At 62.8% G+C, this 49,712-nt stretch carries 58 protein-coding genes; 31 read left to right on the forward strand and 27 right to left on the reverse strand.

Translation table 11 applies throughout. The features are described 5' to 3' along the window. Positions 1-153: 153 nt before the first annotated feature. Positions 154-534 carry a GtrA family protein gene (locus FGL95_RS31615; RefSeq protein WP_169594905.1) on the reverse strand — a complete coding sequence of 127 codons (381 nt, stop codon included), beginning with the start codon at positions 532-534 and terminating at the stop codon, positions 154-156. An 80-nt stretch (positions 535-614) separates the two neighbouring features. On the opposite strand from FGL95_RS31615, the gene FGL95_RS33080 reads away from it, so the two are divergent. Further along, positions 615-1,058: a DUF732 domain-containing protein gene (locus FGL95_RS33080; protein WP_169594907.1), complete on the forward strand. Its 444-nt coding sequence runs from the start codon at positions 615-617 to the stop codon at positions 1,056-1,058. A 107-nt stretch (positions 1,059-1,165) separates the two neighbouring features. After that, positions 1,166-2,140, forward strand: coding sequence for a YihY/virulence factor BrkB family protein (locus FGL95_RS31625; protein WP_169594909.1), 975 nt, complete (start codon positions 1,166-1,168; stop codon positions 2,138-2,140). Here the strand turns inward: FGL95_RS31625 and FGL95_RS31630 are convergent. Together FGL95_RS31630 and FGL95_RS31635 are read right to left on the reverse strand one after the other, a co-directional pair. After that, positions 2,137-2,790, reverse strand: coding sequence for an enoyl-CoA hydratase-related protein (locus FGL95_RS31630; protein ID WP_169594911.1), 654 nt, complete (start codon positions 2,788-2,790; stop codon positions 2,137-2,139). The genes FGL95_RS31625 and FGL95_RS31630 overlap by 4 nt on opposite strands. Continuing rightward, positions 2,768-3,403 carry a TetR/AcrR family transcriptional regulator gene (locus FGL95_RS31635; RefSeq protein ID WP_169594913.1) on the reverse strand — a complete coding sequence of 212 codons (636 nt, stop codon included), beginning with the start codon at positions 3,401-3,403 and terminating at the stop codon, positions 2,768-2,770. The genes FGL95_RS31630 and FGL95_RS31635 overlap by 23 nt, the downstream gene beginning before the upstream one ends. 168 nt (positions 3,404-3,571) lie before the next feature. Here FGL95_RS31635 and FGL95_RS31640 point away from each other — a divergent pair, with 168 nt between their 5' ends. Next, entirely contained in the window at positions 3,572-3,718 is a 147-nt protein-coding gene (locus tag FGL95_RS31640; RefSeq protein WP_169594915.1) for a hypothetical protein, read from the forward strand. A 33-nt stretch (positions 3,719-3,751) separates the two neighbouring features. Here the strand turns inward: FGL95_RS31640 and FGL95_RS31645 are convergent, their stop codons facing one another. After that, the gene (locus tag FGL95_RS31645; RefSeq protein ID WP_169594917.1) at positions 3,752-5,281 is read right to left on the reverse strand and encodes an AMP-binding protein; all 1,530 of its coding nucleotides are present in this window, start codon (positions 5,279-5,281) and stop codon (positions 3,752-3,754) included. A gap of 40 nt (positions 5,282-5,321) precedes the next feature. Next, positions 5,322-5,987, reverse strand: a complete 666-nt coding sequence (locus tag FGL95_RS31650) for a winged helix-turn-helix transcriptional regulator (RefSeq protein ID WP_338080110.1) — start codon at positions 5,985-5,987, stop codon at positions 5,322-5,324. A 118-nt stretch (positions 5,988-6,105) separates the two neighbouring features. On the opposite strand from FGL95_RS31650, the gene FGL95_RS31655 reads away from it, so the two are divergent. Beyond that, positions 6,106-7,251: an acyl-CoA dehydrogenase family protein gene (locus FGL95_RS31655; RefSeq protein ID WP_169594919.1), complete on the forward strand. Its 1,146-nt coding sequence runs from the start codon at positions 6,106-6,108 to the stop codon at positions 7,249-7,251. A 35-nt stretch (positions 7,252-7,286) separates the two neighbouring features. After that, positions 7,287-8,246 (forward strand): YihY/virulence factor BrkB family protein, encoded by a 960-nt coding sequence (locus tag FGL95_RS31660; RefSeq protein WP_169594921.1) that lies wholly within the window; start codon positions 7,287-7,289, stop codon positions 8,244-8,246. A gap of 46 nt (positions 8,247-8,292) precedes the next feature. Here FGL95_RS31660 and FGL95_RS31665 read toward each other — a convergent pair whose 3' ends face one another. Then, complete coding sequence (locus FGL95_RS31665) at positions 8,293-8,766, reverse strand: carboxymuconolactone decarboxylase family protein (protein WP_169594923.1); 474 nt, start codon at positions 8,764-8,766, stop codon at positions 8,293-8,295. 114 nt (positions 8,767-8,880) lie between these two features. Between FGL95_RS31665 and FGL95_RS31670 the strand changes: the two genes are divergently transcribed. The 3 genes from FGL95_RS31670 (at position 8,881) to FGL95_RS31680 (ending at position 12,266) form a co-directional block, all read left to right on the forward strand. After that, positions 8,881-10,161 (forward strand): sigma-54-dependent transcriptional regulator family protein, encoded by a 1,281-nt coding sequence (locus FGL95_RS31670; protein ID WP_169594925.1) that lies wholly within the window; start codon positions 8,881-8,883, stop codon positions 10,159-10,161. A gap of 111 nt (positions 10,162-10,272) precedes the next feature. Then, positions 10,273-11,796: an aldehyde dehydrogenase gene (gene adh / locus FGL95_RS31675; RefSeq protein WP_169594926.1), complete on the forward strand. Its 1,524-nt coding sequence runs from the start codon at positions 10,273-10,275 to the stop codon at positions 11,794-11,796. Beyond that, on the forward strand, positions 11,796-12,266 hold the full coding sequence (locus FGL95_RS31680; protein WP_240963469.1) for a DUF779 domain-containing protein: 471 nt from the start codon (positions 11,796-11,798) through the stop codon (positions 12,264-12,266). Before adh ends, FGL95_RS31680 begins: the two co-directional genes overlap by 1 nt. 32 nt (positions 12,267-12,298) lie before the next feature. Here FGL95_RS31680 and FGL95_RS31685 read toward each other — a convergent pair whose 3' ends face one another. Continuing rightward, the gene (locus FGL95_RS31685) at positions 12,299-13,132 is read right to left on the reverse strand and encodes an HpcH/HpaI aldolase/citrate lyase family protein (protein ID WP_169594928.1); all 834 of its coding nucleotides are present in this window, start codon (positions 13,130-13,132) and stop codon (positions 12,299-12,301) included. Positions 13,133-13,176: 44 nt separating this feature from the next. Between FGL95_RS31685 and FGL95_RS31690 the strand changes: the two genes are divergently transcribed. Continuing rightward, positions 13,177-14,421 carry an MFS transporter gene (locus FGL95_RS31690; protein WP_169594930.1) on the forward strand — a complete coding sequence of 415 codons (1,245 nt, stop codon included), beginning with the start codon at positions 13,177-13,179 and terminating at the stop codon, positions 14,419-14,421. On the opposite strand, the gene FGL95_RS31695 is transcribed toward FGL95_RS31690, so the two are convergent. Beyond that, complete coding sequence (locus FGL95_RS31695) at positions 14,397-15,914, reverse strand: carboxylesterase family protein (protein ID WP_169594932.1); 1,518 nt, start codon at positions 15,912-15,914, stop codon at positions 14,397-14,399. The genes FGL95_RS31690 and FGL95_RS31695 overlap by 25 nt on opposite strands. A 104-nt stretch (positions 15,915-16,018) precedes the next feature. Between FGL95_RS31695 and FGL95_RS31700 the strand changes: the two genes are divergently transcribed. Then, the gene (locus tag FGL95_RS31700; RefSeq protein WP_169594934.1) at positions 16,019-16,369 is read left to right on the forward strand and encodes a hypothetical protein; all 351 of its coding nucleotides are present in this window, start codon (positions 16,019-16,021) and stop codon (positions 16,367-16,369) included. On the opposite strand, the gene FGL95_RS31705 is transcribed toward FGL95_RS31700, so the two are convergent. Further along, a complete protein-coding gene (locus FGL95_RS31705; protein WP_169594936.1) occupies positions 16,366-16,941 on the reverse strand; it encodes a hypothetical protein in 576 nt (191 codons plus the stop codon). The genes FGL95_RS31700 and FGL95_RS31705 overlap by 4 nt on opposite strands. 9 nt (positions 16,942-16,950) lie before the next feature. After that, positions 16,951-17,733, reverse strand: coding sequence for a helix-turn-helix domain-containing protein (locus FGL95_RS31710; protein ID WP_169594938.1), 783 nt, complete (start codon positions 17,731-17,733; stop codon positions 16,951-16,953). A gap of 126 nt (positions 17,734-17,859) precedes the next feature. On the opposite strand from FGL95_RS31710, the gene FGL95_RS31715 reads away from it, so the two are divergent. Beyond that, positions 17,860-18,216, forward strand: coding sequence for a nuclear transport factor 2 family protein (locus FGL95_RS31715; protein WP_169594940.1), 357 nt, complete (start codon positions 17,860-17,862; stop codon positions 18,214-18,216). A gap of 86 nt (positions 18,217-18,302) precedes the next feature. Here FGL95_RS31715 and FGL95_RS31720 read toward each other — a convergent pair whose 3' ends face one another. Then, positions 18,303-18,908: a dihydrofolate reductase family protein gene (locus FGL95_RS31720; protein WP_169594942.1), complete on the reverse strand. Its 606-nt coding sequence runs from the start codon at positions 18,906-18,908 to the stop codon at positions 18,303-18,305. 42 nt (positions 18,909-18,950) lie between these two features. Next, the gene (locus tag FGL95_RS31725) at positions 18,951-19,571 is read right to left on the reverse strand and encodes a DUF998 domain-containing protein (RefSeq protein WP_169594944.1); all 621 of its coding nucleotides are present in this window, start codon (positions 19,569-19,571) and stop codon (positions 18,951-18,953) included. Positions 19,572-19,678: 107 nt separating this feature from the next. Between FGL95_RS31725 and FGL95_RS31730 the strand changes: the two genes are divergently transcribed. Continuing rightward, positions 19,679-21,154 carry an APC family permease gene (locus FGL95_RS31730; RefSeq protein ID WP_169594947.1) on the forward strand — a complete coding sequence of 492 codons (1,476 nt, stop codon included), beginning with the start codon at positions 19,679-19,681 and terminating at the stop codon, positions 21,152-21,154. Here FGL95_RS31730 and FGL95_RS31735 read toward each other — a convergent pair. Genes FGL95_RS31735 through FGL95_RS31750 form a run of 4 tightly spaced genes read right to left on the reverse strand, consistent with a single transcriptional unit; the run spans position 21,138 to position 22,738 of the window. Next, on the reverse strand, positions 21,138-21,539 hold the full coding sequence (locus FGL95_RS31735; protein WP_169594949.1) for an SRPBCC family protein: 402 nt from the start codon (positions 21,537-21,539) through the stop codon (positions 21,138-21,140). The two genes, FGL95_RS31730 and FGL95_RS31735, sit on opposite strands and share 17 nt — an antisense overlap. 2 nt (positions 21,540-21,541) lie before the next feature. Next, on the reverse strand, positions 21,542-21,694 hold the full coding sequence (locus tag FGL95_RS31740; RefSeq protein ID WP_206072520.1) for a hypothetical protein: 153 nt from the start codon (positions 21,692-21,694) through the stop codon (positions 21,542-21,544). Between the two features lie 43 nt (positions 21,695-21,737). After that, on the reverse strand, positions 21,738-22,445 hold the full coding sequence (locus FGL95_RS31745; RefSeq protein ID WP_206072513.1) for a cation efflux transmembrane domain-containing protein: 708 nt from the start codon (positions 22,443-22,445) through the stop codon (positions 21,738-21,740). Further along, on the reverse strand, positions 22,409-22,738 hold the full coding sequence (locus FGL95_RS31750; protein ID WP_169594952.1) for an ArsR/SmtB family transcription factor: 330 nt from the start codon (positions 22,736-22,738) through the stop codon (positions 22,409-22,411). Before FGL95_RS31750 ends, FGL95_RS31745 begins: the two co-directional genes overlap by 37 nt. A gap of 173 nt (positions 22,739-22,911) precedes the next feature. On the opposite strand from FGL95_RS31750, the gene FGL95_RS31755 reads away from it, so the two are divergent. Beyond that, the gene (locus tag FGL95_RS31755; RefSeq protein WP_169594954.1) at positions 22,912-23,520 is read left to right on the forward strand and encodes a dihydrofolate reductase family protein; all 609 of its coding nucleotides are present in this window, start codon (positions 22,912-22,914) and stop codon (positions 23,518-23,520) included. Positions 23,521-23,539: 19 nt separating this feature from the next. Here the strand turns inward: FGL95_RS31755 and msrA are convergent, their stop codons facing one another. Together msrA and FGL95_RS31765 are read right to left on the reverse strand one after the other, a co-directional pair. After that, the gene (gene msrA / locus FGL95_RS31760; protein ID WP_169594956.1) at positions 23,540-24,052 is read right to left on the reverse strand and encodes a peptide-methionine (S)-S-oxide reductase MsrA; all 513 of its coding nucleotides are present in this window, start codon (positions 24,050-24,052) and stop codon (positions 23,540-23,542) included. A 110-nt stretch (positions 24,053-24,162) separates the two neighbouring features. Continuing rightward, positions 24,163-24,327, reverse strand: coding sequence for a hypothetical protein (locus FGL95_RS31765; protein WP_169594958.1), 165 nt, complete (start codon positions 24,325-24,327; stop codon positions 24,163-24,165). Between the two features lie 57 nt (positions 24,328-24,384). On the opposite strand from FGL95_RS31765, the gene FGL95_RS31770 reads away from it, so the two are divergent. The 4 genes from FGL95_RS31770 (at position 24,385) to FGL95_RS31785 (ending at position 27,772) form a co-directional block, all read left to right on the forward strand. Then, positions 24,385-24,723, forward strand: a complete 339-nt coding sequence (locus FGL95_RS31770) for a hypothetical protein (RefSeq protein WP_169594960.1) — start codon at positions 24,385-24,387, stop codon at positions 24,721-24,723. Between the two features lie 115 nt (positions 24,724-24,838). Then, complete coding sequence (locus FGL95_RS31775) at positions 24,839-25,354, forward strand: mycothiol transferase (RefSeq protein ID WP_169594962.1); 516 nt, start codon at positions 24,839-24,841, stop codon at positions 25,352-25,354. A 74-nt stretch (positions 25,355-25,428) separates the two neighbouring features. Then, positions 25,429-25,998 (forward strand): TetR/AcrR family transcriptional regulator, encoded by a 570-nt coding sequence (locus tag FGL95_RS31780; protein ID WP_338080111.1) that lies wholly within the window; start codon positions 25,429-25,431, stop codon positions 25,996-25,998. 142 nt (positions 25,999-26,140) lie between these two features. Continuing rightward, positions 26,141-27,772: an MFS transporter gene (locus tag FGL95_RS31785; protein ID WP_169594964.1), complete on the forward strand. Its 1,632-nt coding sequence runs from the start codon at positions 26,141-26,143 to the stop codon at positions 27,770-27,772. A 4-nt stretch (positions 27,773-27,776) separates the two neighbouring features. On the opposite strand, the gene FGL95_RS31790 is transcribed toward FGL95_RS31785, so the two are convergent. Beyond that, positions 27,777-28,238, reverse strand: coding sequence for an iron chaperone (locus FGL95_RS31790; protein WP_169594966.1), 462 nt, complete (start codon positions 28,236-28,238; stop codon positions 27,777-27,779). Positions 28,239-28,345: 107 nt separating this feature from the next. On the opposite strand from FGL95_RS31790, the gene FGL95_RS31795 reads away from it, so the two are divergent. Beyond that, positions 28,346-29,581 (forward strand): thiolase family protein, encoded by a 1,236-nt coding sequence (locus FGL95_RS31795; RefSeq protein ID WP_169594969.1) that lies wholly within the window; start codon positions 28,346-28,348, stop codon positions 29,579-29,581. A gap of 53 nt (positions 29,582-29,634) precedes the next feature. On the opposite strand, the gene FGL95_RS31800 is transcribed toward FGL95_RS31795, so the two are convergent. After that, the gene (locus tag FGL95_RS31800) at positions 29,635-30,399 is read right to left on the reverse strand and encodes a trans-aconitate 2-methyltransferase (RefSeq protein ID WP_169595009.1); all 765 of its coding nucleotides are present in this window, start codon (positions 30,397-30,399) and stop codon (positions 29,635-29,637) included. 13 nt (positions 30,400-30,412) lie between these two features. Beyond that, complete coding sequence (locus FGL95_RS31805) at positions 30,413-31,024, reverse strand: TetR family transcriptional regulator (protein WP_169594970.1); 612 nt, start codon at positions 31,022-31,024, stop codon at positions 30,413-30,415. Between the two features lie 104 nt (positions 31,025-31,128). Here FGL95_RS31805 and FGL95_RS31810 point away from each other — a divergent pair, with 104 nt between their 5' ends. The 3 genes from FGL95_RS31810 (at position 31,129) to FGL95_RS31820 (ending at position 33,951) form a co-directional block, all read left to right on the forward strand. After that, entirely contained in the window at positions 31,129-31,869 is a 741-nt protein-coding gene (locus FGL95_RS31810) for a nuclear transport factor 2 family protein (protein WP_169594972.1), read from the forward strand. Between the two features lie 85 nt (positions 31,870-31,954). Continuing rightward, on the forward strand, positions 31,955-32,347 hold the full coding sequence (locus FGL95_RS31815) for a cupredoxin domain-containing protein (RefSeq protein WP_169594973.1): 393 nt from the start codon (positions 31,955-31,957) through the stop codon (positions 32,345-32,347). A 221-nt stretch (positions 32,348-32,568) separates the two neighbouring features. Beyond that, complete coding sequence (locus FGL95_RS31820; RefSeq protein ID WP_169594975.1) at positions 32,569-33,951, forward strand: sensor histidine kinase; 1,383 nt, start codon at positions 32,569-32,571, stop codon at positions 33,949-33,951. Here the strand turns inward: FGL95_RS31820 and FGL95_RS31825 are convergent. From FGL95_RS31825 to FGL95_RS31850, 6 genes are all read right to left on the reverse strand, one after another. Then, positions 33,948-34,628: a response regulator gene (locus FGL95_RS31825; RefSeq protein ID WP_169594977.1), complete on the reverse strand. Its 681-nt coding sequence runs from the start codon at positions 34,626-34,628 to the stop codon at positions 33,948-33,950. The two genes, FGL95_RS31820 and FGL95_RS31825, sit on opposite strands and share 4 nt — an antisense overlap. An 8-nt stretch (positions 34,629-34,636) precedes the next feature. Then, a complete protein-coding gene (locus tag FGL95_RS31830; protein ID WP_338080112.1) occupies positions 34,637-35,221 on the reverse strand; it encodes a DedA family protein in 585 nt (194 codons plus the stop codon). Positions 35,222-35,282: 61 nt separating this feature from the next. Further along, positions 35,283-36,164, reverse strand: a complete 882-nt coding sequence (locus FGL95_RS31835) for a phosphatase PAP2 family protein (protein WP_169594978.1) — start codon at positions 36,162-36,164, stop codon at positions 35,283-35,285. A 111-nt stretch (positions 36,165-36,275) separates the two neighbouring features. Next, positions 36,276-37,907, reverse strand: a complete 1,632-nt coding sequence (locus tag FGL95_RS31840; protein ID WP_169594980.1) for a UbiD family decarboxylase — start codon at positions 37,905-37,907, stop codon at positions 36,276-36,278. 11 nt (positions 37,908-37,918) lie between these two features. After that, entirely contained in the window at positions 37,919-38,350 is a 432-nt protein-coding gene (locus FGL95_RS31845) for an SRPBCC family protein (protein WP_169594982.1), read from the reverse strand. Positions 38,351-38,361: 11 nt separating this feature from the next. Then, a complete protein-coding gene (locus FGL95_RS31850; protein WP_169594983.1) occupies positions 38,362-39,774 on the reverse strand; it encodes a UbiD family decarboxylase in 1,413 nt (470 codons plus the stop codon). A gap of 149 nt (positions 39,775-39,923) precedes the next feature. On the opposite strand from FGL95_RS31850, the gene FGL95_RS31855 reads away from it, so the two are divergent. The 10 genes from FGL95_RS31855 (at position 39,924) to FGL95_RS31900 (ending at position 49,282) form a co-directional block, all read left to right on the forward strand. Continuing rightward, on the forward strand, positions 39,924-40,481 hold the full coding sequence (locus tag FGL95_RS31855; protein WP_169594985.1) for a TIGR02444 family protein: 558 nt from the start codon (positions 39,924-39,926) through the stop codon (positions 40,479-40,481). Further along, positions 40,482-41,120, forward strand: a complete 639-nt coding sequence (locus tag FGL95_RS31860) for a UbiX family flavin prenyltransferase (protein ID WP_169594987.1) — start codon at positions 40,482-40,484, stop codon at positions 41,118-41,120. Positions 41,121-41,246: 126 nt separating this feature from the next. Continuing rightward, on the forward strand, positions 41,247-43,058 hold the full coding sequence (locus FGL95_RS31865) for an NAD(P)H-dependent oxidoreductase subunit E (RefSeq protein ID WP_169594989.1): 1,812 nt from the start codon (positions 41,247-41,249) through the stop codon (positions 43,056-43,058). Next, entirely contained in the window at positions 43,055-43,756 is a 702-nt protein-coding gene (locus FGL95_RS31870) for a 2Fe-2S iron-sulfur cluster-binding protein (protein ID WP_169594991.1), read from the forward strand. The genes FGL95_RS31865 and FGL95_RS31870 overlap by 4 nt, the downstream gene beginning before the upstream one ends. A 7-nt stretch (positions 43,757-43,763) precedes the next feature. After that, the gene (locus tag FGL95_RS31875) at positions 43,764-44,378 is read left to right on the forward strand and encodes an NADH-quinone oxidoreductase subunit B family protein (protein WP_338080113.1); all 615 of its coding nucleotides are present in this window, start codon (positions 43,764-43,766) and stop codon (positions 44,376-44,378) included. Between the two features lie 14 nt (positions 44,379-44,392). Then, on the forward strand, positions 44,393-45,859 hold the full coding sequence (locus tag FGL95_RS31880; RefSeq protein WP_169594993.1) for a nickel-dependent hydrogenase large subunit: 1,467 nt from the start codon (positions 44,393-44,395) through the stop codon (positions 45,857-45,859). Then, positions 45,843-46,334 (forward strand): hydrogenase maturation protease, encoded by a 492-nt coding sequence (locus FGL95_RS31885; protein ID WP_169594995.1) that lies wholly within the window; start codon positions 45,843-45,845, stop codon positions 46,332-46,334. Before FGL95_RS31880 ends, FGL95_RS31885 begins: the two co-directional genes overlap by 17 nt. Before the next feature lie 90 nt (positions 46,335-46,424). Further along, on the forward strand, positions 46,425-46,850 hold the full coding sequence (locus FGL95_RS31890) for a pyridoxamine 5'-phosphate oxidase family protein (protein WP_169594997.1): 426 nt from the start codon (positions 46,425-46,427) through the stop codon (positions 46,848-46,850). A 112-nt stretch (positions 46,851-46,962) separates the two neighbouring features. Then, entirely contained in the window at positions 46,963-47,781 is an 819-nt protein-coding gene (locus tag FGL95_RS31895) for a hypothetical protein (protein ID WP_169594999.1), read from the forward strand. 544 nt (positions 47,782-48,325) lie between these two features. Continuing rightward, positions 48,326-49,282: an esterase/lipase family protein gene (locus FGL95_RS31900; protein WP_169595001.1), complete on the forward strand. Its 957-nt coding sequence runs from the start codon at positions 48,326-48,328 to the stop codon at positions 49,280-49,282. The last annotated feature ends 430 nt before the right edge of the window (positions 49,283-49,712 follow it).

A 49,712-nucleotide genomic window follows, 5' to 3' on the forward strand; every position in this document is an offset into this window, starting at 1 on the left:
CGATCTGGGCATGAACTGATCCAAGCCCGGTCTCAGGTGCCATCACCTACGCATCCAACAACCTGTCCCACATGTGGGTAGACATCAGATGTCCCACATGTGTCGAGACTGGACAGAGTCCAGGGACTCCTAAAAGACTCACGAGGGTGGGGGTTACGCGGCGAAGACGAGGCCGCGAAGGGCGAGAAAGCGCAGTCCACCGATTGCCGCGCTCACCGACACGACGAGAGCTCCGGCGGCCAGGGCGCTGGCTGCGGGATAGGCACTGTGAAAGGCTCCGATCGCCAGCGTGCTGACGACCAACCCGACGAGGGCGAGGCCGCCGCCCTCGAGCTGAGCGGACAACCAGCCGACCCGTTCCGAAGCACCGAACGTGATGCTGCGGTGCAGTTCGTTGGCCAATGCCGTGCTGAGGATCGCGCCGAGAAAATTGGCTGTGAGCACGCCGTGCGAGCTGAGGACGACGAAAGCGAGGCCGTAGACGGCGTTGCTTGCACCGCCGACGAGTGCGAATCTGACCAACTGCGCGAACATGTACAAATCGTGCGGCGAAAGGCTATGTCGTCACATCGGTCGTCCGACCTATTTCAGCCCGTCTGGCAAGATGGCGAAACGTGACCCGCCTCCTCCCCGCCGCCCTTGCCGTCTTCGCAATCGCTCTTGCCGGGTGCTCGTCGGACAAGCCGTCGTCGTCGCACCAAGCAAGTCCGAGCCTGGCGAGTGATGTCCTGGCCAACTCGACGACCCCGTCCACGGTGAATGTGGCGCCGTCCGCGCTGCCCGGGTCCACGGCGCTGTCGCTGCCGAGCAAGTCGACTACCCCGGAAGTTGCGTACCTCGAGACGCTTCCAGCCAACGGCGTGACGATCCGCGACGAGGAAGGCACCGTCGGGACCGGTCAGCGCATGTGCGAGGCCTTGACCGCCGGTCAGGCGCTCGACGCCGCCGCGCAGTTCGGTCTGGACGAACAGCCGTGGACGGCCGACCAGGCCAAGATGGCGGTCCGGGTCGCTGCGCACACCCTCTGCCCGACGAACGCGGCGAAGGTCGGGAACTAGCCACTCCCGGTTCCCTTGTGAGTCTTTTTGGAGTCTCTGGACTCCAAAAAGACTCACGAGGGTTGGTTGCGTGTGGCAAGTTGTGCGCAACGACCAGGAGCGCCCAGATGAATGTCGCACAGCAGCTCGATGCGCTGCAGCAACGCCATCCGGCATTGAGTTTCCCCATCGGCGTCTTGTACAAGTTCATCGACGACCAGGGTGTGTACCTCGCAGCGTTGATCACCTATTACGGGTTCGTCGCGTTGTTTCCACTGCTGTATCTACTGTCGACCGTGCTCGGATTCGTCCTCGCAGGCAATCCGGAGCTCCAACAACAGATCACCGAGTCGGCGTTGAGTCATTTCCCCGTCATCGGGGACGACTTGAACGAACCCGCGCGCATCGGCGGCGGACCGTTGGGGTTGGTGATCGGTGTGCTCGGGTCGCTGTACGGCGGGCTCGGTGTGGCACTAGCGTTCCAGAACGCGATGAACACGGCGTGGTCGGTCCCGCGTCATCTGCGGCCGAACCCGATCGTCGCGCGTGGCCAAGGCCTCCTCCTGCTCGGGACCGTGGGCCTGGGAATCCTTGCGACGGCGTCGATCTCGGGTGTCGGCGTCCTTGCTTCGATCGGCGGGCTGCCGAGGATTTTGATCCTGTTCGCTACGTTGGTGGCGAACTCGATCCTGTTCGTCATCGCCTTCAAATTGACGACCGCACGGAAGTTGACCGTCGCCGAGGTCGCGCCCGGCGCCATCGCGGCCGCGACCCTATGGCAACTGTTGCAATCGTTCGGCGCGATCTATGTCGCCAAGGTCGTACAAAGCGCATCCGCTGTGAACGGCGTATTCGCAATAGTGCTGGGCCTCTTGGCTTTTCTGTTCCTTGCGGCAGCCGTCGTTGTGTGGAGCGTCGAGATCAACGTCGTCCGAGTCGACCGCCTCTACCCTCGTGCACTGCTGGCGCCGTTCACCGACAACGTGGACCTCGCCGTCGGTGACAAGCGAGCCTTCAGGGATTTTGCGCAAGCGCAGCGCGCACACCTGCAACAGGACATCCACGTCACCTTCGACGACCGGGAGGAGAAGGAACCCGATTAGCTTTCCCCGAGTGCAGCGATTGCACCCGCGAACATTGTGTTCTTGATTGCTCCGAGGGTGCCCTGATCTTTGCCAGCGAGTGGGGCGAGAATGTCCACAGCGGCATCGACTTCGGCACCTTGCGCCGCGGTGGCATCGACGATGCCGTACGTCAGCGCGTCGGTCCCGCCGAATCGGCGGCCGGTGGTCATCGACGCCACGGCGCTCTGGGGAGTCAACTTGGCCTGAATGATTGCCGCCATTCCCTTCGTGAACGGGATGCGGATGTCGACCTCGGGGAGGCAAAAGTACCCGCGGTCCGCGCGCATGACGCGGAAATCGTGGGCGAGCGCAAGCATGGCGCCCGCACCGAAGGCGTGGCCAGGCAGTGCGGCGACGGTCGGAATCGGCAGTGCGAGAACACGAGCCAGCAGACCCTGGACCTCGCTGACATACCATTTCGCGCGGTCGCTGTTGGCGCCCAACCAGTCCAGATCGAGCCCGTTGGTGTAGAACTTTCCACTCGCCGTCGTCACGAGTCCATGCGCGCCGTCGGCGACCGCCGTGTCGAGGTGTGTGTTGATTTCCTCCAGAACCGTTGGCGAGAAGCGGTTTTCGTCGTCACCGAGATCGAGAACGGCGACCTTGTCACGGTAGGTCAAGCTGGGCATGCTGGGCTCCTTTGGTGTGGTGTTGCGGTGGACCGATGTCGAGAACTGCGCGCACGGCGGCGCGCAGGTGTGCGCGGGCGGTCGGATCTTTCGTGCGATCGCGATGCAACAGGATGCTGGTCGGCAGATCGACGACGCAGGTAGTGATGACGTCGACGGCGTACCGGTCCTTGCGGTCCCACATACGCAGGGCCAGCCGGATCAACAGATCGAGCAGGGCAGCCTCGACCTCGCGGAGGTCGTTAGCGACGTCGGGTGGCAGGTCGTCACGAAGAAGGTCGCTCTTGCTGACGGTGAACAGCAATTTCGACGATCGCGGGAACTGGTCGGCGAACACGGCGGGGGCATCTGCCGCCGCGACGACTGCCTCGACCGCGTCGAGAGCGTCGTCGACGAGGTCGGTCTGCACCGCGAGGAAGTGGCGAGCCGCGCGAAGCCAGGTGCGGCCCAACAGTTCCGCACGTGAACCGAACGTGTGATAAATCGCGCCGTTGGACACCCCGGTCGCCGCCGCAACCGCGCGGATGGTGACAGCGCCCGGCCCCGACTCGACAGCCAGCGACTCGGCAGCGTCGAGCACGCTGTCGGGATCGTGGATACGCGGGCGGGGCATGATTCCACTTTAACAGAGCAGTTGCTCTGTTATGAAACTCGGCGCCCGACCGCGGTGATCACGGAGAAAAGTACCGTTCGTACGCCGTAAATTGGTCCTTTTCCCCGTGATCACCGAGTTGCGTGGTCAGTCTGCGAACGCCGGGCGCACCAAATATGATCTCCAGCCATGGAGCGCTTCATCGGTGGTTTGGTCGTCGGCGCGATCGGCGGCGGCATCACATTGATCTTCGCCAGTACGACGACGGCAGTGATCGTCGGCGTCGTACTCATGCTGCTGGTGTGGTTCGGCCTGGAAGTGCTCGAGGCGCTCTGACCGACGATCTGGCGATCCAGCTCACAAGTGGAGTTAGTTGACCTGGCGGTCGCGCCCTTCCCAGTAGGGAGTGCGTAGTTTGAATTTCTGCAGCTTCCCGGTTGCGGTGCGCACCAACGACTCCCGGAACTCGATTCGCCGGGGAATCTTGTAGCCGGACAGCGTTTGACGGCAATGCGTTTGCAATGCTTCCACCGTGACCTCGGACCCGTCGGTCACGACGAGCGCGGTGACCAGTTCGCCCCATTTCTCGTCGGGGATTCCGATCACGGCGACCTCGCGGACCGCGGGATGCGACATCAGAACGTCTTCGACCTCGATGCTGGAGACGTTCTCGCCGCCGGTGATGATGACGTCCTTCTTGCGGTCGAGGATGGAGAGGTATCCCTCGTCGTCGATCCGACCGCCATCGCCGGTGTGGAACCAGTTGTCCTCGAGGGCTTTTGCCGACTCGTCGGGTTGTTCCCAATAGCCGTCCATGATGTGGTTCGCCCTGGCCAATATCTCGCCGTCCACATTCGTCGTCAGGCTCACGCCGAGTGCCGGCGCACCTGCGCGCACCAGTTTGCGTGCGCGTTCGGCAGCGGGCAGGTCGTCCCATTCCGCCCGCGATCGGTTGATCGTCAGCAGCGGTGCAGTTTCGGTGAGTCCGTAGATCTGAATGAACTCCCAGCCCAGCACATCGAGCACTCGCTCGATGGTGCGCGTCGGAGGTGCCGCGCCGGCAACCACGATGCGAACACGGTCGCGTCCCGGAATCGGGCCATCCCACGACTCGGCGGCCTCCAAGGCCGCGTTCACCACGGCCGGAGCGGCGCACGCCATGGTCACGCCGTGTTCGTCGATTCGCCGAAGGATCTCTGCGCCGTCGATCTGGCGGAGCACGATCTGCTTCGTGCCAAGAGCGGTCTGGATGAACGGCATACCCCAGCCGTTGCAGTGAAACATCGGCAGCGTGTGCAGGAAGACATCGCGATCCGTCACTGCGGTGTGCAGCCCGAATACCGTCGCGTTCAGCCACAGGTTGCGGTGCGTCATCTGCACACCCTTCGGCCGCGCCGTCGTGCCCGAGGTGTAATTGATTGTGGCCGTGGCATTCTCGTCGGGCGAATCCCAAGGCGTCGGCTCGACGCCATGCAGGTAGAGGTTGTCGTCGTCGCCGAGGACGAATTTGTGTTCGACGTCGAGCGAGTCGAGCACGTCTTTCAGCGCCGGATCTGCGTACACGACCTCCGCGCCGCAATGCCCCACGATGTAGGAGATCTCGGCCGCGGTGAGCCTGAAGTTGATCGGGACCAGCACTCGGCCCCAGCCAGCGACACCGAAGAACGAGGTGAGTAAGCGCGCTGAGTTCTGCGAGATGACAGCGACTCTGGCGCCGACCGGCACGCCGAGCCGGTCGAGATATGCGGCTTGGGCGCGCGCGTTGTTCGCGAAATCGCGGTACGTCAGCGTGCCCAGACTGGGAGCCGGCTGATCCGGTTCGTCGATCACCGCGATGCGGTCGGGATAGACCGACTCTGCACGGGCAAGGAAGTCGGACACAGTCAAAGGAACGATCACGGCAGCCTCCGGCGATGCGCTTGGTGCGATGTGAAGAACTCTATCCCTGCGCTACCACCGCAGGCGCGAGTGGACTCAACCGCATGATCGAACCCATCCGTCGGGTGAATGCGCTCTGACCGCCGAGTTCGACTCTGCCGCTCCGGATCGCGTCCATCAACGGCAATCGTCCGAGCCACACCTGATTCAGCGAGGCCACGTCGGAGGTGATCGTCACGTCGACGCCGTAACCGGGGTCGGTCGTGCAGACCGACGGATCACCAGCCTCGATGACAACCCAGTACAGCCTGCGGTCGTCGGTGAACTTGATGTGGAAGACGTGCCGCTTGCCCGGCAACTCGCTTGTGTCCAATCTCGTATGCATCCACCACACGAGCAACTCGGCGTCGAGTTCGTCGGGCGCGGGGTCACCAAAGGCATATTGCGCGCCCCATTCGCCCAAGCCGAACACGGTGGGCTTCAACGCAAGTCCGGCATCCGTGAGCAGGTAGTGGTTGCCCGTCCGTTCGATGAGTCCTGCATTCTCGAACTGCCGCAGCCGCTTCGCCAACAGGCTGCGCGACAACCCGGGGAGCCCGCGAGCCAGATCGTTGAAGCGGGTCGTCCCGACCAGGAGGTCGCGAATGATGAGCAAAGACCATCTGTCCCCGATCACCTCGAGTGCCCGAGAAATCGGACAATACTGCCCATAGCTGACATCCGCCACAAATGTCACCTCACTACAACGCAGGCGACAATGGAAGACACCCTAGGTCTAGATTTTGTACCGCTCTAGTGCAGTTTCTGGACTATCTGCAGCTCAGCGCGATTTCTACCTTTGGTACATGACAACTTTTGCAGATGCTCGCACCCCCAACGCCACGACCGACTGGGTCGGCCTGGCCAGAGAGATCGGCGCTACGCTCCGACCGGAAGTCGCCGAACGCGACCGCACCGGCGAGATTTCCGCCCCCGCATTCGATGCGCTTCGCACGACCGGGCTGTCCAGCGCGCTGGTCCCGACCGAGTTCGGTGGCGGTGGCGCGTCGCATGCGGAAATCGGTCGAGCACTGCGCGAATTGGGCCGCGACGACCCGTCGACCGCCGTCGCATTTGCCATGCACAGCCATCTCGTCGCGACCCAGGTCTGGCGGCACAAGCACGGCATGGACGCCTCGAAGGTCTTCGAGAAAGTCGCGGGCAGTCAAGCAATCTTGATCAGCACCGGCGCCTCCGATTGGATGGCGTCGAACGGCACGGCGGAGCGCGTCGAGGGGGGCTACCGAGTGAGCGCCCGGAAAGCGCCCGCCAGCGGTTGCGAGGTGGGCGACATCATCGTCACCAGCATTCGGTGGGACGACGCACCCGACGGACCTAACGTCCTCCACATTGCCGTCCCGAAGAGCGCCGACGGTGTGAGCATCGAATCGACCTGGGACACAATGGGTCTTCGTGCGACTGGCTCGCACACCGTCGTCCTCGACGACGTCTTCGTACCCCACGCTGCGGTCTCCCTGATTCGTCCCGCCGACGTCTGGCCGCCACTGCTCAACATTGTCATCGGAGCGGCGCTGCCACTGGTCATGTCCGCCTACCTCGGGATTGCGGACGCCGCCGTGACGACCGCGCGGACCGTTGTCGCCGGCCGCCGTGAGGCGCATACCTTCCAACTCGTCGGCGAGATGATGAACGCCTACACAACTGCCGAGGACCTCATCGCCGCGATGTTCGCGGACTCCGACGACCTCCGGTTCCCCAACACCGATGCCTTCGCCAGCAAGATCCTGTGTCGCAAAACTGTTGTGGCAGAGGCCCTGATCGAGACGGTCCGGCTGGCGATCGAGGTCACCGGCGGCTTCGGTTACTCGCGCCAAGGTGAGATCGAGCGGCTGTATCGCGACATCCACGGTGGGCTCTTCCATCCGCTCCCGCGGGCGAAGCAGACCCAGTTCACCGGCCGTGTGACGTTGGGGCTGAGCCCGGCGTTCTGACTAGGTGCGGTCCGTCGGCACGCTAGCGTCACCTCATGGTCGATTGGCTGGACAGGTTTCAGCGGCGGTTTCGTTTCGTGGGGTTCCCGATTGCGGTGATCTACAAGTACGTCGACGACAAGGGCGGCTATCTGGCCGCCCTCATCACCTACTACGCATTCGTGTCGCTGTTCCCGATTCTGCTGCTGCTGACGACGATCCTCGGGGTGGTCCTGACCGATCACCCCGATCTGCGTGACCAACTGGTCGAGTCGGCTCTCCATCAATTCCCCGTCATCGGCGAACAACTCGCACAGCCGAGTGAGCTCAGCGGCGGCGGTGCCGGCGTCGCAATCGGAATTGCCGGCGCACTGTACGGCGCCTTGGGAATCGGTCAGGCGGCACAGAACGCGATGGACACGGTGTGGTCGGTGCCGCGAAACAAACGGCCGAATCCGATTCTCTCGCGAATACGCAGCGTGCTTCTCCTGCTGGTACTCGGAGCGGGCCTGGTTGCGACCACGTTCGTGTCGCTGCTGGGCGGCGCGTTCGGAGCGTTGGGCGGCAACACCAGAATCTTCTTTGCCATCGCGTCCGTCGTGGTCGATATTGCGATCTTCCTCGTCGCGTTCCGGGTATTCACGGCGCGTTCCGTATCGTTCCGCGACGTCATTCCCGGCGCCGTCGTCGCTGCGGTGTTGTGGTACTTGCTGCAGACGTTCGGCGCGGTCTACGTAGCGCGAATCGTGAAGACATCGAGCGCGACGAACAGCGTCTTCGCGATCGTCCTCGGCCTGCTCGCATTCTTGTATCTGGCGTCCGTGACGATCGTCTTGTGCGCGGAGATCAATCCCGTCCGTGTCGATCGCCTTTACCCGCGGGCGTTGCTGACTCCGTTCACCGACAATGTCGAGCTCACCGACGGCGACAAAGCGGCGTATACCGATCAGGCGAAAGCACAGCGGGCCAAGGGATTCGAGCGAGTGGAAGTCCACTTCGACGACCAACCCTCGTGAGTCTTTTCGGAGTCTATGGACTCCAAAAAGACTCACGAGGGCTAGGTCAGTTCCACTGACCGGGGGTGTAGCTGCCTGCCGGCATCTGGATCATGACGTTCATCCGGTTGTAGACGTTGATCAGGGCGATGATGGAAATCAACGCCACGAGTTGGTCCTCGTCGTAGTGCTTGCGGGCGCGGGCCCAGACCTCGTCGCTGACTCCGCCTGCAGCATCGGCAATGCGGGTGCCTTCCTCGGCGAGTTCGAGCGCTGCCCGCTCTGCTTCCGTGAACACGGTCGCTTCGCGCCAGGCGGCGACGAGGTTGAGGCGCTCCCAGGATTCGCCGGCGTGCACGGCGTCCTTGCTGTGCATGTCGGTGCAGAACCCGCAGCCGTTGATCTGGCTGGCGCGCAGTTTGACCAGTTCCTGAGTCGCGTGGGGGAGAGTCGAATCGTTGACAACCTTCCCAGCGGAGTTGATATGACGGATGAACTTCATTGCAGTGGGGTTGCTGAACATGTCGATGCGGGCGTCCATGGTGTTCTCCTTCATTCGAAAGTGGGTACACAACTAGGACGAGATGGCGGCGCGAAGTGTGACAGCATTCTGCGGTTGTAACCTGGAGACATCCGCAGAAGGGCTGACGACGGTATGTCGGATTCCGAGCTTCGCCCGTCGGACGGTGTAGCGATACATCCGTCCGACGATGTTGCGCTGCTCGGTGCCCGGATTGCCAAAGCCCACAACACCTTCCTCGAGACCGCGGCAACCGCTCGCGACATTCGACGGATGGTCTTCGAGTCGTGGTCGCGGAGCAAGCGCGCTGCCGTCGACCCGGACCGGACGGCACCCAACGTCCTGACCGACGCCGAATTCGAGGAGTACCGCGCCGCGCATCCGATGGCGTTGGTCCGTCCACTCATCGAGAATCTGCTCGTCGAGGACGCGTCCGAGGCGGGTTTGCTGATTGCGATCAGCGACGCAGGCGGTCGGCTGTTGTGGGTCGAAGGAAACAGTCGCGCGCGCGACCGCGCCCTCTCGATCAACTTCGCAGAAGGTGCGGACTGGAGCGAACGAGCCGTCGGAACCAACGCACCCGGCACCGCCTTGGCCCTCGATCACTGTGTGCAGATCTTCGGTGCCGAACATTTCAGCCGCTCGGTCCATGAGTGGAGCTGTACCGCTGCGCCGATTCACGATCCGAACACCGGCCGCATTCTCGGCGCCGTCGACATCACGGGCGGACCGCGGGTGGCGGTGCCCGAGGTGCTCGCCTTGGTCCGCGCGACCGTCAGCGCAGCAGAATCGGAGCTTCGTTACCGACTGCGCGATCACCCGATGTTGCTCGGCGCGAACCGCCCTCGCCTCACCGTCCTCGGTCCGCACCCCGAACTGATTCGGGGAACCGAGCGGATCACGTTGTCGCCCAGGCACGCCGAGATACTGCTGCTGCTCACCGAACACCCCGAAGGCCTCACCGCCGAACAGCTCGCAGTATTGCTCGACGAAGTCGACCTCGATGCGGTGACGGTCCGCGCGGAGATGTCACGGCTTCGGCGAGTGTTCGGTGGCGACGGTCTGTCGTCTCGGCCGTACCGCGTGTCGCGCGACCTGCGGACCGACGTCGCCGACGTTCGCGACGCCTTGGCTCGTGGCGACATCGCACGCGCGTCGACGGTCTACAGCGGTCCGGTATTGCCGCGATCCTCAGCGCCCGGGGTCTACCGCGTGCGCGAGGAATTGCGTGCACAGATGCAGGCTGCGCTCGTCCGAAAGCGCGACCCGGGACTGCTGGCCGCCTGGACCCAGACCGTCGACGGTCGCGACGACATCGGCGCCTGGAACGCCTACCTTGCCACGCTCGACCGACTCGATCCGCGATATTCGCAGGTCAAGGCGCGGATCGCCGTTCTCGACCGAACCTTCGGTTAACCGGGGTCGTCAGTCGAGAGAGTGGCGTTTGTCACTGCAACGTCGTTGCAACGTTGCGCTCGTAGGTTCGCTCTCATCGCCCTTCGGTCGCGCAACAAAGGAGTTTTACAGATGTCCGTTTACGCCCGTCCCGGTTCGCCGGATTCCGTCATGACGTTCGAATCCCGCTATGACAACTGGATCGGCGGGCAATGGGTGCCGCCGGTAAAGGGCCAATACTTCGAGAATCCGACCCCGGTGACGGGTCAGCCGTTCTGTGAGGTCGCACGTTCGACCTCCGAAGACATCGACCTCGCCCTCGACGCCGCACACGCTGCTGCCCCGGCGTGGGGAAAGTCATCACCCGCGGAGCGCGCCGTGGTGCTCAACAAGATCGCCGACCGCATCGAGGCGAACCTCGAAGCAATCGCGGTCGCCGAGTCGTGGGACAACGGCAAGCCGGTCCGGGAAACCCTCAACGCCGACATTCCGTTGGCCATCGACCACTTCCGCTACTTCGCCGGAGCCATTCGGGCACAAGAGGGTTCGCTGTCCGAGATCGACGAGGACACGGTGGCCTACCACTTCCACGAGCCGCTCGGCGTCGTCGGGCAGATCATTCCGTGGAACTTCCCCATCCTCATGGCCGTATGGAAGCTCGCTCCCGCACTCGCCGCAGGCAACGCCATCGTGCTCAAGCCGGCCGAGCAGACTCCGGCATCGATCCTGTACTTGATCAGCGTCATCGGCGACCTGCTCCCGCCCGGCGTGCTCAACATCGTCAACGGATTCGGCGTCGAAGCCGGCAAGCCGCTCGCGTCGAGCAACCGCATCGCGAAGATCGCGTTCACGGGCGAAACGACGACCGGCCGCCTGATCATGCAGTACGCGTCGCAGAACCTGATCCCGGTAACGCTCGAGCTCGGCGGCAAGAGCCCCAACATCTTCTTCTCCGACGTGCTCGCCGCCAACGACGACTACCAGGACAAGGCCCTCGAGGGCTTCACGATGTTCGCGCTCAACCAGGGCGAGGTCTGCACCTGCCCGTCGCGGTCACTGATCCAGGCGGACATTCACGATGAGTTCCTCGCGATGGCCGCAATCCGGACAAAGGCTGTGCGACAGGGCGATCCGCTCGACACCGAGACGATGATCGGCGCGCAGGCGTCCAACGATCAGCTCGAGAAGATCTTGTCCTACATCGAGATCGGCAAGGGCGAAGGCGCACAGCTCGTCACCGGTGGTGAGCGCGCCGAGCTCGGCGGCGACCTCAACGGTGGCTACTACGTCCAGCCGACGATCTTCACCGGCGACAACAAGATGCGCATCTTCCAGGAGGAGATCTTCGGTCCGGTGGTGTCGGTGACGTCGTTCAAGGACTACGACGACGCGATCGCCATTGCCAACGACACCCTCTACGGTCTCGGCGCAGGCGTGTGGTCCCGCAACGGCGGCACCGCCTACCGTGCGGGTCGCGATATCAAGGCCGGACGTGTCTGGACCAACTGCTACCACCAGTACCCGGCGCACGCGGCATTCGGCGGCTACAAGCAGTCGGGAATCGGTCGCGAGAACCACAAGATGATGCTCGACCACTACCAGCAGACCAAGAACCTGCTCGTGTCCTATTCACAAAAGGCACAAGGCTTCTTCTGATGGTTGGTCGGCTCGTAGCTACCGCGGAGGCGATGGAATTACTGCGTCGCCTCCGCGGTCTCCACGGCGGACTGATGATGCATCAGTCCGGTGGGTGTTGCGATGGGTCGTCGCCGATGTGCTTCCCCGAGGGGGAGTTCATCGTCGGCGACCGAGACGTGCTGCTCGGAGTCGTCGACGACGTGCCCGTGTGGATTTCGGGTTCGCAGTTCGAGACGTGGAAGCACACGCAGCTTGTGCTCGACGTGGTCCCAGGTCGCGGTGGGGGATTCAGCCTCGAGTCACCGGAAGGTGTTCGGTTCCTCTCCCGGGGACGGGTCTTCACGCCAGAGGAGAACGAAGAACTCGCGGCGACGGTCCCGCTCACTGGCGCCGATTGGGAGCGCGGCGACCGTCCGCCCGCCGGATCCGAAGCGTTGATCGTCCAAGACGTGGTCGACGCCTGCCCCATTCCAACCAAACCCTTGTGAGTCTTTTAGGAGTCCAGGGACTCCTAAAAGACTCACAAGGGGGTAATGCCGAACGCGGAGGCGAGGCGCGTGATCTTCTGCGCTCGCCCGAGGCGCGGGGGATCACTGCCGTCGCGAATAGTTCGGCCACGAGCTTCGAAGTCGTCGAGAAAGTCGCGTGCCCAGGCGACATCCGATGACGTCGGACTGATCGCCTCGTTGATCACGGGCAGCTGGTCGATGTTGAGGCAAAGCTTTCCAGTCAGGCCGAGCGACACGGTGACCGCAGACTGCTCGCGAAGCACGGAGTGGCTGTTGCTCACCGTCGGACCGTCGATGGGTCCGGGCAGCTTCCCGATTCGGCTCGCAATGACCAGGCGTGAGCGGGGGTACGCCATAGCGAGGTCGTCGGCGCTGGTCCCGGTGTCGCGGCGATAGTCGCCGCTGCCGAACGCGAGCCGGAAAGCGCCGCGTGCCTTCGCGATCTTGGCGGCTTCTTCAATCCCGAGTGCCGACTCGACCAGCGCGAGTACGCGGGTGGTACCGCCCAGTCGGTCGAAGGTCTCGGTGACCTGTTCGGCGGATTCGGCTTTGGCGAGCATGACCCCGGCGAGCCCGGGCAGGCCCTTCAACCGGTCGACGTCGTCGGACCAGAACGAGGTCGAGCGGTCGTTGATCCGCACCCACGCCGACGTCGTCTCGAGCCACGACGCAACGGCTTCGCGAGCTGATGGTTTGAGCTTCGGGTCGACGGCATCTTCGATGTCCAGCACGATCTGATCTGCGCGGGAGCGGTGCGCCTCGTCGAACGTCTCGGTGCGCATCGCGTTCACCAACAACCATGATCGAGCGATCTCGGCATCAACGGTCCGCGGCGATACGCTCATTTCCCCACAGTATCGGTCGGCGGCGCGCCCGTTAAGGTCTCCTCATGAACTCGCCCAGCCGCATCTACCTGTTGTGGCTGCTGACGAGCCTGTACCTCGCGCAGGGTGTGCCCTACGGTTTCTTCACCACCGCGTTGCCGGTCCTGATGCGTGAAGAGGGCTTGTCGCTCAAGGCGATCAGCGCGACGAGCCTGCTCTTCGTGCCATGGGCACTGAAATTCGCCTGGGCGCCGATCGTCGACCACTATGGGACTCGACGGCAGTGGCTCATTCCATTGCAGATCGCCGCAGCAATCGGAGCGGGGTTGCTCGCTTTTGCCGACCTCGCCGACGGCTACCGAGTGATCTTCGCGGCGTTGTTCGTCTTCAATGTGCTTGCTGCAGTTCAGGATATCGCCACCGACGGACTTGCCGTACGCACGCTCGACACCGCTCAGCGAGGGTTGGCGAACGGCATTCAGGTCGGTGCCTACCGCATCGGCATGATCCTCGGCGGCGGACTCCTGCTCTTCGTCTTCGCGAAGGCCGGGTGGAGCGTCATGTTCGGTGGCATGGCGCTCATCCTGGTCGTGACCTGCTTGCCGGTCTTCTGGCTTCGTGAACCTGCACCCGCACGGGCGGCACCCGTGCGACGAGTGTGGTTGGAGTGGGCCACTCGGTTGCGCCTGCCCGGCGTCGGACTGTTCGTCCTGCTCATCTGCTTGTACAAGTTCGGCGATTCGATGGCGGCGACGCTTGTCGGTCCGTATCTGAGCGACGCGGGGTTGAGCAAAGAACACATCGCGCTGCTTAAAGGCGCAATCGGATCGATCATGGGACTGGCCGGCGCTGCGCTCGGCGGCTGGGTCGCGTTCCGCTTCGGACGCCGTAAAGCGTTGCTCGGCTGCGGATTACTGCAGGCCGGCAGCCTGGCCCTGTATGTCGCGGCCGCGGCGGGTAACGGCCAAGTCGAGTTGATCTATGCCGCCACCATCGCCGAGCACCTACTCGGCGGCATGGCGACGGTCGCGTTGTTCACGTTGATGATGGACGCCTCCGACCGTGAGCACGCGGGCACCGACTACACCTTGTACGCCTGCGCCATCGTCATAGCGACGGGTATTTCCTCGTTCGCCGGTGCCGCCCTTGCCGATGCTTTCGGCTACACCGCGCTCTTCGGCATCGCGACCCTGGTCTCGCTGCTCGGCTGCCTTGCGCTGGTCCGGGCAATCGATCGTGGCGCCGGGCCGCAACGACTAGCTGTCGTGTGGCCGACCCGGCAAACTCAGCCCGCCGTGAGGGTCCGGTAGGGACCGTCGTAGGTGCTCAATGCCGCGCGGATATCCGGGTCGAGGTCGCAGACCACGCGTGACGACTCGTCGATCAGCAGGGTCGCGCGTTCGGTTTCGGTGTACGCCGGCCAATGCGACAGGGGCGCGCCGCTTTTCGCGAAACTCAGCCAGTGGTCCTGTGTTTCCTCGGACACCGCGCGAAACGTTGCACGTGCGCCGATTGCCAGCAGCCTCGGCAACCACTTGTCCACAACGCCGAACACCGCGAGCAGCTCGAACCCGTGAAATGCGCCGACCCGGGTCAGCCGCAGCAACGGCGTCGCGTAGTCGAATCGGTACACGTATGTCGGGGCGTAGGCCTGGTGCGCCTCGCACGCCGCAAGCGTCGGTCGGAGAAAGAACGAATCGGTGCCGAACTGCAGTGCACCCGGTCGACCGGGAAGGTGCTCGTACGCCGCGAGAATGTCGCGCTGCACAGCGGGATTGGTCGCGGCGAACATCCGGTCGATCAGGCGATCCTTCGATGGCAGTACGTCGATGAGACGTCCATGCAGGTCCAGTTCATTGCGGTTGGTCCCGATGATCATCGGAACGCGGTGCGCGCGACCGTTCGCGAAAGCGGCGAGTGGCTCCTCGGGCAGGAATTCGCCGTCGACGACGGGAACGAAGGGCATTCGGCCCGGAACCTGGGACATCATGGGATGCAGCAACTTCAACGCGGCTCGCACGATTGTTCGTGCGCTCAAGTTCTGCAGCGCGGACGCAGCGGTCTCCGGCGTCGCACCGAGGTTCGCGATGCATGCATCGGCGACCGCGGCGGCGCTCTCGGGGCTGCAGACCGCGTCTGCCGGCGCACTCTGCGCGATGACGCGATGGAACAGTCCTTCGGCTGCAGGGACCGTCATCAGATCCACAACGGACGCGCCGCCGGCCGATTCGCCGAAAAGCGTGACGTTGCGCGGGTCACCGCCGAAGGCTGCGATGTTGCGCTGCACCCACTCGAGGGCAGCAACTTGGTCGCGCAGGCCCAAGTTCGACTCGAACGGTCGGTCCGGTGTCGAGTATTTCGAGAAGTCGATGAAGCCGAACGCGTTGAGGCGGTAGTTGATCGACACAAGCACGACATCGCCGCGATCGACTAGCGGGCGTGGATCGTATAGGGGCCACGCCGAACTTCCCTCGAAGAATCCGCCGCCATGGACGAACACCAGCACGGGTCTTGGCGCACCCAAATCGATTGGAGCGCAGACATTCAGCGTCAAGCAGTCTTCACTCTGTCGCTGGCGCCGGAGGAGGCCGAGCGGCGAGCTGAAGGGGTGAGACAGCGCGGCATCCCTGAACTCGCGCGCGTCACGGATGCCTGTCCACGCCGCAATGCGCGCAGGCGACCGCAGCCTCAGGTCGCCGACCGGTGGCGCCGCGTACGGAACCGCGCGCCAGGTCACCACGTTTCCGTCGCGACGGCCACGCACAATCCCGGAGTCGGTCGCGATGTCCAGTCTCGAGGTCACGAGCCAACGCTATGGCGTGCTGCGCGCGTTGTGAAACACCATTTGCGTCGGGCTACAACAGGAAAAGCTTGTCAATCGAGAGGTCGCGGGGCAGGCTGTTGTCGATGCGAATGTCGGAGAGAATTGCGCTTTCTGCGATGGCGATCCTGTTCACCGCCGTGGCCATGGGTGGCGGTGTCGGTTCGGCACATGCGCAGCCCTCGCCGGTTGTCGGCGGGGTCGGGCAAATCTGCTCCACGCCGGGCAGAGTGGGTGTCGATGGGCTTAGCGGGGACCAACTCGTCTGCACATATGTCGAAAAGCCGGGTGGCTACAAATGGGTGCGCACCGCGCCGATCCTCGGAGTCCACAACATCGGCACCACGTGCAAATATCCCAACGACAACGTGTCGCAAACTCCCGGCGGAATAGCCGTTCATTGCGACCCGTCGAGTAACAAGTGGGTCGGTCCCTAGCTCTGTTGGTGCGCCCAGGCGCTGTCGATGCGAGCAGCGACATCGATGTCCCGAGCAGCTTGGATATGGGGCTTTTCGATTTCGTTGTTGATGTACTTCACGACGAACCGCTTGATCTCCTGATCGACGCTCGCGACGATGCGCAGCAATCCGCCGCGGATCGTTTGCGGCGAAACATCGATGCGCACGTCCTTCTTCTTCGACGGTTCGACGTCGACGATCACGCGCAGGGGAGCGGCCGTTCGCACACGTAGGCCGACGTGAACGTTCCCATCGACGTCGAATCGGTGCACGTCGAGCGCTAGATCGATGACCAGATGAACCTTGATCGGGATGACGAGTTCGAACGTGATTTCGTCGAGGACGTACCGCGTCACTTCGATGTCGCCGAGATCGACGTCAGCGGAGATTTTCGCGATCCGACCTGGTCCGGCACCGATGGGACCGAACTGAAAACTGCTGCCGGCAAGGTCGTCCAATGCGCCGCGGACGCGCTCGGCAGTCACGGCGTGTTCGATGAAGCGACGACCGAACTCCTCGTAGGAGATGTAGTCGACGTTGGGCTGGTCCATACCGCGAGTCTATGTTTGTCCGTTTCGTAGTGAGCGGATTGCAGTGGCTGTCGCCGCGTCGGCTGGGTAGAAGGCCTCGATCGCCAACTCGGACAGGGTCACGTCGAGCGGAGTGCCGAAGACCGTCGTCGTGCTGAAGAACGAGAGGTCACCCTCGAATTTCAATGGCACGACGAGCGAACGCGTGTCATGGACTCGATCTGCGTCGTCACCCGGGTACTCGCTCAGTTCGCGTTGCAGGGCGACAAGCTCGGGGTCACCCGACGCGGCGATCTGATGAGCCAACCGATCGAGAATATGTGCCCGCCACTGACCGAGATTCGTTATCCGCGATGCCATTCCGTCTGGATGCAGACTCAGCCGCAGCACGTTCACCGGAGGCTCCAGCAATTGCGCGGAGCAACCGACCGTGAACAGGGCAACGCCGTCGTTGCCGTCGACCATGTTCCAGTGCCTGTCGACCACCACAGCTGGATAGGGAGAGTGAGCAGCGAGAATCATTCCGATCGCGTCCGATACCGCCGCCATCGGCACGTCGTGCAGTGTGTGCTGCGGATACGCCGGCGCGAAACCGCCCGCGAGCAACAGCGAATTCCGTTCGCGTAGTGGAATTTCCAGCTGCTCGCTCAGCCGAAGAAGCATCGCCTTCGTGGGTCGCGAGCGGCCGGTCTCCAGGAAGCTGACATGGCGCGCGGACACCTCGGTCCGGCTGGCGAGGTCCAACTGGCTCAAGCGGCGCCGTTCGCGCCACTGCCGCAGCAGCACACCGACGGGCTGTTCGGTGGTGGTCATGAATGCGAGACTATGTCGCTCGAGGAGGCATCGCGATTACCTCCGAGGTAATCGACGCCCGTACCTCGTTGCTCCAATCTTGTTGCAGACCCGCCGCCGGGGCGGTTCCCAAGACCGGAGACAGTCATGAGCGACTTCGAACACCTTGCAGCACAGTACATCTCCGCATGGAACGAAACAGACGCGGCCAAGCGCGACGCCGCGGTAGCGGAACTGTGGGCGGACGGCGCAACCTACACAGACCCGCTTGTCTCGGCTGTCGGCCACGACGAGATCGCCGCCACCATCGGCGCCGTGCAAGCGCAGTTCGCGGGCTTTGAGTTTCGGCTCCTCGGACCGGTGGACGGTCACCACAACCAGGCTCGATTCCAATGGGAACTCGGTCCGGCGGGTGGGGACGCCCCGATCATCGGCTTCGACGTCGTCGAACTCGACGCGCAGGGCCGCCTCACCCGAGTTCTCGGCTTCCTCGACAAGGTCTGAGCACCGCCGACCGCCGAGAGTGCACTTCTGGTCACAAATCACGACGAGCAGCGACGAAAACTGCACTCTCGGGGCGGCGGTACTGATCAGCCGCGGACGCGGTAGCGCAGGTGGACCACACCGCCATCGCCTTCGAGGACGCGAAGCCGCTCGAGCTCGCGCTGCTGGATGCCGAGGTGCTCGAAGAGTCGCCGCCCGCCGCCGAGCAGTACGGGGACCAAGTGGATCTCGAGTTCGTCGATCAGCCCTTCTGGCAAAGCGCGCTGAGCGATGCCTGCGCCATGGACGACGACGTTCTTGTCACCGGCAGCTGCCTTCGCTGCGCGCATTGCCTCGCCGAGGTCGCTCACGTAGTGCACAAATGGCCAGTCGGCTGCCCAGTCGGGAGCCTCGCCTCGGCTGAGGACATAGATGGGAGCACCGTCATGGTGGTCGCCGCCCCAGCCGCGGGCGGGTTCGAAGGTCCCGCGGCCGACGACGACGGCACCGGTATGCATGAACTCGTCGTAGATCTGCCGGTTCACACCCTGTAGACGTGCTACCGCCGCCTCGTAGTCACCGTCGTCGGCGCCCGGGAAGATCCATTCGTGCAGTCGCTCGCCGCCATCGCCGAGACCGTTCTCAGGGCTTTCGTTGGGTCCGGCAATGAAGCCGTCGAGGGACATGGACATGTACAGGACTGTTGACGACATCGGGCACTCCTTGTGTTGGTTCGATTTCACCTTCTGTCTGGACTACGAACGGAATCGCCGAAATTCGACAGCCAACAGCGAGAGACCGACTCCAATGCGCCACACTGCGAGCGTGTCGAGTGCAAATCGCTCGGCCACGCCCGCGCCGAGACCGAAATGCCCATCGTCGACCAGCGCGACGGACCCAGCGATCGCCACGACGATGAAGGTCGCGGTCCAGGCGGCCAGCGCTGGACGCGCGTGACCGAACGCGAGCAGCAACAACGCCATCGCACCTACGTGCGCGAGGAAGTAGGTGACGGCGGCGAGCTTGTGCAGGGTGGCATCGCCGTCGGAGGGGACCAGCCCGACCGCGACATTGGCCATTCCTGCAACGACGAGGAGCACGCACGCGACGGACCTTGCCGCAGTTCGCCCTTCACGCACGCACGCCAACGCAGCGGCTCCGGTCGCCGTAAGCACCCCGATCCCGATGAACGTCAGATTCATCCACACCTGCGCGGGGGAGCGGGCGGTACCGAGATCGCTGATCAGGTGCTCGCGGACGTTGTACGGAGGACTCCACGTCGCGGCCACTGCCACACTCACTGGGAAGTAGAGGGCCGTCGCGACCCAGGAGGCGCCTGCGATCGTCGCGTAGCCGTGCTGCGTCAACCGCGTCATACGCGCAACCGTACAGACGTCGAGGTATCGCGAAGTTGCCTAAAATGCAACAATTGTCGCGATTGGGTATTTCCCACTCCCGGGCCGCATGGTTAGGGGATTTGCAGATGTCGCAAACCGAAATCGTCACGGCGTCACCTGATTCGGAATCAGCTCCGCTCAAGCGAGTGCTGGGTCCGGGCCTCCTGCTGTTGTTCATAGTGGGCGACATTCTCGGTGCAGGCGTATACGCAGTCACCGGACAGATGATCGACAACGTCGGCGGAATGGCATGGTTACCATTCCTTCTCGCGTTCATCGTCGCGACGTTGACAGCATTCTCCTACCTGGAACTGGTGACGAAGTATCCGCAATGCGCAGGTGCGGCGCTGTATACGCAGAAGGCATTCGGCATCCATTTCGTCACCTTTCTGGTGGCGTTCACCGTCATCTGCTCGGGAATCACCAGCGCGTCGACATCATCCAACGTAGTCGCGGGAAACCTGCTGGCTGGCTTACACGAAACATTCAGTAGCGCAGATGGACTGGGTTGGTTCGATGTACCGACAGGGTCGGCTGCGCAGCTCGGCGTTGCGCTCGGATTCATGATTTTGTTGGCACTGATCAATTTGCGCGGTGTCGGCGAATCGGTGAAGTTCAACGTCGTCCTGACGATCGTCGAAATGTCGGCGCTTGCCATCGTCATCGTCATCGGCTTCGTCGCAGCAGGACGCGGCACCGGCAACGGGGATATCTCGAACCTGGTCGTGTTCGACGATCCGAACGAAAAGGGCTGGTTCCTCGCGGTCACGATCGCGACGACTATCGCGTTCTTCGCGATGGTCGGTTTCGAGGATTCGGTCAACATGGTCGAGGAGACGAAGAATCCGCAGAAGATTTTCCCGAAGGTCATGCTCTCTGGGCTCGGAATCGCGTGTGTGATTTACATGCTCGTCGCGGTCGCAGTGATCGCGGTACTGCCGCTGAACTACGACTCCGGAAGCGAAGGCATTCTGCTACACGTCGTGCGGATCGGCGCGCCGTCGATCCCGATCGACGAAATCTTCCCGTACCTGACCGTCTTCGCCGTGGCGAACACTGCGCTCATCAACATGCTCATGGCGAGCCGTCTTGTCTATGGCATGGCCAAGCAGGGCGTGCTGCCCAGGGCACTCGGCAAGGTTTTGCACGGTCGGAAATCGCCGTGGTCGGCAATCGTCTTCTCCACCGTGCTCGCGCTGCTGCTGATCATCGTCGTCAACCGGCTGTCTAAGAACAACGTGGTCGGCGCCCTGTCCGGCACGACCGGACTCCTGCTGTTGTGCGTGTTCGCGGTCGTCAACGTTGCATGCCTGATCTTGAAGCGGGCGGCCGACGAGGTGTTCTTCCGCGCGCCGGTGTGGGTGCCCGTGCTCGGCGCCGGGCTGTGCCTCTTCCTCGTCGGCCCGTGGGCACGCACGTCGACGCAGATGATCCAGTACAAGATCGCGGCCGCCATGCTCGGCATCGGAATTGTGCTGTGGGGGATCACCTATCTGATCAATAAGCGCGAGGGCCAGAAGGCGGGCGTCATCGACGTCGAACGCCTCAGCGAGGACGAGTAGCGAGTCGCGCGATCCGAGGTAGCGCGACCGCCATGACCCCGAGATAGGGCGGCGCCCACAGCGGCACTCCGAAACTCAGGATGCAACCGGTATTCGTGGGGATCACCTCATGCCGAGTGGCCGGCACGCCGGCGACGCGCCACGCCCACGCCCGGCCGTCGGTGAACTCGCTGATCTCGAACGGTACGGGCACTCCCAGCGGCGTCCAGACCTTGCCGCGAGAGCCGAGCCGCAGCGGACCAGGCACCTCGAGTTCGGCACGCGTCACCGACGGACCCCACTTCGGCCAGGCCTGCAGATCCACCAGCACATCCCACACCGCTTGCGGGGGCGCGGATATTGCGAGTTCGACTGTCGGCATCCGGTGCCGCAAACCCAAACGCATGCCTAGCCTCTCGCGACCGACGGCAGGTCCGTGCCGGCGGCGTAGCTTGCGAGCAGTTTCACGCTGTCGGCTGTCGGAGTGTCTGGGGGAGCGGTGTAGACGAGCAGGGTTGGTAATTCGGGGACCTGGCTCCGGTGATCGTGTTTGTCTGGCACGAGGTCTACGGTATGTGCTCGCGGTCAACCAGATCGAGGTTCATCACGTCTCGCAGCACTCGCAATCCGAGACATTCGGTGTGAAAGGCGGCGTCGGGCAGCAGGTGTCGCCACGCCAGGCGTTAAGACCTTCCTTCACGGCGATGACAGCGATGACCAGCGCGGCGATCGGATCGGCCCACGACCAACCGAAAAGAGCGTTGAGCAGCAGGCCGACGAGAAGGACCGCCGATAGGTACGTGCAGAGCAATGTTTGCTTGGAATCGGCGACCGCGGAGAGGGAGCCGAGTTCACGGCCGGCGCGACGTTGAGCGAACGACAGCACCGGCATGACCGCCAGACTGACTGCGGCCAAACCGATTCCGATCGGCGAATGGGCTGCCTCGCCGAACCCTGCCAGTGCACGGACCGAATCGATGGTGACGTAGAGAGCAAGCGCGAAGAAGGAGAAAGCGATGATGCGCAGCGCAACCTTCTCGCGCGCTTCGGGGTCGCGTCCGGCGAACTGCCACGCGACTGCGGCCGCAGAGGTCACTTCGATGACCGAGTCCAGCCCGAAACCGATCAACGCGGTCGAGGAAACGCGAGTTCCCTCGGTCAGTGCGACGACCGCCTCGAGCACGTTGTAGGTGATCGTCGCAGCGACAAACCACTGAATCCGTTTAGCCAACACCGCACGCCGCTGCGGCGACGGCACGAAAACCTGTGCGGCCATCAGCAGCAACCGTCGGTGTCGGCGGCCGGGCAGCATGCCGGATCGACGGCGAGGACCAGCCCGACCAGGTCGTCGAGGGCCTTGCCGATACGTGGGTCCGCGAGTTCGTAGCGACTTCGCCTGCCCTCAGGGACGGCGACGACGAGGCCGCAACCACGCAGGCAGGCGAGGTGATTCGACAGGATTTGCCGAGTGACCCCGATCTTGTCGGCCAGCTCGGACGGGTAGCCCGGACCGGTGCGCAGGCTCAACAGAATCTGCGTGCGCGTCGAATCCGACAACGCGTACCCGAACCGCGACAGCGCGTCTCTGTGGATCAGGGTCTCCATGCGACGATAGTACAGCGGATTCTGTATTCAGAACAGGCTGTACCGATTCGCTTGGCGCTGTTGAGTCCAGCAGAGTGATTTTGCGAGGAGGTGTCGTATTGGCGGTCCGGTGTTCGTAGTCCTGGTGAGAGGCTGCCAAACAGGGGAGCCCCACCGGGAAAGGAACCGCAGCAATGAAACTGACGACCATCACGCAGATGACCATCGACGGAGTGGTGCAGGGCAACGGTGGAGCATCGGAGGAAGACCGCAAGAACGGTTTCGTGCGTGGTGGATGGGCATTGGGAGCCGGCGACGACGAGACCAGGGCAACGATCGCCCGGACCTACCAGCGCGCCGATGCGTTTCTGTTCGGCCGCCGGACCTACGACCTGTTTCTCAGTTCCTGGGGAACGCTCGACCAGTTGCGGGCGCACCCCATCGGCGTGGCGTTGAATAACGCGCCCAAGTACGTCGCATCGACGACGCTCACCGATCCGACCTGGCCGGACACGACGGTCCTCGACGGTGACCTCGCAACGGCGATTCGCGAGCTGAAGGCCAAGCCGGGTGGCGAGTTGCAGGTGCACGGGAGCGGCACCCTGGTCCGATGGTTGCTCGAAAACGACCTGGTCGACGAGATGACCCTCCTCGTCGTCCCCGTGATTCTCGGTCAAGGCACGCGACTCTTCCCCGAGAACGGCTCGGACATCGCGCTCGAACTGCTCGACTCGCGAGTCGACTCCAGGGGCGTGACAACCCAGGTCTTCCGACCTAAGCGCTCACAGATTGCTTACCGCTGACGAACCCCTGCCCGTCGTTCTAGCCGGAGGTGGTCGCGCGCTTCGGCAGCTTCCATCCCGGCCGGACGAAGTGGCAGGTGTATCCCTCGGGGTATCGCAGCAGGTAATCCTGATGCTCGGGCTCGGCCTCCCAGAAGTCGCTTGCCGCAGTCACTTCCGTCACGACCTTGCCCGGCCACAGACCGGACGCGTCGACGTCGGCGATCGTGTCCAGTGCGACCTGCTTCTGCTCGTCATCGACGTAGAAGATGGCCGACCGGTAGCTCGTGCCGATGTCGTTGCCCTGACGGTTCTTCGTCGTCGGATCGTGAATCTGGAAAAAGAACTCCAACAGGGTCCGGTAGTCGGTGCGCTCGTCGTCGTAGATGATCTCGATCGCCTCGGCGTGAGTGCCGTGGTTGCGATACGTCGCGTTCGGGTTGGTGCCACCGGTGTAGCCGACTCGCGTCGACAGAACACCGGGCTGCTTCCGCACGAGGTCCTCGACGCCCCAGAAGCATCCGCCAGCGAGAATCGCGGTCTTGGTGGTCATATTTCTCCTCCCAGTTGGACTGAGTACAACGATCAATCGTGCCCCGATCATCCCGGCAATGCCATGGTGCTCGCGTGATCGTCGAAATAGGGGGAAGAAGTTCGAGTTGATCATCGATCCAGGACAGGACTCAGCAGATGGCCAAGCAGGTCGACGGCGGTCCCGGCTCTGTCGTCGATCTCATCGACGATGCTGTCGCCGCCCTCGCCAGCACCTGACGGTGGGTCTACCGACAGTTCATCGGATGACGTTGTGCCCTTGGTTGGCATTGGCACCCAGGCCACGCTCGAGGGTGTTGATGCTGGATCGAAAAAGTCGAGAGGACAAGAAATATGAAGACGCTGTCGGAATCGTTGATGGATCTCGCAGAACGAGTGAAGAAGTTCGAGGAGTCCTCCGCCGAGATGCGTGAGAAGAACCGAGCCACCATGCAGGCACGGAAAGAGGAACTGACCTCGACCATCGAGCGCGAAGGGAGCGAGCTGGAAAAGACCGCCGCAGAATTGCGGGAGGCCGCGCAGAGTTGGTGGTCGGACACGCGGGAGGCACTCGAGCACCAGATCGGTGTGATGCGAGCAGACTTCGAGAAGTGGCAAGCCGACATCAAAGCTCAACGCGCAGAGCGTGCCAGCGGGGACGGCAAGACAGCTGAACCGATCAGCCGAAGCTGAGCAAGCCAAGGTCCGTCTTCGGACAAAGCCGTGCCTGCGCAACGGATGCGCGGGCACGGCTCAGGTCGTTGCCGCACACGGTGGTCTCGCACCGGCGTCGCGTAACGTCACGATCGTGACGAGTGCGGAACTACTGGTCGATGGATTCGGTCGTATTCGCGATGTTGTGCATCGTGCCGTAGATGGGCTTTCGCCGGACCTGTTGACAGCCCGAGTGGACGGTTCGGCGAACTCGATCGCCTGGCTCGTGTGGCACCTCACCCGCGTGCAGGACGATCACATTGCCGACGCGGCGGGCAGCGATCAGGTGTGGACCACCGACGGCTGGTTCGAGCGTTTCGCGTTGCCCTTCGACGCCGCAGCGACCGGGTACGGTCACAGCAGCGACGATGTGGACGCAACGCGGGTCACGTCTGGCGACCTACTTACTGGCTATCACGATGCGGTGCACCAGCGCACCGTCCGCTATGTCGAAACACTCAGCGATGACGACCTCACCAGAATCGTCGACCGCCGATGGGACCCACCGGTCACGCTGGCTGTACGCCTGGTGAGCGTGCTCTCCGACGATCTCCAGCACGCCGGTCAGGCCGCATTCGTGCGCGGCATCATCGAACGACAGGTTCGCTGACGGCACACGCTCGGACATTTGCAGGCACGCGATACTATGTACCACGACATAGTTGTGTGAGGAGCAGTGGCGCTGTGGGTCGACGGTCGGATGTCCGCGAGAACATGCTTGTCAGCGCGATCATGCTCTTTCGGCGGCGCGGAATCGACGGTACCTCCATCGGCGACGTGATCGCGTTTGCCGACGCGCCCCGCGGATCGATCTACCACCACTTTCCAGGCGGGAAGCCACAACTCGCGGAAGAAGCAACAAGACGTGCTGGGGCGGCCATCAGCGCGGAGATCTCCCGGCAACTCACTGCCGACGGGCCGATGGCAACCATCGCCTCCGTCGTCGACCTGTTCCGCAAAGAACTCGAGAGCTCCGACTTCGAATCGGGGTGCCCGATCGGTGCGGGCGCCCTCGAGGGCGGCGGTACGCCGGGCGCACGCACTGCGGCGGGGGAGTCGTTCACGGCCTGGGAATCGGTGATATCCGCCGGACTGTGGCAGCACGGCATCGCGCTCGATCGAGCAGAATCCCTGGCCTCCATGGTAATTGCGGCGATCGAAGGCGCCATCATGCTCGCGAAAGCGCAGCGCAGCACGCATGCGCTCGATCGTGTGGAAACCGAACTCACGATGCTTCTGAGCGGACTGCTATAGCCCGTTTGTGACCGCGGTCACGTTCCTCGGTCACTGAAGGTCCCGCCACATTCGCTGGGCGATTCTATGTATGCCTGCATACATTCTGAACGGCACAACGCCGTGCCCCGCCCCAACCGGGCAAGCGAAAGGACCGCAGTAGATGAAGTTCCCCGAGCCTCCACTGAGCGTGGCGAGAGAAACAGACGCCGCCACCCCGATTCGTCCCGTCCTCGCGTTGATCGTGCTGTGTCTGGCGGAAATGCTTGTGTTGCTGGACAACACCATCGTCAACGTCGCGCTGCCTTCGATGAGCACAGCGCTCCACGGCAGCTTCAGCCAATTGCAATGGATCGTCGACGCGTATGTGCTCACCTTCGCTGGCCTGCTGCTCGCCTTCGGGCACCTCGGTGACCGCTACGGACGTCGCAGAGTCATGATCATCGGGCTCGTCGGCATCGGCGTGGCCTCGGTGGCAGGCGCGATGGCGGGCGGGATCGGCCAGATCATCGCCGTTCGCGCAGGCATGGGTGTGTTTGCCGCGGCCGTTTTCCCTGCCACGCTCGCATTGCTTACGACCTTGTTCCGAGACCCGCGTGCTCGCGCCGGTGCTGTAGCGGCGTGGACCGCGATGGCCGGCTTTGCGATCGCGATCGGCCCGACAGCTGGCGGTTGGCTGCTCGAGCACTTCTCTTGGCGTTCGGTGTTCTGGATCAATGTCCCGATCGCACTCGTACTGGTGGCAGCGGCACTGCTTTTGGTACCGGAGTCGCGCGGGGCTCATACCGGCCCGCTGGACGTCGTGGGAATCTTGCTGTCGCTGTCCGGTGTCACGACGCTGGTGTGGACGATCATCGAAGCGCCGCAACACGGTTGGACCTCGCAGATTACGTTTCTCGGCTACGCAGTTGCCCTCGCGTGCCTGGCCGCATTCATCGTTCGAGAGTTTCGGGCGCCGTACCCGGTCCTCAATCTTCGACTGTTCGCCATCCGGCGCTTCTCGCTGCCGGCGCTGTCGATCGCGGTCGCCTACTTCAGTATGTTCGGGTTCTTATTCCTGATCACGCAGTACTTCCAGGCTGTGCGGGAGTACACGCCGCTCGAATTCGGGATTCACTCACTGCCTTTCGCCGTGGCGATCGGAGTAGGTGCACCGGTAGCGGTAGTGCTGGCCCAGCGTTTCGGTACGACGGCACTGATCGTCTCGGGGTTGGCTGTCCTCGCGGTCGGGATGTTCCTCGCGGGGCAGGTGACGGTCGACTCGCCGTACGCAGGCATCGTTCTGGTCTCCATGATCTTGATGGGGCTGGGTCTCGCGATCGTGCAGGGTCCTGCCACGGAGGCGATCATGTCGTCGGTGCACGAAGACGAAGTCGGTGCGGGTGCGGGCGTGAACGACACAACCCGCGAGGTCGGCGGTGCACTCGGTGTCGCGGTGCTCGGTTCGATCGTGGCGTCGACCTACAAGACGCAGATCTGGCCGGTCATCGATTCCATCCCGGATTCGCTGACCAGCGCGGCCGACAAGGACTTCATGCGTCAGACGGCGATGAGCATCATCGGGTTGCGAGAACGGCAGGCGACGTCGCCGTTCGCCGGCCGGATCGAGCAGATCATCGATCAGATGAAAATTGCAGTTCTCGACGGTTTCCACACCGCAACGCTTGTGACGGTCGGCGCGGTCATCGTATGCGCCGTCGTCGTCGCAATCTGGCTTCCGTGGCGACGCAGCGAGAATCAGCAATCCGTCCTGCTCGGCTGGGCCGAGACGAAGGAGCCTGCGGACGTGTCGTGACGCCTCAGCTGACCGCGCGCTTGACGAGTTCGCCAATCAGCGCCTCGTCGGCCGCGGTCAACTTGGTGAGACCGTAGGCCGTAGGCCACATGGTTCCGTCGTCGATGTTCGCCGAGTCGCTGAAACCCAGCGTCGCGTAACGGGTGTTGAACTTCTCTGACGCCTGGAAGAAGCAGACGACCTTGCCGTCCTTGGCGTAGGCGGGCTGGCCATACCAGGTTTTCGGTGCCAGCTCCGGCGCGACCGCTTTGACAATGGCGTGGATGCGTTCAGCGATAGCGCGATCCGAAGGCGACATCTCGGCGATCTTCGCAAGCACATCGCTTTCGCCGTCGGCCTTCGTCGCACGTGATCCGCGGCGCGCGGCCTTCTTGAGTTCACTCGAGTGCTCTTTCATCGCGGCGCGTTCTTCTGCCGTGAACCCCACGGAGGCAGTACTTTTGGCAGTCTTGTTTGCTTCAGGCATGTCGTCGCTCCTGTTTCGCCTTTTGGATTTCGTTGACAACCCAAATGTATGAAGGCCGGGCGGTCATTGCTTCTCGAAAACTGATCGATCGCGACTAGTCTCGCCATATGAGCGATGCCTATGTCGTCGGTGGAGTCAGAACGCCGGTAGGAAAATACGGCGGCTCGCTTTCACACATTCGGCTCGACGATCTGCTCGGCCGCACGATGGTGGCCGCCTGCGAACGGGTCGGCGTGCCGCTCGAGCGAGTCGAGGAAATAACCGCCGGCTGCGTGAATTCCGCGCACGAGGGAATGGGCGACGTCGGTAGGTGGGCTGCGCTGGCGGCCGGTTTCCCCGACAGCGTCCCGGCGATCACGGTCAATCGATTCTGCGCGTCGTCGCTCAGCGGGGCGATCTCGTTGTCGCACGCGATCAAGTCCGGCGAACTCGGAATCGGCCTTGCCGCCGGCGTCGAATCGATGTCGCGTTCCGGCTGGGCGTTCATGAAAGGTGAGACGCCGTTTTCGCCGCGCGGTCCGTTGATCTTGCTCGACACCATGTGGGCCGGGGCGGGCGGTCCGCCGCACCCGGCACTCGCCGCACGCAACACCTACATCTCGATGATCGAGACCGCGCAGAACGTCGCAAACAAATACAGACTGACGCGCGAGGAGATCGACGCATTCGCATACCGATCGCACCACGACGCGGCAGCGGCGCGTGACTCGGGCCGATTGGCGAAAGAGATCCATCCCGTCGACATCGCCGCAACGCGAACGAGTCCCGCTCGCACCGTCGAACACGACGAGATGATTCGCTCGGACACGACGCTGGAGCGGCTAGCCACGCTGCCGCCGCAACCGGGCACCACACAGATGACGGCAGGAAATTCGTCACCGCTATCCGACGGTGCCAGCGCCGTGGTCATGGCATCGAGCGAATCGGTCAGCGAATTCGGCCTCGATCCGCTGGCCCGAGTGGTGTCTTCGGCGACGTACGCGCTCGATCCCAAGTTCATGGGCATCGCGCCCGCATGGGCGATCGCCACCGCCCTTCGCCGAGGCGGCGTCGCGCCCGCCGACATCGACGTATGGGAAGTGCACGAAGCGTTCGCTGCCCAGGCATTGGGTGTGCTGCGCGAATTGCCCGTTCAGCTCGACGGATTCACAGTTCCCGACGAGTTGCTCAACCCGAACGGGGGAGCGGTCGCAATCGGGCATCCGTTCGGATCGTCGGGCACGCGTTACGTCCTGACCTTGGCGACCGAACTACGCGAGCGAGGCGTCCGTTACGGGGTACTCGGTGTCTGCGTCGGATCCGGTCAAGGCGTGGCGCTACTGCTGGAGAACGCGTCGCTCTAAGTCGAGGAGCAGGTCGGCGCGGACGACCTGGATATCTACATCTCCAAGTTAGCTCACTTGACTTGTGCCACAACGAAAATCCGGCGGAACGGGTAAGCCGTCACGCCATCTCCGCGAGCAGGGTAGGCCTCCTCGAGTAGCGGGATCAGCTGCTTGCGGTAGTCCTGCCAGTCGTCGTCGGACAGCCGGGCCTCCACCTCGGTCAGCGCGGTTCCGCTGATCCAGCCGAACACCGGGTCGGCGCCCGTCAGCTGATGGATGTAGGTGGTCTCCCAGCAGTCGACGTTGCACCCTGCTTCGGTGAGGATCTCCGCGTAGCGCGACGGCGTCTCGACGATCTTGCCTTCGCTGAATCGCAAGTCCTGCAAGTGCGTTGCGAACGGCTCCCGCCGAGCGACCTCGCGCACGAGCCGGTGTGACGGCGCATCGAAGTTGCCGGGAACCTGTATTGCGATCCACGAACCGGACGCGAGTTGGCCCGCCCAGCGGACCAGCAGCTCAGCATGGGTCGGCGCCCATTGCAGGGCCGCATTGCTGACGACTACATCGGTGTCCGGCTTCGGCGACCAACTCTCCAGCTCGCCGACGTGCGCGTCGATTCCACGCTCGCGGGCGGCGGCCACCATCTCCGGCGAGCTGTCCAGCGCTTCGATGACAGCGCCCGGCCAGCGTTGCGCCAGAGTCGCTGTCAGGTTGCCCGGACCGCATCCGAGGTCGACGACGCGCCGAGGTGCGTCCACATTCACCCGCGACAACAGGTCGAAGAACGGCCTGCCGCGGTGATCGGCAAATGCCAGATAAACGTCGGGATTCCACATGGTTCGATGCATATCAGAGATTGATCATGGTCGCCACGACGAGGCGGGTGGCGTAGTCGGCGAGTTGTTTCTCCGTGACGGGCAGGCGCCCATCGGTCCAGTCCAGAACCAAGGAAACAAGCGCGCCCGACAGCGCGCTTCCTGCGAGCGCGAGTTCTGTTCGTCCGGCCTTCGACGCCGCTGGGCTGAGCGCCGATGCGAGAGTGGTCAGAAAGTCCGGCAACACCGCCGCGCGCCGATCGGTGAGCAGTTGGCTGGTGAGCGGTTCGCGAAGAAGGATGCGGACCCTCCGCGTGTCTGCGTCGAAGAAACCCACTGCGACGTCGAGCGCCGCCGCAACCGTCGCCGACATCTCCTCTCGACTGCCGACCGCGGCGATCGCGGTGCCGAGCTCGGCGTTGCACGCGTCGTATACCGCCACGACCAGTTCATCTGTGTTGGTGAAGCTTTCGTAGAAATAACGTGGACTCAACTCGGCTCGGCGACACACTGCGCGCATCGTCACCCCACTGACGCCATCGTCGCCGAGCAGTTCGAACCCGGCGCGCAATAGGGATTGCCGCCGATCGAGAACGCGGTCGTCGAAGGTCTGGCCGCGCCAGACCTTGGTGCGGGGTTTTTCCACGCGCGAGCTCCCATCGACGCCAACTGGTATCGGTTGATTCTAGTTCGATCATATGCCAGCATGAACTGGAATCACATGATTCCTAGTTGCGGAGGATTCCAAACATGTTCGACGAGTCGCGATTTCAGGCAGCGTTGGCACAACCGCGGTTGCGGCAGCCGTTGCCGAAGTATCTGCCGGGCAACCGCGCTGGAGCGCGCGTGCCCGTACTGGACGAGGATGCGTTGAATGCAATGACCGCGCAGTGGTTCGTCGATCTGGATCGCAAAGTCGCGCATTACGCCGGCTTCGGCGTCGACATCGCCTGGGTTGTCGAGTGGGCGAAGAAGTATTGGTGGAGCTGGTTGATGCGGGACATGTCGCTCAACGACGAGTTGTATACGCAGGACCTCCGCTACAAGGACCCCACGACGTTCGGCCGCATCATCGTGGGGCAGGAGGAGTTCCTGAAGTACAACTTCTCCTTCTTCGACGCCATCCCCGACTGGCGTTACGACCCCCTGCCGGGGGAGATCTACATCGATCTCACGCCCGAAGGCGAAACCCGAATTGTCATCCGCTACATCGGAAGTGGCCACTTCGATGGCGCCTTGCGCTTCTACCCTTACGACGAGTCCGCACCCGTGCTGAAAGGTGTCGGGACGTTCGTTCAGTGCACCGCCGTCGACCGCTACCACTTCAACGCCGACGGCTTGATGTACGAAGGTGAAACGTTGTTCGACCTTCTCGACGCCACCCAGTCCGCCGGGATCGTGCCGTCCGGCGACAGTTGGCAACTCCGCGCGCTGATGAAGGCGTCCTACGTTCCGAGCATGCTGCGGGATATCCGCCGGCTGCGTCGTTGAACCCGACACCTACCGGCGTCGTGTCTATGTCGGTAGGGGTCGGCGCCCGTCGACCGCGCCATTCACGAAGGGCCTGGTGGACATCATGCGCAAACTCGTCACGCTGATCTTCTCGACTGTGCTGACGTTATTCGCGCTAGCCGCGTGCGGATCCGATAGTGACAACAAGACCGACCAATCGTCGATGACGGGAATGTCGATGCAGTCCAAGACGGGTTCCGCGGACGCCGTCAAAGACGAGATCGTCATTTCGGGATTCGCCTACGTCGTCCCGGAGTCGTTCACCCCTGGGCAAAAGGTGACGATCCGAAACAACGACTCCGTCGAGCACAGCGTCACCTCCGACACGAAAGGCACATTCAGCACCGACGTCGAAGGCGGCGAGACCGCAACGCTGACCTTGCCGGACCAGCCTGGTACCTACACCTTTTACTGCACCTACCACCCCAACATGCACGGCACTCTCGTCGTGAAGTAGCTCGGCGCTACGGCGCGCCGAGTTCGGCGAGCAGGTTGGACCTTGCGCGAATTGCTCCAAGACGCTGTCGATTCGACCGTCGAGCTCGGCCCATGGCGCTGAACCAACGCTGAGCGAATGTAACGGCCGAATAGCGGCGCCTACCTCCGCTTGCGTTCAGCTGCTCCACAGCGTCGCAGTGGCAGAGTGCGACTCACGTCGTCGCGTTGCAACGGAGAGTGATGATCATCGAAACGTTGAATCCACAGCGGTGGAGTGTGCGAGCCAAGTCGGCTGTCGCCGCCGCATTCGTGGTGAGCGTGTGCTTTGCCATCGCGAGCGGGCTCTTGCTGTTCGTGCTTTACCGTTCGCTGGAAACGACTGCATTGGATGCTGCCGCAGCGCGCGCGGATCAGATCCGCGTGCAACTCGAGACCGATTCACCGACGAAGCTCGATCGCTCGTTGTTGGCCACCGACAGCCAGATCGGCGCTGTGCAGATAGTCGACGCGAGCGGCGCTGTGCTTGCAGCATCGAACGGGGCCCCGGCGGACCCGCTCGTGCGGACATCGATGAGCGACGGACAGCTCACCGATCTCGGCAGAGTCGAAGACCCCGACGGGACGTTCGACTACTGGGTGTCGGGCCGCGCGACGGCGGTCGGAGGGCGCACCGTCACGATCTTGGTGGGTGCCGACCGGGAACCGGTCGAATCTGTGGTGAGCAGAGTCGCAGTCCTACTGGCCATCGGCGCGCCGATTCTCCTGGTTGTCGTCGTGGTCAGTACCTACCGACTGGTGGGCGCCGCGCTTCGTCCGGTCGAAAACATCCGGGGACGGGTGGCCGCGATCTCGAGCACAGATCTCGCTCAGCGAGTGCCGGTGCCCATTGCACGCGACGAGATCGCGCACCTTGCAACGACGATGAACGAAATGCTCGCGCGGCTGGAAACGGGCCAAGCCGCACAGCAACGTTTCGTCAGCGACGCGAGCCATGAACTGCGTAGTCCGCTCGCCACGATTACGACCGCTCTCGAAATAGCAGCGGGTCGGCCCGACCTGATCGACAAGGACCTGATCGACGAGTCGTTGTTGCCCGAGGCGAGACGAATGAATCAGCTGATCGAGGACCTGCTGTTGTTGGCGCGATCAGATGAAAATGCCGTCGAATGGCAGCGTGTCGATGCCGATCTCGATGATCTGTTGTTGGCCGAAGCCGGGCGGCTTCGACTCATCGGAACTGTCGAGACCGTCGTCCATATCGAGCCCTGTCGCGTTGTGGGCGACCCGGCGGCGCTAGGTCGAGCGATTCGAAACCTCGTCGACAATGCGGCACGGCACGCCGCCTCGACGGTGACCCTTTCGTGTCGTCCCGAGTCCGATCGCGCTGTGATCAAGGTCTGTGACGACGGACCCGGGATACCCAGCTATGAACGCGACCGTGTCTTCCAACGATTCGTCAGACTCGACACCGCTCGAGCACGGGCGTCCGGCGGCGCCGGCCTCGGGTTATCGATTGTCGAGCAGATCGTCCGGGTGCACGGAGGAACGGTCGCGATAGCAGATACGCCCGGCGGCGGGACGACCTTCACTGTGTCTTTGCCACTCGGACAAACGATTAGCTAGGTCGCGGGCTCTGCGACGAGCCGGTAGCCGACGCCACGGACCGTCTCGACCGACGCCATGCCGAACGGCGCGTCGATCTTGCGTCGGAGGTACCCGACGTAGACCTCGACAATGTTCTCGTCGCCCTCGTAGTTGGTGTCCCACACCGATCGAAGGATTTCGGCTTTGGTGACCACATCGCCTTTGTTGCGTAGCAAGAATTCCAGGACACCGTATTCGCGCGGTGTGAGGGTCAGGACCACGTCGCCGCGCGCCACCCGCCTGCGGGCGGGATCGAGCGACAGATCGCCAGCAGTGAGGACGGCCGGCCGTCGCGGTGCGCCGCGGCGCATCAGCGCGCGCAGTCGCGCGACGAGAACGACGAACGAGAACGGTTTGATCAGGTAGTCGTCGGCGCCGAGGTCGAAGGCGTCGGCCAGGTCGTATTCGCCGTCCTTCGCCGACAGCATCAGCACCGGGAGCCACACTTCGCGGGCGCGCAGCTCCCGCAGCAGCTGATAGCCGCTCATCCCGGGCAGCATGATGTCGAGCACAGTGACATCGAAATCGCCTGTGGTTGCAGCGGCCAGCCCGTCGATGCCGTTGTGCTCGACATCGACGACGAAGCCCTCGGCGACCAAGCCACGGCGGATCGTCTCGGCGAGTCTGGTCTCGTCCTCGACCAGCAGAATTCGCACTCGTCCTCCTACGTCTGCACGGAATCTAACTCAGAAGTCGGCTGCCCAGCTCGGCTTCGGTTCCGGAGCGCCCTGCGAATGGAGTTCACGGTCAGAGGCGCGACCGACAGGGCAACAACCGCTATCAGGATCAGCTCGATATGGGAGCGCACGAATTCGATCCCACCCAGCCAATACCCGAGGACCGGCACGGCCACACCCCAAGACAACCCGCCGATGATGTTGTAGAGCGCGAATTCGCGATACCGCATGTCGGCAGCGCCTGCCATGACCGGCACGACTGTGCGGATCACCGGAACGAACCGAGCAAGGATGACGGTGCGTGCACCGTACTTGTCGAAGTACGCATGCGCGCGAGCTAGTTGATCGGGACCAAGCCTCTTGGCGGACCGGCGTTCGAATACGGCAGGGCCCGCCGCACGACCGATCACGTAGCCGCATTGATCGCCGAGTATCGCGGCGACTGGCACGGTCAGGAGTAGTACCCACACCGGAACAAAGGAATTCGGCTGCGCGGCGAGTACTCCTGCGGTGAAGAGCAAGGAGTCGCCCGGGAAAAAGAAGCCGAGCAGCAGGCCGGACTCGACGAACACGATTCGAGTATTCCGAGCAAGCCGAAGGTCGAGACCACTGTGTCGGGATTGAGCATTCCTGTCATTTCGATCCTCGCGGAAGGGCGTACGGGGGAGCCGGCACGGCTACTTCTGCGCCGGCGTACTCGCGATCGCGGCCGGAAAGCAATCCGACGACTGTAGCGAGCAGCGCGATGGCTGCAACTGCTGTGGCTCCGAGCAGCGCGCCCGCCGACACGTCGGTCAGCCAATGGACGCCGAGGTAGAGGCGGGTCATCATGACTGCGGCCACCACCATGAGTGCAGCGGCCGTTGCCGTGAGTTTCGTTGCAGTGCTGCGCGCTCGCAGGCCCGGCGCCGCGTCCGCCCACACCACGAGCAGGACCGCGCCGACCAAGGCCGTCGTCGCGGTGACGTGGCCGGACGGGAACGAGAAGTCGGTCTCGGCCATCATGTGTGCAGCAACAGGTGGCCGTTCTCGGCCGACGACATGCTTGATGAGCGTGCTGGCCGTTCCTGCCAGAACAACGGGGGAGAGCACCAACACCGCAGGACCGATCGCGCGGCGCTTCCAGCCGACGACTGCAGCAACGACCACCGCGATCACCGCAACACCAGCCGGTCCACCCACTGTGGTGACGGCGATCGCGACCGTCGTCCAGATGGGCGAGCGGTGTGCCACGAACCAATCGAGGGTCGCAGTGTCAGCGCCGGTCAACCAGCCGGACCGCGCGACCTGCACGGCGAGCACGATCAACATCGCGAGCAGCGCCGCCACGCGTACCGTCGCCCATCCGATGATCGCTGCCACGTTCTGATCGAAGCGAGCCCGTCGTTGCGCGAAGACGGAGAAGACGATCGCGACGGTAGCGATTGCGACGGTCCAGATGGCAATTTCTGCGGTCGCTATCTCGGTGGCGATTTCGGTGATCAGAGTGTCGACAACTCCTCGGGTTCCGTTCATCAGCCCAGTCTCTGGAACAAGCGCTGTGGAAACCCTGAGAGCGGTGACCAATGCCACTCGCCCGCGGTGTGGGCCGCTGCGAATTCACAGCGGCCCACAGCGGTAGATCAGCTACTCACGGTGCTTTGGATCGAAGTTCGAAGGCTGGCCTTCCTGCACGGCCACCGCAAAGTCCGTGTCGGAGAAGGTGTATCGGTACCACGGTGCGTCGTCGCAGCGACCGAGTTGGTGGCGCAGGTTGCTGAACGCCCCATACACCGTCCGATACGGCTGCCCGTTGTAGTGCTGGAGGATTTCCTTCCAGGTGCGGGGTGCCTCGCGGATGAGCGCGGCCATGTCGGTCGTCAACTCTTCCTCCGACATGACGACGACGTCGGGCGGTGGATCGCCGAGAACGAAGACCGTGCTGCGGTCGAAGTGTGAAGGCACGAATTTGGGACTGATCGGGACCGTGCAGTCGAGGCCGATCTTCGACGCGGTACCGGGCGCCGCATCTTCGGCGATCATCGGATCGACCGTCATCGTGTTGCCGTTCGGCAGCGTCACCGTGTCCAGGTGCGGCATATACCGATACGCCATCGCGAAAAGCACCGCGTTGTCGTCCCAGATGTCGACGTCGTCGTCGAAGACCATGGCAATCTTCGGCAGCCCCTGTTTCGAGCAGGACAGCATCACAGCGAGCGCCTGCTTCGAATCTCCCGCGCCCCTTGGCTTGATCTTCGCGTACGCAATGTTCGACAACCCGCCGAGCGGTGCACGGACCTCCTTCACGTCGATCCCCGCCATCGCGAGACCGCCGTAGAGATCGGATTCGATCATCGGCAGCTGGAGCATGTTGTCCGTGTACCAGGGATGCAGCCCGCCGATAGTCGCGTGTTGAAAGATGCCGCCCTTACGGAACGTCATCGCCTTGACGACAGCTCGGAAGTTGGCTTTGATTCCGCCGCCGTACATTCCGGTGAACTCGCCGTACGGTCCTTCGTCGTGGGTCAGGCCCTCGGTCGCCATCAGTTCGCACTCGAGCACGATCTCGGCATTGGCCGGCACCAGCAAGTCGATGGTCTCGCACTTCACGAGCTTGGCGGGCTGGCCGTAGAAACTGCCGAGGACCTCGAAGTCGTCCGTGCCGGGCGGCACGCCGGTAAGGGCGGCAACCTTGTCGACCAGCGGGCCACCGATCACGATGGCGAGCTCGAGATTTTGCCCTTTGGCCTGTGCCGCTTGGGCGTTCAACCGCGCCCGATGCGACGTGCAGGTCATGTCGAAGTTCTTCTCGTTCTTCGTACGGAACATGCTGCGGTAGATGCCCCAGTCGTAGACGCCGGTATTCGGGTCTTTGGTGACGACGAGATTGTCGTTCGTGTAGGCGTGGCCGTCTCGATCGTGGTGGAGAAACAGCGGCAGCCGGGTCAGGTCGACGTCGTCGCCGATCAGGATGACTTCCTTACACGGCGCCGTATCCACGATCTCGGGCTTGACCCGGCCCTTACCGAGTTCGACCATTCGGCGTCCGGTCTCGGTCTTGTCGCAACCAAGCGCCCATGCCGTTTGTTCTTGGTTCGAGTACGCGTTGGCCAGGAACTGAAACTCACAGTCGGTGATGTTCTCGACCAGCACCGCTGTGAGGGGGTTTTCCTCCATGACGGTGGGCAACTCGTCGACGCGCTTTTCCTCCTTGATGCGGACCAGAAGGCCGGCGGCTTCCATTGCGTCGACGAACTCGCTCAAACTCTGCTGCGGCATCGGGCTGGTCCTCAGTTGAAGGCGGGTGCGGGTTTTCCGGATTTGACTGCCTGGGCGAGGTGGTGCAGAAGCACACCCCAGATCGTGTTGCATTTGCGGTAATTGCCGTGGGTTCCCGGCCAACCGCTGTGTGTGAGGACGAGCAGAGTGGTGCCCTCGTCGAGGGCTGAGATCTCGAATGTGGCCTTCGTTCCGACCGAGTCACCGGGTCCGGCCGCGCAAAGCCATTCGACATGCGACGGTTGCGAAGCGACGACTTCCCAGGCGAATTCGGGCCGCCCGCTGAACTTGAACTCCCATTTGCTGCCGACCTCGCCGGTCCCGACCGCGTGCGGCGTTTGCCAGGACTGGATGCCTTCGGCAGTGGTCAACGCGGTGAAAACCTGCTCGGGTGAGCCGCTTATCTTGATCTCGTGACTGATTTCGTGGCGTGTTTCGGGCATTTTCGAACCTTTCACGGTGCGCGATTGCGGAGTTCTGGGAAGTCGTAGTCACGCCAGCCCGGCACGTCGGCCACCATGACGAATTCGTGTCCGTGTTCTGCGACGGACGGTCCGCAAGCCTCGTCGGACCCGGCGATCCGGACATCGGTTCCGTAGGGATAGGTCGCGTCGATGGCCAGTGCGGAACCCATTCGCTGGTCGAGCGGAATGTCATCGGAGACCGACGGATCGAGCGGTCCGGCAGGTAGTTGATCGACGAGGATCACGTCGCGCGACGGCTGTGTCCGGAAGGCGACGGCCCATTCCACTTGATCGGAGTTGTTGACGTCGATGTCCGGGTCGACGACGATCACCGTTTTCGGCCTCAGGTTCGTTCCCATGGCCATAAGGATTGCCGCGCGTGCCTCACCGGAGTACCGCGGGCGCATGGCAATGACGATGTAGAACGAGACACCACCAGAAGACGGGACGGCGACCTTTTCGATCGTCGGGAATTGACTTCGCATCATCTGGAAGAACGATGCCTCGAACGGCAATTGTTTGAGCGTGTGATTCTCGGTGGGTGGCACACCGGTCAGCAACGCCTGGAAGTACGCGTCGTTGCGATGGGTGATCGCCAGAACGCGCGCGATCGGCTTCATCGACCCCGGCGTGTAGTACCCGGTGTACTCGCCGAGCGGCCCCTCGAAAACCTCGTTGGCGAATTGGACCTCGAACTCGATGACGACTTCCGCGCGGGCGGGCACGTTCACGTCGTTTGTTCGGCATTTGACGAGTTCGACTGCCGCACCACGCAATCCGCCCGCGACCGCAAAATCATTGGTGTCGTCGGTCGCCTGGATCGGACACGTGTAGGCGAGCATCGGATCGACTCCGATCACCAACGCGGCTCGGAATGTCTGCTGGCCCAACCTGACCGCCTTTGCAAGGTTCTTTCCGAACCGATGCATGGGCTGCGCGAGGAACGACATGGTGTTCTTGTCGATGATTTGAAAGCGGTAATGACCCATGTCCGGAATCCCGGTCTCGGGATCATGGCTGACGACGATGCCCGGCGTGATGTACGGACCGCCATCGTTCGGACTGTATTTCGGCACCGGCAAGGTGGAGAGGTCGATGTCGTCGCCTTCGATGACGTTCTCGTGCACTGGCGCGTCGTCGACCAGCACCGGCGGTATCGGGTTCGAAAGTCCATTGAGGATCTTCCCGAATGCCTCGTCCTCTGTGGCCTGAAAGGCGATGAGCGCCTTCGCTCGTGAGTTGTAGACACCGGCCACGAGGGGGAATGGTGTGCCGTTGTTCTTGAAAACGAAGGCGGGCCCAGCGATGGATGCGCTCTTGCGCAGGCCCTTGGCTACTTCGAGTTCCAGCGCGACCGGACGGTCGACGTCCACCAACTCGCCTTGCTCGCGAAGTGCAGTCAAAAAATCTCGGAAATCCTGAAATGGCATCGCGGCCTTCATTCTCCATGCGGGACGACGGTCTGCGAAGTATCGTCGCATTCCGAACAATTGTTTGGCGGCGCATTGACCCACAAGATTTATTCTGAAAATCCGGACGGCGGTGAAGCGACGTGCACGCAGAAACGAACTCCGCGGTATCGGATTCGAGGCTCACTCGCTTTGCGCTGGGAATCTACCGCGCCGACGGTGTCTCGACGGCCTGCCTGATGCTGCAGGAACGTTTCGAATTGGATGTGAACCTGGTGCTGTTTGCAGCATTCTTCGGAGCACAGGAGGGGTGCGCGTTGACTGCGACACATATCGATGCACTTGCCGATCGAATCGGTCCATGGCACGCCGAAGTGGTCCGGCCGCTGCGAGCAGTGCGGAAGCGTTTGAAGACAGGCCCTGCACCCGCACCCGACGCGCGCACCGCCGAGCTGCGAAATGCTCTGCAGCGCTTGGAGATCGACGCCGAACTGATCGAACTCGCAGAACTCGCCGCAATGGGGGAGACTCTCGAAGCCGGCCCGGCCGCCGGCGCTACCGCTACGCGCGCCGCGGCAGCGATCGAGGTTGTCGTGGGTGCGAAGAGCAACCGCGAGCTGGACAGCGATGAGCGCGCGGCCATTGTCCGCATTGCCGACGCAGCGGCAGCACTGGTCGGCGACACGGCCCGGGTGATGTGAATGAAACGGCTGATCGTTGCGATAACCGGCGCCTCGGGTGCGATTTACGGAATCCGGGCGCTGGAATTGCTCAGAGACGTCGAGGACGTCGAGACCCACGCGATACTCACCGCATCGTGCATGCGCACGATAGTGGAAGAAACCGACTACAAGCCTGACGAGGTACGTGACCTCGCGGACCGCGTCTACAACCCGAAGGACATTGGCGCCGCAGTGTCGTCAGGATCGTTCATCACGGCAGGGATGCTCGTTGCGCCGTGCTCGGTCAAGACGCTCAGCGGAATCGCCAACTGCTACAACGACGAACTGGTCGTCCGCGCCGCGGATGTCTGCCTGAAGGAGCGTCGACGCGTCGTCCTGCTGTTGCGCGAGACTCCGTTGCACGCCGGCCACATCGAACTGATGGCCCAAGCAACGCGCAACGGCGCCATCCTGATGCCGCCGGTCCCGGCGTTCTATCACCGACCGGCCACCCTGGACGACGTGGTGAATCAGACCTTGGCACGAGCGCTGGACCTCCTCGACATCCCGCTACCGGGGACCAAACGGTGGGACGGTACCGGGCGGGGCGCGGTCCGCCCGCGTGTCGTCGATCGGGGTCAAAACGGCCTGTCGCTTGCGAATCCGATCGAGCGCTGACTGCAGTCCGGCGGGAGCGGGAAGATCGCGTTACGCTCGAGGCTGTGCGTGGCCGCGTATATGCAGTCGGTCCGGGCGACTCGAGTTTCGATGCGCTCGGCGGAGACGCGGCATGAGTGATGCGCAATGACATCGTCGTCCAATGGCATCGAGACGATCCTCGCGCGGCACGGGTCGGACAGGACCCGGCTGATCGATATTCTCTGGGACGTCCAGCATCTGCTGGGCCACATCCCGCGGGACGTGTTGCCACAATTGGCGACGGCGTTGCACACAACCCCACTCGACATCGTCGAGACCGCGTCGTTCTATCGGTTCTTCCGCACCGAACCGGCCGGGAGATACCCGATCTACCTGAGCAACACGGTGATTGCGAAGATGCACGGCTATTCGGCCGTGTACGACGCGCTGGAACAACAGACCGGCGCGCGGTTCGGTGGGGCCGACGACTCGGGAACATTCGGATTGTTCGAAACATCGTGCATCGGGCTCAGCGATCAGGAACCTGCGATGCTGATCGACTCCGTCGTGTTCACGCGATTGACGCCGGAAAAGGTCGCACACGTCGTTGCGCAGTTACGAGCAGGCCGTTCCCCGGTCGAGATCGCGAACCCAACTGGGCTGCCGATCACAGACATCGCGTACGTCGATGCCTTGGTGGAATCGAATATTCGCAGGCGCGGCCCGGTGTTCTTCGGCGACGGGACCGACTATCGAGCCGTGCTCGACCGTTGCTTGGCCCGCACTCCCGATCAGGTCACCGAGACGATCAGTGCGTCGAAGTTACGCGGGCGCGGCGGTGCCGGATTTTCTACCGGCTCGAAATGGCGGCTGTGCGGTGCGGCGGCCGGCGACGAGAAATACATCATCTGCAACGCAGACGAAGGCGAGCCCGGCACTTTCAAGGATCGGGTGCTGCTCACCCGCGACCCGAAGAGTGTCTTCGTCGGAATGATCATTGCCGCTTACGCAATCGGCAGTGGGCACGGGATCGTCTATCTCCGTGCGGAATACACCTATCTGAAGAACTATCTCGAACATCAACTCCAGGAACTCCGGTCGGACGGGCTGCTCGGTCGCGATGTCGGCGACAGACCAGGATTCGACTTCGACATCCGCATCCAACTCGGTGCAGGTGCCTACATCTGCGGCGAAGAGTCTGCGCTGATCGAGTCCTGCGAGGGCAAGCGAGGCACACCGCGGGTGAAACCGCCCTACCCGGTCGAGGTGGGCTACCTGGGCAAGCCCACCTGCGTCGACAACGTCGAGACCTTCGCTGCCGCCGCCCGAATCATGGAGGAAGGCGCAGAATGGTTCGCGGCGATGGGGACGCTCAATTCTGCCGGCACCCGTCTGTTGAGCGTCGCCGGAGACTGTGACCGGCCGGGAATCTACGAGGTCGAATGGGGAATCACGCTCAACGAGGTGTTGTCCTTGGTCGGCGCGCAGGATGCTCACGCCGTTCAGATCAGCGGGCCGTCGGGTGAATGCGTATCCGTTCGTACCGACGGAGAGCGGACGATCGCCTACGAGGACATTTCCTGCAACGGTGCGTTCACCGTCTTCAACGCCGAACGCGACTTGCTGGAATGCGTGAAGGATTTCGCCGAGTTCTTTGCCGACGAGTCCTGCGGCATCTGCGTGCCGTGCCGGGTGGGCACCGTCGAACTGCGGAGGAAGGTCGACCTCGTGCTGACCGGGCACGGCAGCGAGCGCGATCTCAACGACATCGTCAGTTGGGGCACGTTGATGCGTCGGACCAGCCGGTGCGGATTGGGCGCGACCGCAGCGAATCCCGTCGTGACCACCCTCGAAAAGTTCCCCGAGATCTACCGCTCGCGAATCCACACACCCGAGGGCAGCCTGCTCCCGTCGTTAGACCTCGACTACGCGCTCAGCGGGAACAAGACCGAGCGTGAAGGCGGTGGTGCCGGATGAACATCGACATCGAGATCGACGGACGTCCGGTTGCGACGGTGAGCGGTCGAAATCTCGTCGACGTCGCAGCCGAAGCAGGCGTGTACATCCCGACGCTCTGCTACTTCGAAGGCAAGCCGTGTCTCGGCACGTGCAGGGTGTGCTCGGTGAAGGTCGACGGCCACGTCGTCGCCGCGTGCACGGTTCGCGTTGCTGCGCATATGAAAGTCGAAGTCGACGAACCGGATACCGCCGATATGCGCAAAGCGCTGGTGGAAATGTTGTTCGCCGAGGGAAATCACAATTGTCCGAGTTGCGAGAAGAGCGGTCGCTGCAAACTCCAGGCTGTCGGCTATGAGGTCGACATGCTGGTCTCCCGGTTCCCGTACCGTTTCGCCGCACACGAGCGTGACCACGCTGCCGAGCGAATCTGGCTGGAGCGCGATCGCTGCATCTTCTGCCAGCGATGTGTGGAGTTCGTCCGTGACGACGACGGCGAGAAGATTTTCAGCATCAGCGGTCGTGGCGCCTCTGCGCGGATCGAGATCGACACCGGTCGTGCCGACGCGATGTCGACCGAGCAGATCCGCGAAGCCGTCGCACTCTGCCCAGTCGGCGCGATCCTGGAAAAAGGGGTCGGTTACAACGTCGCGATCGGTGCGCGAAAGTTCGAGATCGAATCCGTCCGCGCACGCGCGCTGGACGGACTGGCAGATTGAGTGGGCTGTGGACGACATTGCATCGCACGATCTGCCCGCAACACCGCCGAGTGCGGAACTGACGACCGAGCGCGAGGGCAAGATCAGGGTGTCCATGATCGCTCTATGCGGTTGCTGGGGATGTACGTTGTCGTTCCTCGACATGGACGAGCGGATCCTGTCGCTGACGACGAAGATCACGATCGAACGGTCGTCGCTGACCGATATCAAGCGCATAAAGCGACGAAGTGCGATCGGATTCATCGAGGGCGGTGTCGCCAACGAGGACAACATCGAGACGCTGCGTCACTTCCGCGAGAACTGTGACATCTTGATTTCGGTTGGGGCGTGCGCGATCTGGGGCGGGGTGCCGTCCATGCGGAACGTCTTCGAGCTCAACGACTGCCTTTCGGAGGCATACATCGATTCGCCGACGGCGGTACCGCACGCCCTCCCGATCGTCCCTCGGCACCCGGACATCCCGCGACTCACGACGAAGGTCTATCCGTGCCACGAGGTGGTGAAGATGGACTACTTCATTCCCGGATGCCCACCGTCGGCGGATGCGATCTTCGACGTACTGGACGATCTGATCAGCGGCCGACCGGTCCAGCTGCCCAAATCACTCAATCACTACGACTGATCGGGAGAACGGGCGTGAGCAGAAAAATTGTCATCGATCCGGTCACCCGTATCGAAGGGCATGGGAAGGTCACAGTCCATCTGGACGACGACAACAACGTCGTCGATGCCAGGCTGCACGTCGTCGAATTCCGCGGTTTCGAGAAATTCGTTCAAGGCCACCCGTATTGGGAAGCGCCGATGCTGATGCAACGCATCTGCGGAATCTGCTTCGTCAGCCATCATCTGTGCGGTGCCAAGGCGCTCGACGACATGATCGGCGTGGGCTTCGGATCCGGAGTCGGTCTCACGGCAACGGCCGAGAAGGTCCGCCGACTCGGGCATTACGCGCAGATGCTGCAGTCCCACGCCACCGCCTACTTCTACCTCGTCGTTCCGGAAATGTTGTTCGGCATGGATGCCCCGCCCGAACAGCGCAATATTCTCGGCCTGATCGAGGCGGACCCGGACCTAATCAAACGCGTAGTCATGCTGCGCAAGTGGGGCCAAGAGGTCATCAAGGCGGTCTTCGGTCGCCGAATGCACGGCATCAGCTCGGTTCCGGGCGGGGTCGACAAGAGTCTCAGCAGCGCTGATTGCGACCGGTTCCTCAACGGCGAAGACGGCCTGCCGTCGATGGATCAAGTGATCGACTACGCGCAGGACGGTCTCCGGTTGTTCGCGGAATTTCACGAGAAGCACCGCGGCGAGGTCGATGGTTTCGCCGTTGTGCCCGCGTTGAACATGTCGTTGGTCGACGCCGACGGCAACGTGGATTACTACCACGGAAGACTGCGCATCGTCGACGATCGTAAGGAGATAGTCCGCGAAATCGACTATCACGACTACCTCGACCATTTCTCCGAAGCGGTGGAGGAGTGGAGTTACATGAAGTTCCCTTTTCTGACGGAGCTCGGGCGAGAAAAGGGTTCCGTGCGAGTCGGTCCGCTCGGTCGGATGAACGTCACTACATCACTGTCGACACCGCTCGCCCGTGCCGCGCTCGAACGATTCCACGCATACAGCGATGGCGCAGCGAACAACATGACGCTGCATACCAATTGGGCCCGTGCGATCGAGATACTCCACGCCGCGGAATTGATCAGAGACTTGTTGCAGGATCCCGCCGTCCGTGGCGACGACCTTCTCGTTGCTCCCGCCGACGGCGCATGGACCGGCGAGGGAATCGGCGTCGTCGAAGCGCCGCGGGGCACGTTGTTGCACCACTATCGCGCTGGCCCCGAACGTGAGATCACGTTCGCGAACCTCATTGTCGCCACGACACACAACAATGCCGTCATCAACCGCACAGTACGGTCGGTCGCCGACGCCTTCCTCGGCGGAAAGCGCAACATCACCGAAGGCATGATGAATGCGATCGAGGTCGGAATACGGGCATACGATCCGTGCCTGAGTTGCGCTACGCATGCCCTGGGCGAGATGCCGTTGATCGTCACCGTCTACGACTCGGCGGGCGAGGTAGTCGATGAACGCATTCGGTGACGGTCCGACGGTCGACCTCCGCGACTTCGACAGCCAGGCCTGTTTGATCTACGGGATCGGCAACGTCGGTCGGCAGGACGACGGGCTCGGCTGGGCATTCGTCGACCAACTGGAAAACAGCGGACTGTGCCCGAACGCGGAAACGTATCGGAACTACCAACTGCAACTCGAAGACGCCGACCTCCTCAGTCGCATGCAACGTGTGCTGTTCGTGGATGCGACGAAAGACAAGAACGTCACGTCGTTCGAGATCCACCAGCCGGCACCGCTGCTGGATTACACCTTCACGTCGCACGCGCTGTCGATACCGGCGGTCCTGGCGACCTGTCAGCAGTGCTTCGACCACCTTCCCGACGTGTTCGTGCTCGCAATCCGCGGCTACGAATTCGAATTGCAGGAAGGGCTGACTCCGCGCGCGCGGCGGAACCTCAGCGAGGCAACGGCACGTATTTGTGGCACAACGTCATATCGATAGCGGGACAAAGCCTCTCAACACGGTGCCGAGGCTCGGGTATCCATAGATCCGTCGGGTACAACCTCACTTCACGACACCGAAGGTACGACGATGAACCTTGTGACCGCGGGCGACGATACGAGCCCAATCACGGTGCTCTCCACAGCGCAGAGTTGGGAGCTACTCAGCCAGGGCCGGTTGGGACGACTGGTGCTCAGCGCGGCAGGACGTATCGACATCTTTCCGATCAACTACGTCGCCGACCGCAACCGGATCTACTTCCGCACCGCCGAGGGCAGCAAACTCGTCGAACTCACCATTCACGATGACGTGGTGTTCGAGGTTGATCACGTAGGGGAGGGCTCGGGCTGGAGCGTCATCGTTCACGGCACCGCTCGCCGCCTCGAAAGCTACGGCGAAATCGCCGCCGTAGAAGAGCTGAATCTACGGTCGTGGATTCCGACTGAGAAACACAACTACGTCGAGATCGTGCCAACTGAAATCACCGGACGCCAGGTCCGATTCGGCGAGGAATGAGGCAACGAACGTCGGGGGGTGACGCCGTCGCTGTGACGATCAGCTGTGCGGGTGGTCGAACGACCGATAGATTAGTGGCACTAGTTCGACCAGCCAGCCGAGTAGGTGCCCCATGCCTCCGCAGCCGCCCAGTGTGCGCAAACTAGCTCTGACCATCGACGGCAAGACAATCCCTCTGCTAGGCGCCAGCGGCGGACACATCAAGGCGACCGTCAGCACCACATTTTCCGGCACTGGCGGGGCGCCCAAGCGGCAAATTTCCTCGTATGGTTACGCGGACTTGCGGATCGAATTCGGCATAGCGATGGGCGCTGCGATCCGCGATTGGATCAATGCATTTCTCGGCGGGATGCAGACCGCGAAGAGTGGAACTGTACTCGAGCTCGATCAGAACAATCGTGTCAAGGCGTTTCATGATTTCACTGGCGCACGGATAACCGAACTCATAGTTCCTCAATGCGATGCGAGCAGCACCGCTGCAGGCAAGTTCACTCTCATCGCTGCAGTGAGCAAAGTAGTGCCACGCGCCGGCGATGGCTCGCTGGTGACGTTCGGACCAGATGCAACAAAGCCCTGGCTACCCGCAAATTTCAGAATCACGATTCCCGGGGTACCGACCACCCACGTCAGCATCATCGACACTTTCTCGTTCCGCCGCCAATCCAACAGCACCGTTCCCGGCGACCTAGTCACAACCGTCAGCGAGCTCGACGTCAAACAATGGCAGGCGTGGATCGATGACTTCGTAATCGCCGGGCACAATGCGCAAAGCAACGAGAAGTCGGGCGCCATCGAATGGCTGGCACCCAATTTCAGCACCGTGCTCGGAAAGCTCACGCTCAACCAGATAGGCATCTTCGAACTCGCCCGAGCAGAAACCAGCGGCTATCGCGCAAGTTTGTATTTCGAGACCAGCCAACTAGTCCAGTGAACTGCCATCAATTCGTCACAGTGACGTTATGTGGCTGGTGAGCAAGATGTGGTTCAGTGGGAGCAGGTGAGCCCGAAGCGTCACAGTGACGAATTTATGATTTCCGCTGGGTCGAGAGGGCCGGGCCGGGCCATCGGATCTGGATCGCAATTTCAGTCTCTGCGGTTGTTCTAGTTACGCGGAGGCTGTGACATCAAGTCGACAACGATAGATCACAAACTGCCGCAGTAGATTTGGGAATAACAGCGGTTCGGTCCAAGGATATCGCCAGGTCGTTGTTTCGCCGATAATCGACATTATGTCAAGTACACTCCTGCGTATTGCATCGGATGAATCAATCTGGCTGCCTGTTCTTCACCCAGGGAGGACTCATCGATTCGGTGGGAATCGCTTACCTGCCCAGCGGGCCCCGAATCTGGGGGAACCGCGACACGACGGATGCGGCGCGGCGCCACCTGCCGGCGCCAATAATGAATCATCCTGACGCGCTGGGCGTTAACGCTAGACTTGCGCTCACTGGTGAACCCGCGCGTGAGGTGCTCCGATGATCAAGCGACCATTCGCGAAACTCTGCCTGGTCCTCGCGGTCGGCGCTGCGATGCTCGCTCTCGCCGCGCCGGTGGCGGTTGCTGATCCCTCCGGCCCCGAAACGACGAGCTTCTCTTCGGCCCTTGCTTACGCGTTGACGCATCCCGACGCCGATGCGCCGGGCGCCAACGACTGGTCGTGCCATCCTTCGGCGAGTCATCCGCGGCCGGTCGTCCTCGCCCATGGTCGGACCGAGAACCGGTACGACAATTGGGCCCGGCTGGCGCCCGCACTCTCGCGTGCAGGGTATTGCGTGTACGCCCTGAACTATGGGCACGAGACCGAGAGCGTCCTCGGATTGCACCCAGCGATCATGGGGCTCGGTGATAATCGCTTGTCCGCGAAGGAATTCGCCACGTTCGTCGATCGGGTGCGGTCGGCGACAGGAGCCACCCAGGTCGACGTCGTGGGGCATTCCCAGGGTGTGCTCGTGGTACGGCAGTACCTCCGATTCGAAGGTGGTGCCAATCCATCGAACCCGTCGCTGAACAAGGTGAGGACGCTCGTCTCGATATCCGGTGCCAATCATGGCATCTCCATCCCGGGACTCGAACCAGTCCTCCTGAAGCTGATGGGAGTAGCTGCGCCGATCGTTGGCACTGGGCAACAGCAAGTGTTCGCGGGTTCCGATTTCATCGGTGCGCTCAACGACGGCAGCGAGACGATGCCCGGCGTGAATTACATGGCGATCGCCACGCGGTACGACGAGGCCGCGATCCCCTACGGAACCTCATTCCTCAGTGCAGGCGCGGACGCGACGGTACGCAACGTGACCCTGCAGGACGGTTGCGAAATCGATCTCTCCGAACACTTCGGCATCTCGTACTCGCCACGGACGATCGGTTATGTACTCGAGGCGCTCGACGGCAGCGCCCCGCCGCCGCCGTGCCAATTCCAGCCTCCCCTACCGTGACTCGTTGCGCGACCCATCGGCGTGCAACCTGTCCTCGCCGGACTTCGCAAAAGCTGGTCGCCCTCGCCGACGGATCCTGAGAGACCGCCGAGTCCTGGGCAGTTCAGGGTTTGCGAAGTCGGCCACAAACACGTCGTCGGATCGATCACCCGCTGCGGGACCGGTCCCCTGCCTCACACCCGAATAGTACGAGATCGAATACGCAGCTTTACCAGTCATTGCCGTCGGTACCCACTTGTCTCGTGACAATTGGTCAGCCGACTCTTTCGTCTTGTCTACACGCCGAAATGGGCCTCGGCCCAGCAAGTGTCAGCAGTCACGTAATTCCCCACCTCTGAGGGGTTGTCCGTCACGTAATTCCTCACCCGCCGTCACGTAATTCCCCACCCCGTGGGGCGTGTCCGGTCCGGGGTTCGGGTGCTGCTCAGGT

The organism is Antrihabitans stalactiti, from assembly GCF_012932915.1.
Taxonomy (GTDB): Bacteria; Actinomycetota; Actinomycetes; order Mycobacteriales; family Mycobacteriaceae; genus Antrihabitans; species Antrihabitans stalactiti.

Coding starts and splice junctions, on each gene's coding strand:
- FGL95_RS31820 (WP_169594975.1), top strand. CDS start 32,569: ATGATCATCGAAACGTTGAATCCACAGCGGTGGAGTGTGCGAGCCAAG.
- FGL95_RS31715 (WP_169594940.1), top strand. CDS start 17,860: ATGAGCGACTTCGAACACCTTGCAGCACAGTACATCTCCGCATGGAAC.
- FGL95_RS31755 (WP_169594954.1), top strand. CDS start 22,912: ATGAAACTGACGACCATCACGCAGATGACCATCGACGGAGTGGTGCAG.
- FGL95_RS31750 (WP_169594952.1), bottom strand. CDS start 22,738: ATGGAGACCCTGATCCACAGAGACGCGCTGTCGCGGTTCGGGTACGCG.
- FGL95_RS31615 (WP_169594905.1), bottom strand. CDS start 534: ATGTTCGCGCAGTTGGTCAGATTCGCACTCGTCGGCGGTGCAAGCAAC.
- FGL95_RS31670 (WP_169594925.1), top strand. CDS start 8,881: ATGTCGGATTCCGAGCTTCGCCCGTCGGACGGTGTAGCGATACATCCG.
- FGL95_RS31655 (WP_169594919.1), top strand. CDS start 6,106: ATGACAACTTTTGCAGATGCTCGCACCCCCAACGCCACGACCGACTGG.
- FGL95_RS31870 (WP_169594991.1), top strand. CDS start 43,055: ATGAACATCGACATCGAGATCGACGGACGTCCGGTTGCGACGGTGAGC.
- FGL95_RS31735 (WP_169594949.1), bottom strand. CDS start 21,539: ATGCGTTTGGGTTTGCGGCACCGGATGCCGACAGTCGAACTCGCAATA.
- FGL95_RS31690 (WP_169594930.1), top strand. CDS start 13,177: ATGAACTCGCCCAGCCGCATCTACCTGTTGTGGCTGCTGACGAGCCTG.
- FGL95_RS31770 (WP_169594960.1), top strand. CDS start 24,385: ATGAAGACGCTGTCGGAATCGTTGATGGATCTCGCAGAACGAGTGAAG.
- FGL95_RS31685 (WP_169594928.1), bottom strand. CDS start 13,132: ATGAGCGTATCGCCGCGGACCGTTGATGCCGAGATCGCTCGATCATGG.
- msrA (WP_169594956.1), bottom strand. CDS start 24,052: ATGACCACCAAGACCGCGATTCTCGCTGGCGGATGCTTCTGGGGCGTC.
- FGL95_RS31790 (WP_169594966.1), bottom strand. CDS start 28,238: ATGCCTGAAGCAAACAAGACTGCCAAAAGTACTGCCTCCGTGGGGTTC.
- FGL95_RS31890 (WP_169594997.1), top strand. CDS start 46,425: ATGAACCTTGTGACCGCGGGCGACGATACGAGCCCAATCACGGTGCTC.
- FGL95_RS31810 (WP_169594972.1), top strand. CDS start 31,129: ATGTTCGACGAGTCGCGATTTCAGGCAGCGTTGGCACAACCGCGGTTG.
- FGL95_RS31840 (WP_169594980.1), bottom strand. CDS start 37,907: ATGCCGCAGCAGAGTTTGAGCGAGTTCGTCGACGCAATGGAAGCCGCC.
- FGL95_RS31845 (WP_169594982.1), bottom strand. CDS start 38,350: ATGCCCGAAACACGCCACGAAATCAGTCACGAGATCAAGATAAGCGGC.
- FGL95_RS31865 (WP_169594989.1), top strand. CDS start 41,247: ATGACATCGTCGTCCAATGGCATCGAGACGATCCTCGCGCGGCACGGG.
- FGL95_RS31860 (WP_169594987.1), top strand. CDS start 40,482: ATGAAACGGCTGATCGTTGCGATAACCGGCGCCTCGGGTGCGATTTAC.
- adh (WP_169594926.1), top strand. CDS start 10,273: ATGTCCGTTTACGCCCGTCCCGGTTCGCCGGATTCCGTCATGACGTTC.
- FGL95_RS31660 (WP_169594921.1), top strand. CDS start 7,287: ATGGTCGATTGGCTGGACAGGTTTCAGCGGCGGTTTCGTTTCGTGGGG.
- FGL95_RS31635 (WP_169594913.1), bottom strand. CDS start 3,403: ATGCCCCGCCCGCGTATCCACGATCCCGACAGCGTGCTCGACGCTGCC.
- FGL95_RS31640 (WP_169594915.1), top strand. CDS start 3,572: ATGGAGCGCTTCATCGGTGGTTTGGTCGTCGGCGCGATCGGCGGCGGC.
- FGL95_RS31795 (WP_169594969.1), top strand. CDS start 28,346: ATGAGCGATGCCTATGTCGTCGGTGGAGTCAGAACGCCGGTAGGAAAA.
- FGL95_RS31885 (WP_169594995.1), top strand. CDS start 45,843: ATGAACGCATTCGGTGACGGTCCGACGGTCGACCTCCGCGACTTCGAC.
- FGL95_RS31710 (WP_169594938.1), bottom strand. CDS start 17,733: ATGACCACCACCGAACAGCCCGTCGGTGTGCTGCTGCGGCAGTGGCGC.
- FGL95_RS31630 (WP_169594911.1), bottom strand. CDS start 2,790: ATGCCCAGCTTGACCTACCGTGACAAGGTCGCCGTTCTCGATCTCGGT.
- FGL95_RS31705 (WP_169594936.1), bottom strand. CDS start 16,941: ATGGACCAGCCCAACGTCGACTACATCTCCTACGAGGAGTTCGGTCGT.
- FGL95_RS31900 (WP_169595001.1), top strand. CDS start 48,326: ATGATCAAGCGACCATTCGCGAAACTCTGCCTGGTCCTCGCGGTCGGC.
- FGL95_RS31730 (WP_169594947.1), top strand. CDS start 19,679: ATGTCGCAAACCGAAATCGTCACGGCGTCACCTGATTCGGAATCAGCT.
- FGL95_RS31785 (WP_169594964.1), top strand. CDS start 26,141: ATGAAGTTCCCCGAGCCTCCACTGAGCGTGGCGAGAGAAACAGACGCC.
- FGL95_RS31725 (WP_169594944.1), bottom strand. CDS start 19,571: ATGACGCGGTTGACGCAGCACGGCTACGCGACGATCGCAGGCGCCTCC.
- FGL95_RS31680 (WP_240963469.1), top strand. CDS start 11,796: ATGGTTGGTCGGCTCGTAGCTACCGCGGAGGCGATGGAATTACTGCGT.
- FGL95_RS31720 (WP_169594942.1), bottom strand. CDS start 18,908: ATGTCGTCAACAGTCCTGTACATGTCCATGTCCCTCGACGGCTTCATT.
- FGL95_RS31895 (WP_169594999.1), top strand. CDS start 46,963: ATGCCTCCGCAGCCGCCCAGTGTGCGCAAACTAGCTCTGACCATCGAC.
- FGL95_RS31835 (WP_169594978.1), bottom strand. CDS start 36,164: ATGAACGGAACCCGAGGAGTTGTCGACACTCTGATCACCGAAATCGCC.
- FGL95_RS31800 (WP_169595009.1), bottom strand. CDS start 30,399: ATGTGGAATCCCGACGTTTATCTGGCATTTGCCGATCACCGCGGCAGG.
- FGL95_RS31815 (WP_169594973.1), top strand. CDS start 31,955: ATGCGCAAACTCGTCACGCTGATCTTCTCGACTGTGCTGACGTTATTC.
- FGL95_RS31700 (WP_169594934.1), top strand. CDS start 16,019: ATGCGAATGTCGGAGAGAATTGCGCTTTCTGCGATGGCGATCCTGTTC.
- FGL95_RS31625 (WP_169594909.1), top strand. CDS start 1,166: ATGAATGTCGCACAGCAGCTCGATGCGCTGCAGCAACGCCATCCGGCA.
- FGL95_RS31665 (WP_169594923.1), bottom strand. CDS start 8,766: ATGGACGCCCGCATCGACATGTTCAGCAACCCCACTGCAATGAAGTTC.
- FGL95_RS31745 (WP_206072513.1), bottom strand. CDS start 22,445: ATGCTGCCCGGCCGCCGACACCGACGGTTGCTGCTGATGGCCGCACAG.